This is a genomic window from Streptomyces sp. NPDC127098, from assembly GCF_042722465.1.
Taxonomy (GTDB): domain Bacteria; phylum Actinomycetota; class Actinomycetes; order Streptomycetales; family Streptomycetaceae; genus Streptomyces; species Streptomyces millisiae.
On the sequence record NZ_JBHXFJ010000038.1, the window covers coordinates 1 to 57,671 of the forward strand.

The following is a 57,671-nucleotide window of genomic DNA, read 5'->3' on the forward strand; positions in this document are numbered from 1 at the left end:
GTGCGCTCCTGGCTGGTGCTGCGCTGCGAGAGCCTCGGCTCGCCCGACGCCGCCCAGCGGCGGGGCGGCGGCACCGCCGGCGCGCGGGCGGCGACGGCCGCCGCCACCGCCCGCGTCCGGGCCCGCCTCGCCGCGGCCGGCGCCCCCACCACCCCGCTGAGCGCCTCCGAGGTCCGTGACCTGCTGCGGGAGACCGGGGACGCGGCCGGCGAGGGACGGGCGCTGCGGACCAGCTGGGCCGGCGCCGACCTCACCCACTGCTCGGTCGCCGTGCCGGTCGCCTCCCAGGACGAGTGGTCGCGACTGCTGAGCGGCCTGGCCGGCTGCGCCGCGGAACGCGTGGTCGCCGCCGCCACCTTCACCAGGGAAGGATCGGCGCTGCGGGTCCTGACCGCGGTGCGCGTGGTCAGCGTGATGGCCCAGCACGCGGCGGCCGAACGCGAGCGCCTGCTGCGGGCCGGTGTCCTGCCCGACACCCCGACCGACCAGCGGGCCGGGCTGCTGGCCACCCTGCCCGTCGCCCACCCCTTCCGTTCGCTGGTCGACACGATCGGCATCGGCTCCCCGGGAGCACCACGATGAACCTCCGCGACCACCAGGAACCGCCCACCGCGCACTGGCGGGACGACCCCGGGGCCCCCTTCCGGCTCACCCGGGCCGACGCCGGCGTCCAGCTGGGCACCAGCCGCGACGGCCGGGTCGTCACGCTGCCCGCCGGCCCGGCGCCGACCCGCGTCGCGGTCCTCGGGGAGTCGCTGTTCGGCCGCCTCTTCGGCCTCCGGATGCTGGCCGTCGGCGCCCGGGTCACCGCGGCCACCCGGGTGCCCGACCAGTGGCGCCCCCTCGCGCGGGTCGCCGGCGACCGGCTGACGATCGCCGACCGCGTGACCGCCTGGCCCACCCTCCCGCCCGCGCCGCCCGCCCAGGAGGGCGGCCCGCAGGCCCTCGTCTGCGACCTGCGCCGCCCGCCACCCGCCACCCTGGCGAACGGCCCCTGGCGAACGGTCCTGCACGTCACCCGGGACGCGCCCCGCCGCTCGTACTTCTGGTCGGCGCCCGACGCGCTGCTCGCCCTCGACGCCCGCTTCGCCGACACCACAGGACGCCTCCTCGGTGCGGAGGCGGCCCGGCTGACCGCCACCCTGGCCCCCGGCGAGGTCATCCTCTTCCGCCCCACCGGCACCGAGATCCTCCGCCCCGACATCTCCCCGGCGGAGACCACGCTGCTGACCCCGGGCCGCGCCTGACGACGGGCCGGTGCCGCCGGTGCGCGGCCGGGCGGGTCAGGGCCTGACGGAGCCCGAACTCGTGTCCGGCGCGGTGAAGTCGTGGCTGCCCGAGGCGACCCGGTAGCGCGCGCGGTCGCCCTCGATGCCCTGGAAGGTCGCGCCACGGGAGGTGGTCACCGCCGGCTCGCCGCCGGTGGGCAGCCGTACCTCGGCGGTGCTGTTGGGCGGCACCCGCACCGTGAGCCGGAACGTGCCGCCCCGGCGCGTCCACTCGGAGGCGACCTCGCCGTGCGGCGTCCGGTAGCTGCCGGCGACGTGGGTGAGGTCGCCGACGACGCGCGGGTCGATGACCAGGTCGCGGAAGCCGACGGAGCCGCGGGCCTGCCGGATACCGGCCAGGCCGCGGTGGAACCACTCCTCGATCTGCAGGAGGATCATGTGGTTCCTGGAGTTGCCGAGGTCCCACTGTTCGGGGACGGTGGTGAGTCCTTCGGGGTTGGCGGTGGTCGGGGTCAGGAAGAAGCCGTAGCCGGGCCTGGTGTCCTCCCGGAGCACGTCCCACAGCACGTCGTCGCGGCCACCGGCCGTCAACGCCCGGACGGTGGGGGCGAGTCCGATCGTCCCGGCGCTGAGGTGCGGACCGCCGCCGAACGGCCGGTAGGCGTGGACCAGTTCGACGAGGGCGTCGAGGACCCGGCCCCGTTCGCCCTCGGGCACGAGGTCCTCGTCGAGCGCCAGCGCCTGGGCGGCCTGGGTGGCGCCGGCGGTGCCCCGCTCGCCCTCGGCGGTGTAGCGGCCCGCCGCCCGGTTGTAGAAGGCCGCGTTGAAGGCGTCCCTGATGGCCGTGGCCAGCTCGCGGTACTCCTCGGCGTCGGCGGTGCGGCCGAGCAGCGCGGCCATCCTCGCCATCCGGTCCACGGTCTGGAAGTAGCCCCAGGTGCCGGTGATCCGGCCGGACGTGCCGCCGTCCGCCGCCACCCAGTCCGCGAGCGCGCCGTCGACGAGGTGGGCGTCCGCGCCCGTCCCGGCCTTCCGGTTCCTGATGTAGTCCAGGAACGCCCGCATCTCCGGGTAGTGACGCTCCATCAGCTGGGTGTCGCCGTACGTCTCGTGGTGCAGCCACGGCACGAGGACGATGCCGTTGCCCCAGTTGACCTCGTCCCCGAACCGGCCCAGGTAACCCCAGTCGTAGACCGGGGCCTTGAGGGCGACGTTGCCGATGTTCTCCCCCGCCCTCGACTGGCCCTCGACCAGGTGGCGTTGCATGGTGCGCAGATAGGCGTCGAAGCCGAAGTTGCGCGCCAGCGAGCCGAACGGCTGCGTGTAGTCGGCCGGGTACGCCAGCTTCTCCCGCCCCGGGCAGTCGGTGAACGTCGACATCATGTTGGACGCGATCGAGTAACGGGCCATGCGGTGGACGCGGTTGATCCGCTCGTCGGAGGTCTCCAACTCGCCCGCCACCGGGGTGTCCGCGTGCAGCTGGAGGCCGCGGACCGTTCGGACGGTGGGGGTGTGGCCGTCCGGCAGGCCGGTCACCTGGAGCCACTGCATGCCGAAGTAGTCGAACGTCGGGTGCCACGTCTCGCCGTCCGGGTCGCCGTGGGTGGTGTACGCGGCGAAGACGTCGGTGCCCCGGCCGCTCCCGCCGCCCATCAGGGACCGCTGGTCGACGGTGCCGTCCGGCGCCAGCGACTCCGCCGGCCGCATCGCCACGGTCGTGCCGGCCGGCACCGTCCCGTCGAGCGTGATCTCCGGCCAGCCGGCGAAGTTCTGCCCGAAGTCGAACACCCACACCCCGGGCCTGGGTTGCGTGACGCGCACCGGCCGGACGCGGTCGACGACCTTCACCGGCTCGGCCACCCGCCAGACGAGTTCGGTGGTGAGGTTGGGCGGCGGGGCGATGCCGGCCGCGACCCAGCCGACCGGGGTGCCGTCGCGGCGCCTGGCCGTGTCGTCCAGGTCGGCACCGGGCTCGGTCCAGCCGGGCTGCTCGCGGCGCGAGTCGTGGTCCGTCCCCGAGTACCAGTTGCTGGTCACGGTGGGGCCGAGCGCGGTGACCCACGAGCGGTCGGTGACCACGACGTCGACCGAGCCGTCGGCCCGGGTCAGTTCGAGACGGGCGATCATCCGGGGCGACACGGCGGCGCCCGCGCTCGGATCGGTGCTGGCCAGCGGGTTCCCCGAGCCGGTCACCGACGCGCCGGCCGCGTGCTCGGCGTCCAGGGCCGGTCGGAAGGTGATGCCGCTGCCTCCCGCGCCCGCGGTGCCGATCGCGGTGATCTCGCGCGACTCGAGCCGGTCACCGCCGTCGCCCGTGTCGATGTTGATCGTGCCGCCCAGGTGGTAGCCGGTCACGTCGCTCACCCGCACGGTGCTCGCCCCGGCGGGCGCCGGGGCCGCCAGCGTCCCGCTCCCCTTGGGCTGGCTCTGCCACCAGCTGTACGGGGCCGTACGGCCCGTCTCCTCGTTCCCGACGGACCGGGTGACCAGGGCCGTCCCGTGCCCCAGCGCGACCCCGAGGGTGTTGGCGCCGGTCCGGACCAGCCGGGTCACGTCGTAGGCGCGGTACTCGGTGGACAGCTGGTAGTTGGAGTTGCCTGGCGCCAGCACCTCGTCGGTCACGGCCGCGCCGTTCACCCGCACGTCGTGGAGCCCGACCCCGGCCAGGTAAAGACGGGCCCTGGTCACCCGCGCCCCGCCCCGCCCGTCGACCGTGAACGCCCGCGCGAAGAGCGGCAGCGGCTCGTCGACGCCCCGGCCCGGGTGCTCGATCCACCGGGCCTCGCCCCAGTCGCCGCGCTCCAGCAACCCCATCTCCCAGCGGGCCGGACGGCTCCAGGGCGTCGCCTCACCACCAGCGCTCCAGACCCTCACCTGCCACACCACCGCCTGCCGTGACCGGAGTTCGGCCCCTCCCCACGCGATGTCGAACTGCGCGGCCGAACGCACCACCCCGGAGTCCCAGAGCAACGAACCGCCGGTGAGCTCCCGTTCGCTGCCCGCGGCCCGGATCCGGTAGGCCGCCTGCGCCCAGCCGGCGGGGGCGTTCGTCACCTGCCAGCTCAACCTCGGCGCGGTGTCGTCGACACCCAGCGGGTCGTCCGCACGGCCGTCGACCCGGAGGTTCCCGACCGTCGCGCGACCGGAGTCGGGCGAAGCCGGACCGGCGGCGCCGGCCGGGGCGGCCGCCGGGACGGGCACCATCGCACCCGCCCCGGTGCCGACGAGGATCCCGACGACCTGCCTGCGGTTCAGGGCCCCACCGTGCGATGCTGCGCTCATCGGAAACCGCCTCCCGATTGATACGTTTCAGTCCCCTCTCGCCGCAAGCTAGCCGCGCCCCCGGCAACGGCCAACCCCCCGCGTAACGATGGAAAGGACCGGACTCGACCTCAGCCACGACGGGAGGACCCCGGCGACCGCTGCGGCCCCCCTCACACCGGGACAGGCCGCCGCCGTCCGCGCCCAGCTCGGGCAGGCCGGTCCCCTCGCGGCCTCACGGGATCTCCCGAATTCCGGCTCGGCCAGCGGCCAGTCTCTCCGCCGCCCGCACCAGTTTCCTCATGGTGGGCGCGAAACCCAGGGTGTCCATCTCTTCGGCGCGGGCGCGGTTCCAGGAGATGAGCCGGTTCAGCCGGTCCACGTCTTCGAGAGCCTGGAAGACGTCCTCGGGGCGCAGCGGATCCAGGACCTGCCAACCGTGGTGTTCCACCAACTCCCGGAGGACGGGATACGGCCCGGCCGCGACGGGCTTTCCCGCGACCATCGCCTCCGGAACCGGCTGGCCGAAGCCTTCCCACGTGGATGTGAGCACGACCAGATCGGCGGCGGCGTACATGTCGCTCCGCCGGGCCACGGATCCCATCACGAGACCGGGTGCGGTCGCGAAGACCTCCTGGGTCTCCGGCGGAACGGACTCCCACTGCGCCGAGGTGTGCGTGACCCAGTACCTGACCCTCCGGGTTTCGCCGTAGAGCCGCTGCAGGGAGCGGGCGAGCTCGACCGCCGCCGGGACGTTCTTCCGCTTACCCAGCGCGATCGGGTGCAGCACGAGCAGGTCCTCGTCGGCGACCCGCAACGCCCGCCTGGTACCCGACCTGTCGCCGCCCACCAACTCTCGACGGTCCACCGTGTTGTACGCCGTCACCAGGGCGTGCCGTTCCGGCAACTCCGGGTAACGGTCGGCGAATTCCCGTTCGGTGATCCTGTTGATGGTGACGTGCAGCATTCTCGGGTGGTGGATCGGGAGTCCGGACGAGGGATCATGTGGCCCCCAGAGCCCGGACACTATCTGCCAACCGGGGTCATGGTGCCTGACAATCGTCGGCACTTTCTCCCGCAGCAGGACGTCCTGCCACCCCAGAGCGGCTTCGGGCGCGGACGGCAGCGTTCCGAGATTGTCGAGTACGACCAGGTCGGCCTGGCGCACGAGTTCCCGCACGGCACGTTCGTCCAGCGGCGGACAGGGGCGCCCCGGCAGGTCCGCCCACATGCCCGTGATGAGCACGTCCCCTGGCTCCCGGTGAACATAGTGGCTCGCCACCCGGACGACGTCGAACCCGAGGTGGGCGAGAACGGTGTGCCATTTCTCGGCCGCGACGCTGACACCGTCGAACCCACCCAGGCGGTGGGACACCAAGAGAGCCTTCGGCATGCGCCGTCCCCCATATCCATCCGATGTGGTCGTGCTGGTCCTGGTCGACTGGGGGCGTGCGCCCCCGGGAGCCCCACGGCTTCGGCAGCCGGGAGGGCAGGCCACGGGGACGGGTACCGGTCTTCGTCGAGCCCACGACCAGGAGTTCACCAGCCCCTGAGGCGTCGGCGACAGCCGGCCCCCGTCCCGCGAGCCGGCGCGTGCTCGTCCGCGAAGAGATCAGCCGCGTCCAGCGCCAGGACCGGAGTCCGGGCGCGAACGGGCCGTCCTTGATCGGAGCTTCCTCGCGTGTCCAGCGAAGCCGCCCGTTCGTGCCGTCCTCCGGGACCACCCACTGCGACGGCCACCCGGACGGGAGCCGCCGCGACTCGATCGACTCCCGCGCGGCCGAGAGGTGGTCGTGGCCGCCGTCGGACAGCAGCGCGAGGACGCTGGTCTCAGGCACCGGGCTGCTCCTCACGGATCGGCGGCCACGACGGACGTGGGTCTCGTACTCAACTGGGCCCGATCGCCCGGGAAGGGAGGTATACCAGCTCCACACGGCGTCCGTCCGTGCCCTACGTCACCTCGGACCTCCTGCTCCGACGCCTCGTGGGGCGGCGGCATCAGGCTCGATCCCGACACCCCACGACCGATATGGGTGCCGGGTCACCGAGTTCGCGCGAGGTCGACCAGCTGATGCATCACGGTGGGCGGCAAAGCCGGATTGGCCGCGGCGGCGCACGCGCAGTGCGGCAGCGTGAGCCGTCGCAGCAGCTCACCGAGGGGGAGCCTCGGATCCCGCACCGCCCAGTCCCCCACGTCGGGGTCGTCGGCCAACCGCAGCGGCAGCTCCGGGCCTGCTTCCGGGTCGTCCAGCGCGGCGCGACGCAGCCGGGGGTTGGGGTCGTCGGCGAACCTGGCCAGACCGGACCGGGCGAAGTGGGGGTGCGACCTCAGGACTGACCAGCCTCGGTCGTCTGCTGTGGCGTACATCTCCACCAGCAGTTCGTGCGGCGCGTTCGCACAGTTGCACAGGTAGCGGCGCACTGTCTGATCCTCGTCAGCGGCCAACCGAGTCACCACGTCGTCCGGCAGATGCCGCTGCCGGGCAAGCGCACGCCGCAGCCCCACGTGCGCGGAGGCGGCGACGCGCCGCGCCGTCTCGGGGTCCGCTGCCGCCTCCTTCAGCCAGTGCGGCTGTGGAAACCCCTCCGATTCCGTCACCTCGTACCGGATGGACGCGCGCTGTTCCTCGGTGAGGTCCGCCCGCATCGAAAGGGCGAGCCGGACCGCGTTGTCGGGGTCGTCGGAGAGTCGCAGGGCACGAGGCAGCGGCACCTCGGGATCACCGGCGGCGGCCCAGCGGACGGCCGAGTTCTCGTGTGCCACTCGCTCCTCGACCGTCAGCACCCGCGGCTGCTCCCGGACGCGGCACAACTCGGCGACCTTCTCGCGGACCGCCGGAGAAGGATCGTCGAGCAGCCGCTGCCGAACCGGCACCGCGAGCCGCTCCCACACCTCCCTGCTCAGCACCCCGGCGCGTACGTCGGGGTCCTCGTCCGCGACAAGCCCGTCCTGTACCTCGGGAGCCAGCATCCGGTAGCCACTGACCGTCCGCCTGACCTTCGGTTCGGTGTCCCGGGCCAGCGCCTCCAGCACCCCCGCCGGGATCCGGCGCCCGAATTCGACGAGCAGGACGGCGTACGCGAACCGCACCCGGGGCTCCACGTCGTACGCGAGCCGCCCCAGCTCATCGACATCCGCGGTCTCGTTCTCCGCGACCGTCAGCCGGTGCTGCGTCCACGGGGACGCCACCGCGATGGCGGTCGCCTCGGCATCCAGCCTTCGCCAGGCCAGCCACGACCGATGCGTGGGGAGTTCCTCGAACTCCAGCAGCCGCCGCAGCACCGCTCCCGGCAGGGCGGGGTTGGCCGCCAGCCCACGTAGCCACTCCCGCGTCACGGCCTCATCCCTACCGGCCCGCTCCAAGGCCCCGTCCACCCCAGGCATCTGCCCACTCTCCTGCCCCGGCACGCCGACGGCGGTCCGCGCGCGACAGGGTCTCAAGCGCTGCCGTTCCCGGTGACGTCGACATCTCACCGCCCCGGGCGCCTTCCGAGACGGTGAGCAGTCCGGACTCCAGCCGCGCCCTGCCCCGGCCGACCGTCGGATGCGGGCCCGTCCACCGGGAGTCAGCTGTTCAGCCAGGGAGCGAGGAGATCACGGTGGATGATGACGACGTCGTTGACCACACACCGCGGGCCGTGTGACGTCCGACCGCGAGTCGTCCTCATCGCCCCTGCGAGGAGGGCTTTCCCCATGAGTCGTGACGGCAGATGTTCACGGGTTATGGCGGCAGTAGGGGGCTTGTTGGGACAGGACCGGTGTGTTCCCGGTGAAAGAGCCTGGCCTCGCCGCAGGTGGTGTGGGTCGGGCTGCACGCCGCGGTCTGGCGAGGCCACCGACGTGGCATGTCGGCGCGGTGGCTGGAGGCGAGCACCGCTCCTGGATCCGGTGGGGCCCCGGCCGGGTCAGGAGATGCCGGGGGGACAGTGGTCACTCAGGTGGTCATGGGGCCGTGGCGACCAGGCCGCCGTCGATGACCAGGTCCTGGCCGTTGATGTAGGCGGCTTCGTTGGACGCGAGGAACGCGACCGTGCCGGCGACCTCGTCGGCGGTGCCGGCCCGACCCGCGAGGATCCGGGCGGCGACCGCGGCCTCCTCCGCCGGCGGGACCGCCGCCCGGTACATCGCGGTGTCGATGTAGCCGGGGCTCACCGAGTTGACCCGTATGCCCCGAGGGCCGAGCTCGGCGGCGAGCGTGCGGGCCAGGCTGTGGACCGCGGCCTTGGTCGCCGAGTACAGGGCGGCACCGGGAAGGCCCCGGTGCGCGGTCCACGAGGCGTTGATCACGATGGCGGCGTCGTCGGCGAGCAGCGGGATGGTCTGCTGGATCGTGAAGAGTACGCCTTTGAGGTTGCTGCCGACTACGCGGTCGAACTCAGCCTCGGTGAGTTCGACGGTGGGCTGGAACGTCGCGACGCCGGCGTTGGCGAAGACGACGTCGAGCCGGCCATGGCGCGCCCGGACCTCGTCCGCGAGGGCCCGCGTGTCAGCGACCCGCGAGGCGTCGGCCCGCACCGTCAGGACCCGGTCGCCACCGTCGAGTTGCTTGACCGCGGCGTCCAGTCTGGCCGCGTCGCGGCCGGTGATGATCAACCGGGCGCCCTCGGACAGCAGGCGGCGGGCGGTGGCCAGGCCCATGCCGCTGGTGCCGCCGGTGATGAGCGCGATCTTGTTCTCGAATCGGGAGGTGCTGGTGGTCGTCATGGATGTCAGCATGCGGCCGGCCAGGAGGGCTTAACAGTGTCCACTCAACCGGGGACTGGCACCACCACCCTGCCGTCAGCCCGAAAGACGGGCCAGCCTGGAACCGGTGCCGGTGCCGGGCCGCGGGTTGTGCAACTCCACGCGAAGGCCGGGCCGGTGAGGCAGGGAAAGGACCGAGGTGTCGAAGGCCAGTGCTCCCGCGTCCGGGTGCCGCACGACCTTCACCGCCTGGTTCACCGCGGCCACATCGTGCCGCGCCCACAGCCCCTCGAAATCACGGCTTGCCTCCCTGAGCTCGACGACGACGCGGCGGAAACCGGCGTCGCCGGGGTGCCGGGCCGCCTCGGCGCGGAAGGTGGCGACCACCCCCGGGGCGACCGACGACCACTGCTCGTTCATGGACCGGTAGCGGGGGCTGGTGAAGAACGACACCAGGCAGTTGTGATCGGCATCGTCGTAGCCGAACACCGCCGACGCGGCCTCGTTACGCGCCACGATGTTCCAGTACCGGTCCAGCAGCAGGGCCGGCCGCGGCGTCCAGGCGTCGATCAGCCGCCGCAACTCGGCGGTGGCCGCGGCGTCGGCCGTACCCGCCGACGGTGGGTTGAGCCCAGCCAACCGGTACAGGTACTCACGCTCGAGCCCGTCCAGGCGCAGCGCCCGGCCGATGGCGTCCAGCACATCGGGGGAGACATTGATGTCGCGGCCCTGTTCCAGCCACGTGTACCAGGACACGCCGACACCGGCCAGCATCGCGACCTCTTCCCGCCGCAACCCCGGGGTACGGCGCCGTCCGGCCGAGGGAAGGCCCACATCCACGGGGGCGAGCCGAGCCCGACGGGTGCGGAGGAAATCGCGGAGTTCAGCGCGGCGGACGGATCGCCTGTCACTCACCATGCGAAAACGGTACGCGCCCCGCGCGGGCAACGACACGGCAGACCGCCCCACCGCCCTTCACCCCACAGCGCCGTCGTCTCTCATCGACACACCGGCACGCAACAGTCATCAGACGCTCCTGGACATGCACGAAGCCACGAGAGGTACCGACTTGGTGCAGGTCAGCCCGGCGACAACAACGACGCGGCACCGGCTCGCGTCCTCACCGCTCCTGCGAGAGGTGCCAACCGGACGAGGTTCAGCCCGGTTGAGGCTCCTTGGAATCGGCCGTACTGCTCGATGTCCCCCCTTGGTTGTGGGATCAGCCAATGCCCTGATCTCGCATGCCTCGGGGGGTGACCGAGACCTCGCATGCCGCCGCGTCCCGCCTCATCCGAGGCGGTGGCAGGGCCGAACGTTCGTTACGCACCCGTCCACAACGGCGGCGTTGGAAGGCCGAAGTGGCGCGCGAGGATCCCCACCGCTACCGCGCCGTCCTCGTTGAAGCCCGGCTCCGTCGCATAGCGCGATGTATCCCTGCCCACCAGGCCCGCCGCCAGGAACTCCGGGAGCAAATGGTCTGCCATCGCACCGCCCCGCCGCGACTCCCTGCGGGCGCCCAGGTTGAGGTAGAGCTGCTCGAAGCCGCTGCGGTGGTAGGCAAACTGGAAGGGATGCTGCGGGCAGTGCGGGACCACGTAGCTCTGGCCATGTGAACACTCACACGCCGGTGTGGACGCCAGGAACACGGTCTCCGCCCTGACTCCGGCCAGTTCCACGAAGCGGTAGCCCGTGATGTCCCTGGCCAACTCCTCCGCGCCCTGCCCGTACGGCGCCGCATAGGCGTCCTGCAGCACCCACCCCCAGCCGCCATCCTCACCCACGGCCTGTGCCGGTCGCCCCGAATCCGTCAGAAGCCGCTGCAGCAGGCTGGCATCCATGCCCCGGCAGAACGTGGCGAACGTGTCCGGAGGCAGCCAGCTCACCCCACCACCTCCGCAGCCAGCGGCGGCGACGGCAGGCCGAAGGCGGCCGCTATCGCGCTCACCAAGCGGTCGTCGTCGTCATAGCGATGGTCGAAGCAGTCATGCCCGTCTTCGTCTTCCTGCTCGCAGTACGCGTCCGGGCCTATCAGCCCCGCGTCCAGCAGCTCGGCCGACAGGTAGTCCGGGTTGTCCCCCACTCGCTGGCCCAGGTCCTCGAAACTGAAGTGCAGCACGCACCGGCCGTCCGAGTAATAGGTGAAGTCGGGCGAGTGCGCCTTGGCGCTGCATGGCTCCAGCACGAACACCACCGCCTCGGCCTTCCCCTCGCACAGCGGCCGATAATCCACCGGGTCGTAGTCGTTGATCTCCGGGGCGAAAGTGTCGTGCACTGCCCAGACCCACCCGCTGGCCGACCCCGTCTCCAGCACGTGACGCCGACGCCGCAACCCGTCGAGCCCTTTGGCGAGGGCATCGGCGGGCAGCCCGCGGACGAAGACAAGATTCACCTCGTGGCCCCGATACGACTCCCCGAGCCGACTGTCGATCCAACTCTTCATACCCGCACCCTAGGCACCCCCACCGACAGCCGAACGACGGACCATCACCGCGACGCTTCGCGATGGGACAGCGGATCCTCAAAGGCCGGGCGAACCCGCCTCGTCGACCTCCGCCATGTCGTGGCTGGGGAACGGGCCAATCACGGGTGGGGAATTTCAGAGATCTCATCAGCCCGGTCCGGGTCCCGCGCGCTCGTCCACGTGCCTCGCGCGCCGGGGGCCCCGGAAGATCCCGCGGCCGGAGTCCCCGACGTCGCGGCGCTCGTTGACCGGATGCGGTCGGCGGAGCTGGACATCCGACTGGAGACGTCCGGCGACCTCACCGCCCTCCCCGCACCGGTCTCCCTCGCCGTCCACCGGATCGTTCAGGAGGCCCTCACCAACACGGTCCGCCACGCGGGGGCGGCACGGGCCGACGTGACCGTCCGATGCGGCCGCGGGCGGGTGGAGGTAGGCGTCACCGACGACGGCCGGCCCCCGCCGGAGACACCGGGGGCCGGAGAGCGGTCACGAGAGACTGACGCCGGGGCGAGGACGTTAGTCACCCCGTTAGTCACGCAGAGGCCCCCTCCCTTGCGGGAGGGGGCCTCTGACCTGTGGAGCTAAGGAGAATTGAACTCCTGACCTCTTGCATGCCATGCAATCCACCCCCCGGCAGGGCGGGCCACATCAGCCCGCTGACCTGCACGAACCGTCCTCCGACGTCCACGGCCGACCACGGCGATCCGCACCCGTTGTCACTCAGATAGTCACTCACTACTGGCCTTTGGCACATCACCAATGTCAGCCGTTAGGCGCGCTTCGGGTGAGGCGTCCGCTCATGTGTGCTCATGCCGTGAGAAAGGCGATGCAGTCCGCGTCATTCGCGGTAACCAGGGCGTGGGACTCGTATCGGTGCTCCCCGCCCGCTCGCGTGTAGTACGACGTGTCCGCACTGATCGGGACCCCTCTGCGCTCGGCACGGAACACGGTGTCGTAGTCGAATTCCTCATCGGAGTCGAGCTCCACATACCGGTTCTCCGAGACGAACTCCGGGATCCAGCTGCAAGGGATGACGAACCTCGCAGACATCGGGTAGCCGTCGAGTCCCTGTGAGGCGGTGTACCGAACGCCCTCGGCGCTGTCCGGCAGAACGAGCCCGTGATCGGACAACGCCTCCTCCAACGACACATCCACCGGCGCGTCGTCGTACTGGTTCGGAAAATGGTGGCCCTCGTCCGCAGACCAATACCACACAAGGACGCCGCCGACGAGGATGACACCCAACAGGACCCACCACCGCCATGGACTTCTGTCACGCATCCGCTATCCGCCTAAGCTGACGTGTACCGATACGCACGCTTCGGGTGAGGCGTCCACCCATTGCGCTCATGCCGTAAGAAAGACGGTGCAATCCGCATCGTCCGCGGTGGCCAAGGCGTAAGACTCAAGTCCGTAGCCCCCGCCCTCTCGCATGTAATACGACGTGTCCGCACCGATCGGGACCCCTCTATCCTCGGCATCAAGCACGGTACCCGGGTCGAATCCCTCATCGGAGTCGAGCTCCGCATAGCCGTTGTCCGAAACGAACTCCGGCACCCGGTCGCAGGGCATGGTGAACCTCGCAGACATCGGGTAGCCGTCGAGTCCCTGTGAGGCGGTGTACCGAACGCCCTCGGCGCTGTCCGGCAGAACGAGCCCGTGATCGGACAACGCCTCCTCCAACGACACATCCACCGGCGCGTCGTCGTACTGGTTCGGAAAATGGTGGTCCTCGTCCGCAGACCAATACCACACAAGGACGCCGCCGACGAGGATGACACCCAACAGGACCCACCACCGCCATGGACTTCTGTCACGCATCCGCTATCCGCCCCACTCGATGACCTGCCGCCCCATGACATCGAAGTCCTGGGCGAGACCCAGCGTGTTGTAGCTGGCCAATTCATTCTGGCTCACCCTCGCCGGCCCCACTCCGACATCGTTTCGGGGCTGACCACCGGCCGGATTGCCCCAGTTGTATCTCTTGTAGACATCGACGACGATCACCCCCACGGGCTCGCCGTCCCGTATTTCAACCGCGCCCTGGACGCGGTACTGGAAGCCGTTCAATGCGTAGTACCAGTCCCGGACTTGATGGCCCCCGTCTCCGCCACGGTCGATCTGCTCACCGACGGACGTCGACTGCCAGCCCGTGTCGAATCGACCGTCACCGGCGTGTGCGCGTACTTCTTCGTCGACGAGCCCGCGGAACCTCTCAAGGTCTTCGAGCATCTGCTCCACCTGCACCTCCATCGGCTGGCCGCTGTTGTTGAACCAGTGGTCGAGGAGTGCGGTGGCGTTGCCGTACCCCTCGAATGCCATGTAGCCGAGCATGAGGGACTGGACGGCCATGAAGCGCCCCCTCTCCGCCAGCGTGGAGTCTTCGGAGCCCCAGGGCGCGCGATTGGCATCCTCGCTCCCCGCCGGCGGAGGGGCGTAGGGTCCGGCCACTTCCACACCACCGCCTCCACCGCCGCCTCGGCCACCGCCTCCACCGTTGCCCCAGCCGGACTTGTCCTGCTTCTCGACGTTGGTGATTCCTCCCCGGCCGTCGTAGTCGCAGTTGTAGCCGCCGTTCCAGCAGGTGTCGATCATCGTGCCGCTGGGGTCCGTGTAGGACACAGGGTTGTTGTTGGCGTAGGCGTATCCGTGCAGTTGGTCGGAGTCGGTGAGGTCCATCATCGGGTCGACACTGAGGAAGCGACCGACGGCGGGATCGTACTGGCGGGCGCCGACCTGGGTCAGGCCGGTGGTCGTGTCGGTCGGTTTGCCGAGGAAGGACTTGTCATCGACCCAGTCGGTGGTGGTGCCGGTGTTGCGTTCGGTGCCGAAGGGTGACAGGAAGCGCCGGACGACCGCCTGGTCGGTGGCGCCGACGGCGAGGCCCTGGGTGCCGTGGTGGTCGCCTGACAGGTAGAAGAGCTGTTCGCGGCCGGATTCGTTGTTGCGGACCGCCAGTGTGGTCTCCCCGGCGAAGTAGGTGCGCTGTGCCCAGGTGTCACCATCGGCGGACACGTGCAGTTCCGTGCCGCCGGCATACAGGACGCTGTCTCCGTTCGGGCTGCGGCGGATCAACAGGGTGCCCTCGGCGTCGTAGACGTAGTCCGTGGTGGTGGAGCCGTCCCGGACCTGCGTGAGGTGGCTCTCCAGGCTCCAGGTCAGGGTCTGTTCGCCGGCCGGGCCGGGGCGGCTGATCGTGTTGCCCGTGGCGTCGTAGGCGTACTCGGCGGTGGGGGATGCGCAGTCGGCGGTGGGGCTGGTGCCGGTGGCGGCGTGCGGGCGGTCGGCGTCGGTGTAGCAGTAGGTCGTGGTCCGAGTGCCGCTGGTGGTGTGTTCGGTCTCGGCGGTGCGAGAACCGGCGTCGTCGTAGGTCCAACTGGTCCAGTACGGGGCGGCGCCGCCCAGCGCGGCGGTGGTGCGGTTGGCGGTGGCGCAGTCACCGTTGCGCGGCGTCCATGCGTGGGTGAGCCGGCGCTGGCCGTCGTAGGTGAAGCACTGGTTGTCGGCCGCGGACGTGCCGCCGAGGGTGGTGGGGTCGGTGATGGAGCGGACGTTCCCGGCGTCGTCGTAGGCGTAGTTGAGGTCCTGGAGCATGTAGGGGTGGGTCTGGTCGGTGACGTGCCGACGGGTCAGGCGGCCCGTGCCCTCTTCGTAGGTGTTGGTCACGTACACCTTCCGGTACTCGGAGGTGTTGGCCGTGCCGAGGGTGAGTTGCTGAATCTGACCGAGAGCGGAGTAGTCGGCGTCCAGGAGGTATCCGGTGGCACCCGTCGCCCTGGTCACGACACCGTTGGTGTAGCCGTAGGCGACGATCTCGGAGGGAAGACCGCCCAGGGCGGGTTCTCGCACCTGGCCGAGGGTGCCGTCGATCCGGTAGGCCGACGAGAGTGGGATGACCTGCGGCGCGGCTTCCGAGGCGACCAGCGGATCGTCGGCGGGAAGCCGCAGTTCGCTGCCGGTGGTGCGATAGAGGCTGTCGTACTCGGTGATGGCCCGGGTGTAGGCGCGGCCGGCTGTGTAGCGGGTCGAGGAGTCGAGGTGGCCACGGGCGAGTTGGTCGTAGGTGTAGCCGGTGAGTCGGGTTGCGGTGCTGATCTCGTCCTGCCAGGTACCGGTGGGGCGGCCCAGCGCGTCGTAGGCGGTCAGCAGCATGTCGCCGTCGGCGTCGGTGAGCGAGACCAACTGGTCCAGGGCGTTGTAGCGCTTGGTCGTGTCGCCCTTGTCGGGATCGCTTGACGTGATCTCACGGCCGTGGAGGTCGTATCCGTAGGCCCACCGAGCTCCTTCCGGAGCGGCCACGGTGCTCAGTTTGCCGTCCAGCGTGTGGGTGAACTCAGTGGCGACATATCCGGTGCCGGGGCCGGTGCCGTAGGCGGGGTCGGCTGGGCTCGGCCCGTTGTAGCGACGGGTCTCCACCGTGTCCCCGCGGGCGTTGGTGATGGTGCGGGTGGCGGTGCCACCGGCGACGGCCGTGGTGGCGACGGAGTCGCCGGTGTACTGGGTGGCCGTGGTCCAGCGTGTGGCACCGAAGATCCGGAGGGTGCGGCTGGTCTCCCGGCCGGCGCCGTCGAAGACGACGTTCTCCTGTCGCGGTGCCTCGCCGTACTCGGCACGGGCGTAGGTGCTCTGGGGTTCGGTACTGGGGTCGAAGATGTCGGCGAAGGTCTCGTAGGCCTGGCCGAGGGAGTTGTAGCGGGTGTCGGTGAGCAGCCGGCCGCCGGTGGGGGTGGGGGCCTGGGTCTGCAGCGGACGCAGCAGGGCGTCGAAGATCTCGTAGGTGACGTCGTAGGTGGTTCCGTCGGCGCGGAGGGTGCGGGTGGCGACGGCGGAGGGACGGGTGGTGCTCAGGTCGTAGCCGAAGGTTTGGCTGGCACTCGCGCCGCCCCCGCGGAGGCGGTTGGGCAGCCAGACGGCGGTGAGTCGCCCCAGGGCGTCGTAGGTCGTCTCGGTGAGCCTGGAGTTGGCGTCGAAGGCGCGGGTCGGCTGGCCTCGGCGGGGGTCGAAGAACTGGTGGGTGGTGTGGCCGAGGGCGTTGCGGGTGCTGATGCGGGTGACGGGGCCTCCGCCCGCGGGCACGTAGGTGGTGGTGCTGGTGTTGCCGGCCGTGTCGGTGGTCGAGGTTTCGCGGCCCAGGGCGTCGAAGGCGACCCGGGTGGTGGTCTGCCAGCCGGTGGGGTGCCGCTCGCCGCCGGAAGCTGTGGAGCGGTAGCCGGTGGGGCGGCCGGTCCAGGTGGCCAGGCCGCGGGTTGGGGTCTGGCTCGCGGTCCAGGCGGTGGCGTCGGGGGCGTCGTAGACGGTGGCGGTGTCGGCCAACACGTCGCCGCGGGTGGTGGTGCCGGTGGGCAGGACGAGGGATGTCTCGGCGGTGCCGCAGGTACGGCCGACGGTGCGCGTGCGGGAGGTGAGTGCCGTGATCCCGCGGTCGGGATTGCGCGCGTACCAGGTGCGGGTGCAGGTCTCGTCCCCGGTGACCGCCAGGTCGCCGGTGTCCTCTTCGGTGGCCGCCATGCCGTAGTCGTCGTACGTGGTGGTCGTGGCACGGGAACGCCAGCGGTTCGCGGCGGTCAGGTAGGTGTGGGTGGTGGTTCGTTCGGCGCGGACGTATCGGGCGACGATGTCGCGCGCGTCGGGGACGTCCTGGGTCGCGGTGGTGCGGGACCAGGGGTCGGTGATGTCGGCGGAGATCGGGGTGTCGCCGCTGTAGGTGATGCTCTGCCGTGGCATCCCGGCGTATTCGGCGCGATCGGTGACGTCGGGGATGGTCAGGCCGGGCAGGGCGATGGCGGTGACCCTTGCGGTGCGGGTGGATCCGTCGGCGCGCCGGTCGCCGTTGAGGCCCTGGAAGTAGGCGGTGGTCGCCCGGCTGCGGGTGGCGTCGTCGTTGCCCGTCTGGGTGGTGACTCTGCCGTAGCCGCGCCACTGGGACCAGGTGCGGTCGTCGCGGGGCACGAGCGGGCTGTCGTTGTAGGCCCAGGCGGGGGCGGTGTAGCTGTAGCGGTGTTCGACGGGCTCGCTGTGGCCGCTGGGGTCGGCCTCGACGACGGCCGTCACCCGGTACTTGTGGAACCAGTCGACCGTGGTCTCGGGGGCGCCGTTGACGTGCCAGTACTGGGGGAAGCAGTTGCGGGTGTTGGTGTCCTCTGCGGCGTCGGCGAGATCGGCCCGGACGCATTCGAGTTCGGAGTAGGTGACGGTGGTGATCCCGCCGGTCTCGGAGGTGATCGTGTTCAGCCGGGGACGGGTGATCGGAAGGATGTCGTCCACGGCGTCCACCCGGTTGGGCCGCATGTGGTAAGTGAACCTGACCGGGCTCAGGGCGATGGCGTCGCCGGCACGGCCGGTGTGGGTGACGGAGGTGAGGACGAGGACGTTGTCGGTGGTGTCGCCGATGTCGCCCGGATCGAGGAAGTCCTGGACGAGTGACCAGGAGTCCACCGGATCGTAGGCGCCGTTCGCGGCGTTCCAGCTGTGCGTGCTGATGCCGGTCAGCCGTTTGCGGGAGAAGAACGTCGGACCGCGGGCTGTGCAGTCCTCGTCTCCGTCGCCGCACAGGGCGTCGTAGGGCACGTCGGGCCAGTGGTCGGAGGTGTCCTCGGTGAGTTCCTCGCAGTCCCCCTCGGTGCAGCGCTCGGTGTAGGTGAACCGCACCTCGGCTTCGGCGTCGCGGGAGAAGAGAGCGCCAACGCGTTGGCCGTACTCGATCCGGGACAGGTAACCGCCGCGTGTGTAAGCGGCGTTGGCGGTCTCCGCGTCGTTCTTGTTGTAGTGGTTGGTTTCCTTGACATACCAGTACGTCATGACGTTGCCGTGGGTGTCCTCGACGTAGTCGAGGTTCCACCGCCATGCCTGGGTGACGGCGCGATCGGCGAACCTGTTCCCCCGGTCGTAGCCGGGTTCGCCGGAGTCGTCGCCGAAGACAGGCGCAGTCCAGACCGAGTTGGTGCGCTGGTCGGCCCCGGCGCCGGGGAGTTCGTTCTGACCGAAGACGTACTTGGTGCCGTCACCGGTGACGACCGTCCAGTACTCACCGTTGTCGTCGCCGTTGGCGGCGCCTGTGGTGCGGGTCACGCTCGAGGCGTCGTCGTTCTCCAGGCGCCAGCGCCCGGTCTCGTCGTCCTTGACCAGGCGGGTCGCCGAACCGTTGAGAACCAGTTGTGCGTTGTCGTAGTTCCAGCAACGATCGTAGACATCGTCGTGACCGTCCTCGTCGCAACCGGAGTAGCTGCGCTCGATGTAGGACTCGGTGAGGCTGAATCCTTCTCCGACCAGGCCGCCCTGGTTGTTCGTGGTCGCCGTGCGGCCGTCGACGGAGCCCGAGTCGTAGTCGAGAGAGAGGGCAGGCACCGGGCCGGCAGCGACCGGGGGCGGTGTCAGCTCGTAGGACCAGGTGAAGGCACCGGAACTACCGCCTGCCTCCCAGGAGGAGGACTCCGCCAGCGGGGTGGCCGAGTAGTCGCCCTCACCCGTGTCCGACACGCCGGGCGCACTGGCGGTCACCGCGAGCAGTAACGGCTCGGTGGCGCCGGTCGCTTCGATATCGGCGGTGAGCAGCCCCTCCTGGCGGTCGTTGTCGGCCGCGAGCGGCGTCCGCTCCCGGCACTCCGGCTGGTCGGGGGTGGTCAGGGCGCAGGCCGGCAGAGCGACGAGGCCGAGCCGGGCCGCCCAACCGCCCCCCACCGTGCCGGCGAAGTCACGGTAGTCGAGCCTGAGTCGGGCCGGCGCTGACGCTCCGGGGTCGACCGACAGCAGGACGCCGGTGATTCCGGTGGCACGCGCGGCGTCCTGGCCGTGCACGGTGATCCGTGGCTCGGCGTCCTGGGCCTCGGCGACGTCCAGCGACACAGGCAGGCCACCGACGTCGGCAAGGTCCTCATCGACGCCTGCCGTGCCGCCGGCGGGCCAACCCGCCGCCTGCTGGGCCTCCTCGGCGGCTTCGGCCTGGGCGATGTTCTCGGCGCGGGAGTCCGCGACCAACTCCCGCTGGTCGGGTGTGCCGAGACCGGTGACATCGTGGACCTCGCTGGCCCGGGTCTCGGGCACGTCAGGCCGTCCGAGGCCGTCGCCTTCGGCCGCCCGGGCGGCCGGAACCAGGCCCAGCGGACCCACCGGCACCAGCAGAGCCAACGAGAGCAGAGTGATCAACGGCCGGTGACCGTACCGCCGGCGCGTGCTGCCTTTACCTGTCCGCATGGGATCCGTCCCCAGGAAGGAGTGGTGTGCGTGGCGTGAGCGGGCGAGGGGCCTCAGGTGGCGGCCGTGTCGGCGATCTGCTGTGGGCTGGCCATGGCGCCCGACCAGACGCGGACGTCGGTGACGCGGCCGGGCAGGTAGTGCTCCCAGGAGCCGCTGGTGACGCCACGGCCCACGGCGAAGTCGCCGGATCCGGCCACCGCGGTGAAGGCCAGCGGATCACCGGCGGTGATCTCGCCGAGAGTGAGGCTGATGGTTCCGTCCTGCGCGTTGTGGACGCCGGTCAGCCGTACATCGCCCTCCACGGGGGCGGGCTGGTCGGAGTGGACGGAGGTGAATTCGCCGTTGGCGGCGAGCCGCCCGAAGTGCCACAGACCGACGGGGACGGTGCGCAGGTCGCCGTTGTCGTCGATCACCTGGGTCGTCCCTGTCAGTTCGAACCACAGGCCCCAGGCGGAGCCGTCGGCTGTGCGCTGGCCGGCGACCTGGGCGACGTAGCCAGCGGGGCGGTCGGCCAGTGCGGCACCGTCTGGTTCGGCGACGGCGGTCACGGTGAACGAACCGGTGTCGTCCACGATCGGCCCGGGGGTGCCGCCCGCTCCGGTGGTGCCGTCGAGAACGAGCGCGTCGTCCTCGAGCATCGCTCCGCCCTGCAGACTCAGGTCACGGTCGTAGCCGGTTCCCCCGTCCGACAGAACGGTGCCGTCGGCCGCCATGGACGGGTCCCAGGCGGCGACGAGTTCAGCACCGGCGTAGCCCTCGGAGGTGAGCAGTCGGGCCTCCTGGGCGATTTCCTCGGCTGTGAGGACCCGTTGCCACACGGCGACCTCGTCGATGACTCCCCTGAAGTAGTGCTGGTAGATGCCGGCCCACTGGTAGCGGCCGATCTGGAGCGGGCCGGTGGCACTCCAGGAGCCGGTGGTCAGCGTGACGGCACCGGCGAGGCGGCCGTTGACGTAGAAGTACAGCTCCTGGGTGGCTGGGTCATAGGTGCCCGCGAGATGAGTCCAGACACCGGCCTGAGCTGGTGCGACGCGGCCGAAATACGCCTGGCCGGTGGCCGCGTCCTGTTCCTTGATCCCGAAGAGCCATCGTCCCCGGTCGTGCGCGACGATGAAGGGGCTGTAGTTCTGGCCGTCCTGGGACAGGACGATGCCGGTCTCGTCGGCCGTCTCGTCGAGCCAGACCCAGGCGGAGAGGGTGTAGGCGGCACGGGTCTCCAGCACCGGCCCTGAGGTACGGGCGTAGTCGCCGGCGCCGTCGAGGGCCAGACCACGATCGAGCTGAGGCTCGGCCAGCGGGGCGCCGGTGGCATCGCGGGTGATCACGCCGCGTCGGCCGCGGTCGTCGCGGATCGCGTCGCCGTACAGGGTGGCGGAGTGGCCGGAGCCCGCGGAATCCGCGGCCGTGCCCGAGGCTTCGGCGAGGTGCCAACGTCCGACGGGCCCTTCGCCCCGAGCGACCAGGAAGTCGAAGACACCCTGCGCGCCCCAACGCCCCACCTCGTCCCGAGCACGGGCGTACACACGGCGGGTGCCCGAGGACTGCGGGGTGATGGAGGCGGTCCAGTTGCCGCCGCTGGCGGTGGCGTTGCGCCACGTCGTCTCACCGTTCAGGCGGTACTGGACAGCGTTGATGGGATCGTCTCCCGCCGCCCGGGAGAACGTCAGGGCGGCTCGGGTGCCGGGCCCGCCGCCCGCCGGGCAGTCGTTGGGCAGGCACTCGTCATAGGGGCCGGCGACATCGATTCCGGGGGCCAGTGGCGCCGATCTGTCGACCTTGAAGTAGCACCAGCCGGGCGAGTCCTGGGTGTTGGGGCCGGAGCGGAAGTGGGTGGTGCCGTCCCACACCCAGTAGGACCGGTTGTACGCGCGATACCGATAGAGGGTGTCCTCGGCGAGGGTGACCGGCCAGTCGATCGTCATACGCGTGTTGTGTCCCACGTAGCCGGACGACGGCCGTTCCGGATGGGTGGCGATGGTGTTGCTCCAGGACCCGTCGGCGTTGCGCCTGTCCACATCGAAGACGGCCCGGCCGGTGAGCGCGAGCCGGCCGCCGGTCACCTCCCGCACGGTAGCCGTCAGGGCGGGGGTGGGGTCGGAGACGATCAGAGGGTCGGAGGAACTGTGGTCACAGACGATGCCGTTGCCGGAGACGACACCGACGTTGGTCGGCTTCGCGGGGAGAGCGACGTACGTGACAGAGAGGACCGCGTTGTTGCGGAACCGCTTCCAGTAGCTGGTGTCGGACTCGCTACGGGCCTGGAGCATCAGACTGAGCGAGGAGAAGCCGCCCTCGGCAAAGGATCTGACGGTCGAGGTCAGCGTGTTCGAGGTGAACTCCACCGGTGCGGCGGGCGACGAGGGAGAACATGCGGAGCCGCGGCCATGGTTCACATTGCGGCTCGCCATCGTGCCCAGACGTGAAGGGCCCGGCCAACTGGTGCTGGCGGAGAAGCCATTGGTGCGAACCAGGTCAACCGTACGGGGGTCACACACGAACGACCACGACTGAGTGGCGCGGAAGGTGGCCTGAAGTATGTTCTTGCCCGCCAGGTCGTTCGGGGCGAACTGGAAGTACAGACGCTGCCGGTAGCCCGAGCCGCAGTAGTAGCCGGACCAGGTGCCACACTCACCGGTGCCCTTGCCCTCGTTGTCATCACCGTTGTCCCAGCCGTAGCTCTCGTAGCCGTCCGAGCGCAGCAGGGTGCGACGGGAGGAATCGATGCCCCAGGAGGGATCGATGTAGAGCGGGAACGCCTCGTCGGGGGTGCCGGTCAACATCCCGGAGTCGGGGATCAGACGCAGCGTGCCGTCGTCGACGGTCACATCGAGGTCGGCGATGGTGTCCCCGGGCGCGGGCTGTTGCGTCCGGTCGGCGGCGGCGTCGCCGGACTCGTTCGCCGCAGTCGGCTCGTTCGGCGCGGCGACGGTCGGCACAGTGGCCTGGTCTCCGCCGGCGGAGTCCCACATATGGGCGGGAGGCGCTTGCAGGACCGCATTGCCGTCCGGGTCAACAGCGGTGAGGGCGCCAGCGGCCGACTCGCGAACAGCGAGCCCCTGCGCACCGACATCGAACTCCAGTTCACGTAAAAGGGGGTTGGCGGCTGCTTCCGGGGTCCTGACGACGAGCACCTGGTCGAAACCCTCAAGGTCGGCGGTCAGCAGCAGGTCGACATCGGGAAGGACATCCGCGTACCGAGCTGTGGCGCCGGACAGGTCGGGCTCAGGCAACGGCGGCAGGCCGGCCGGCCAACCGATTGCCAGGGAACGCCCGCCCTCGCCAATGCTCACCATCGGTCCGTCAGCGCCTCCGCCAGAGAAGGCCAGGTCCGCGACCGCGGCACGCGGCCCGACCGTACCGTCCGGGTGGGCGACGAGCGTGGCATCAGGCTCCGTCCAGGAGCCGTCCGAGCCGGCGACGCGGACCGGCGCCGTCGCGAGGTCCAGGGTGAAGGTGGAACCGTCCGGATTCGCGTACGTGGTGGAGTACTCCGTACGTTCCGTGGTCAGTTCGACCATCTCCCCGCTCTCCTCCGCCTCCGCCAAGGCGCGGTTCGCAGCGGTGAGCGGAACGTCGGCCACCTCCGCCGACCGAGGAGCGGCCAGGGCGGTGGCCGGAGCACTCATCAGCAGTGCGACGACGACCGCCGAGATGAGCGCTCCACGCCCTAATCGAGACGACACCATGACCACATTCCCCCCACAGAAATGCCGACCGGACACGATCAGTCACACACTATTCACAAGAGTTCAGAGGCGGTCAAGACCGCACAGGAGTGGCCGGAGATGCCTCACGACCGATGGCGGGCCAGAAGGCGACGCCGCGGGGCGTCACGCGAAGAAGCACGTCGCCCCCTCGTCACACAGCCGGAGATGTGCCGAAATGGTGGCCATCACAAGAGGGGCGTTGAAAGGCGAAGGCCCGCGGTGGCGCACGCAGCTGCCGCCCTGAACCGCGTTGGAGCCTGCCCTTCTTCACTTCCGTGTCACATCAGTTGGACGGGAGGCGGCGACGAGCAGGGTGCCGGCAGTCCGCGCCCTTTCACTGAGGGCGGGGAGCAGGTCGACGGCGATGTCGATCAGACCGGCCTCGACGAGGAGCCCCGTCCACACCTGCTCCTGCAACACCCAGCGGCGCATGGTGGTGGGCTGCCCGTCGGGGCGCTTGGCGAGGATGTCGGCATTGGTGACGTCTGCCTCGGCGGGCTCGCCACCCAGGTAGTGGGCAAGGGTCGCGAAGACCAGCCGGCCCCCCGGTCGCAGGGCGACGGCCGCCGCTGGCAACAGGTCACGTGGGTCGGTGAAGTCGAGGGCGCCGAAGGCGCTGTACAGCACGTCGTAGCCGTTCGGGGCCGAGCGCAGGTGGGGCACGACGTCCGCGTGAACGAGTCGGAGCCGTGGGGCGAGGTGGCCGTAGAGGTCCGTGGCGATGGCGTGTTGCGCGGCCGAGGCGTCGATCGCGTCCACGCGCTCAGGACGGTGACGGGCCGCCAGGTGGGCGGCATGCCGTCCGGCTCCGGCGCCCAGGTCGGCGACCCGTAGGCCGGTCAGGTCGCCCAGGACCTCGGCACCAGGTTCGCCCTCTTGGCCCCAGTCCCAGTAGAACGCCTCGGGGACGGCGCGGTCGGTGGCGGCACGGGCGCGGCCGTACTGGTGCCAGAGGTCCGGGGTGGTGGTCACCGCCTCATCCTGACCGACATCACGCCGCCGCGGACGGGCTCTACGAGAATCTCACTCAGCGGGCACCGAAGGCCGATCCACCGGAGCCCCGCGTCGCGCCGGCCCGCACCAGATCAGCGAGAGCCGTTGCCCGAGCGGGCAGGCACCACACTTGCCCGAGCCGCCCCAACAACGAGACGCCACCCCCTCCAACCGTCTACGGCAACCCGCTAAGCCGTTGCCATCGAGCCCCTTCCTCGCACGGTCAGCGACGCCTCACCTCCCCCTACCAGCCCAATGCCTCTCGCTGAGAAAACTCGGTAGGTTACGCAGGAGCCCGGAGAAGGCAACGACACAGGAACCAACTCACCCGCCAATGACCACCCGGCAAACGAATGCCCGCAACAAACCTTATGCCCGAATCTCAAGAAGTAAGTAAAACCACGTCTCCCCCCAGATAAAGCCGCAGGTCACGAACTCTGCTCCCCGCGCCGGCGGGGCTGTTCCCGGGTCGGGCATGCGGCTGACGCCGGCCTGGGTCTGCTCCCCGCGCCTGCGGGGCTGTTCCCGACGGGATGTGGCCGGACGACGAACTCGACGGCTGCTCCCCGCGCCTGCGGCGCTGTTCTCCGGGGTTCGTGCTGCGGGCCCGCACACGTTGCCAATGGCGATCGAAGCAGCCACGGCATGCCGCTATCAAACGGTGGTTCAAACAAATCGTTGATCAGTGACGGCCTGGTTCCTTACGGTGTTGTCGGGCAACTGTACGTCGCTTGTTCACTACGGGGGGATGTCGCTCATGGCACGGCCGTCTGACTGGAGTCCGGTCGATATGGACTCGGATCCGACGCCTGGCTACCCGGACGAGGTGCGGGAGCTCGCGGACGAGTTGCAGACGTTCGCGGACGATGTCGGTGAGGCCCTGGGCCGGATCCGGGGGATGGCCGAGGACCGGGCGATGCTGGAGTGGGCCGGACGATCGGCCGAGGCGTTCCAGTCGGAGTTCGACGGCGTGCCGTGGAACCTGGAGAAGCTCCAGACCTCCTACGACATGGCGGCCCAGGCGTTACACGTCTACTGGCCGAAGCTGGAAGCCGCTCAGGGGATGGCCGATCGAGCGCTGGACCGGGCGATCGCCGCGCAGGCTGATCTCTCCAGTGCGCAGGGGGCGTTATCGGAGGCGCAGGACTGGGTGTCCCGGGCCGGCGACGAAGCGCGGCGGCTCGAGGAGGCGGGCGAGCGGGAGGGCGTTGAGCCGCCCTCGGAGGCAGAGGTTCGGGCTGCGACGCGGGACCGCACCGCGGCCGACGAGGCCGCGGCTTCGGCCCAGTCCCGTGTCGACGATGCCGAGGAGCGCCTGTCCGCCGCGCGAGGGCTGGCCCAGCAGGCGAAGGAGATGCGGGAGGACGCGGCCCGCGCGTGCGCCCGCGACATCGACGCCGCCTCGGATGCCGGCATCCAGAACCGGCGGTGGTGGGAAGACGCCATCAACTGGGTGTCGGAGAACTGGGACACCATCGTCGAGGTATGCAAGGTCGTCGTCGCCGTCCTCGGCATCGTTGTCATGGTCATCGGCGGCCCGTTGGCCTGGGTCGTCCTCGCCGCCGCGCTCGTCGTCCTCGCCGACACCCTCTATCGATACGCCAACGGCCAGGCGACGTTGTGGGACGTGGCCTTCGCGGCGCTGGACTGCATACCGGGTGGCAAGGGCATCACGACGCTCGGCGGTCTGGCCGCTGGGGTGGCCTCCCTGGGCCGCACCGGGCTGCGCGGGATGGCCCGCGGCGTTGCAGGGCTCGGGCAGAGCTTCCGGGCGTTCAGCCGCAGCATCCGTCGGCTGTTCTGCCGCACCGACCCGATCGACATGGCCACGGGCGAGATGGTGATGTCGGCCACGGACGTCCAGTTTCCCGGTGTTCTTCCGTTGGTGTTGGAACGCCATCACCGGACCTCGGTGCGCAGCGGAAGCCTCTTCGGTCCGTCCTGGGCGTCCACCCTCGACCAGCGCCTGGTTCTCGAGGAGCACGGCGTCGTGTTCCACGGCGACGACGGCTCGCTGCTGGACTTTCCTCGTCCGATCCCTCATGAGCCAGTGTTCCCGGTCGAGGGCCCCCGCTGGCAGCTGCTGTGGAGCGGCGAGCCCGGCACGCCCATGACCCTGCGGCGGGGAGAGAGCGGGCTCACGCTGCACTTCGCGCCCGTGGCCGGTCGGTCCGCGGCGGAGTTGCCGCTCACCGCTGTCACCGACCGCAACGGCAACCGCGTTCGGGTGGAGTACGACGAGGACGGCCTGCCCTCCGCTGTCGTCCATGATGGCGGCTACCACGTGGGAGTGAGCACCGCCGACGGCCGAATACGCGAGCTCCGGCTGCTCAGCGCACCTGACCAGCCCACCCTGCTGCGGTATGCCTACGACGAACGCGGCAACCTCTCCGAGATCCACAACTCCTCGGAGGCGCCGCTTCGGCTCTCCTATGACGCGCGGCGTCGCATCACCGGGTGGCAGGACCGCAACGGGGTCTGGTACCGCTACACGTACGACGACGCCGGACGCTGTGTCGCCACCGAGGGCATGGACGGCTACCTCTCCAGCACCATTCGCTACGACGGGGAGAACTACCGCACGACCTTCACGGACTCGCTGGGTCACACCTCCGTCTTCCAGTTCAACGACTGCTACCAGCTGGTCGCCGAGACGGACCCACTGGGACACACCGCACGCCGGGAGTGGGACCGTTACGACCGGGTGCTGTCGACCACCGATCCGCTGGGACGCACCACGCGGTACGACTACGACGCCGCCGGTCGTCTCGTCGCCGTGACCCGGCCGGACGGGGTCCGCGTCGCCTACTCGCACGACCAGCGTGGCCTGCCCATCACGATCACCGATCCGGCGGGCCAGACGTGGCGACAGAGTTACGACGCGGTGGGCAACCGGTCGGCGTTGATCGATCCGCTCGGGGCCGAGACGCGGTACGAGTACGACGAGCGTGGTCATCTCACCGCGATCACCGACCCGTTGGGCAATGTCACGCGGTTCGTCTGCGACCCGGCAGGGCGCCCGGTGTCCATCACGAGGCCGACCGGCGAGGAGTACCGCTTCGAGCACGACGCCTTCGGGCGCGTCGCCAGGGCCATCGATCCGCTCGGCGCCGTCACACGTTTCTCATGGACGCTCGAAGGCAAGCCGATGCACCGGATCGATCCACAAGGAGGCGTCCAGGCCTGGACGTGGGACGGCGAGGGCAACTGCCTCACGCACGTCAACGAGAACAGCGACGTCACGAGGTTCGAGTACGTCTTCGACCAACTCAGCGCGCGAACCGACCCGGACGGCGCCCGTCACGCGTTCATCCACGACACCGAGCTGCGGCTGACCAAGGTCGTCGGCCCGAGCGAGCTCACCTGGACCTACGAACTGGACGCTGCGGGCCGGGTCCTCGCCGAGGAGGACTTCGACGGCCGACGCGTCAGCTACGTGTACGACGCCGCCGGCGGGCTGGTTCAGCGCACCAACGCCGCGGGTCAGACGGTGACCTACACGCGCGACGCCCTCGGCCTGACCACGGAGAAGACCGCCGACGGTGCGACAGCTCGCTTCGAGCACGACGCGACCGGCCGTCTCCTGCGCGCCGTGGAGGAGGGCGCGGAGGTCTCCTTCACCTACGACGCCGTCGGACGGCTGCTGTCCGAGGCCTGCGACGGGCGCGCGGTCTCCTACGCGTACGACGCCGCGGGCCGCCAGGTCTCCCGCGTCACACCGTCCGGGCTCACCAGCGCCCAGAGCTACGACGCCGCCGGCCGTCGCACCGCGCTCCAGGTCGCCGGACGCACCCTGGCCTTCGCCTACGACCCGGCCGGCCGCGAACTCAGCCAACACCTAGACACCGGCGTGGTCATAGCCCAGCAGTGGGACCTCGCGGGCCACCTCACCGAGAAGTCGGTGACCAGCCACGGACAGCCCCTGGCCGGCCTGCGATACAGCTACCGCCCCGACCACTTCGTCTCCGCCCAGACCGACCTGTTCGACGGCACCACGCACTTCGACCTCGACCAGGTCGGACGCGTCACCACGGCCCGGCGCGACAACTCGTCCGAGACCTACCGGTACGACCCGCTCGGCAACCAGACCGACGCCCGGTGGGGACCCCCGAGCCAGGACCTTCCCGACGCATCCGGCGAACGGCACTACACCGGAACACGCGTCACCAGGGCCGGCAACATCCGATACACCTACGACGCCGCCGGCCGCGTCGTACTGCGCCAGAAGATCCGCCTCTCCCGCAAGCCCGATACCTGGCGCTACCACTGGGACGCCGAGGACCGCCTGCGCTCCGTGATCACCCCGGACGGCACGCGCTGGACCTACACCTACGACGTGCTCGGGCGCCGGACCGCCAAGCGACGCTGGGACGAGGCGGGAAACGTCGTCGAGCAGACAATGTTCACCTGGTCCGGGGCAACCCTCGTCGAGCAGACCAGCACCACCCCGAACTGCACCACGCCAACGGTCACCAGCTGGAACTACAACGGCACGCACCCCGTCGCCCAGACCGAGACCACGCCCGCGGCCGACGCCCCACAGCAGGAGATCGACCGACGCTTCTACAGCATCGTCACCGACCTCGTCGGCACGCCGACCGAACTCGTCGACGAGCACGGCGAGATCGCCTGGCGGCGACGCACCACGCTCTGGGGCATCGCGCGCGACGAACCCGGAGGGCACGCCGGGACCCCGTTACGCTTCCCCGGCCAGTACGAGGACCCCGAAACCGGCTGGCACTACAACGTCCACCGCTACTACGACCCGCTCACCGCGCGATACGCCAGCCCCGACCCGCTCGGCCTCGACCCGGCACCGAATCACTACGCGTACGTCCGCAATCCCCTCACCTGGACCGACCTCCTCGGCCTCACCCCCTGCTCGCCGGGCACCATCGACGACGCCATGCTCGCCCTGAACCGCGCCGAGGAACTCCAGGCCGTCCGCAACGACTACTTCCTCGCCGACATCAGGGGCACCACCGCTGTCATCGGCGTCTTCAACACCCGCACCCAGCAGTACACCGTCCGCCTCGGCATCAACGGCCCCGGGGCCATGCCGGCTTCCTGGACCCTGCGGCCCGGCGAGGAATTCGTCCAAGCCGCCGGACACGCCGAGGAAGGTATCATCAGGAGCCTCGGGCGCGACGAAATACCGGTCTTCGGAGCCGCCTCACGAAATTTCTGCAACGACATCTGCCTGGAGCTCATCAACACCCGCGGTGTCCAAGTAGGCGGTGCGGGAATTCGCGGCCACGCGGAACAGAACTCCCCCTACACACTGTTCTGGTCCATCGACGACTGACGAGGAATGCATGACCACGCGCATCTCGATCACCCATGAGCTGCCGGACGCCGCACCAGAGACCTACGTCGCGTTCTGCGCCGCATGCGCGGAGCGCCTCGGCGCCGTCTACCGCCTCCTCAGCGACCCGGACGAGCGAGAGTGGTTCGACGACCTGCTCGACCTCGGATGGCGCGCCGCCGCGGGCGAGGACGTCGACGAAGAATGTGTCGACATCCTGGAATCCACCGACCTCGAAGCCGCCATGGGCGAAGACCAGGCAGAGCAGAGCTTCTACACCGGCCAGGCCCTGGCCCTCGCCCTCAACACCCTGGCCGTTCACCTGCGCCTGGACATGAACAAGGTGGAACTGTCCGGACAGACCACCCAGAGCCTGCTCTCCGACTTCGACTTCGAACTCGCGGGCGCCACCCCACGCACCACCGCATTCGGCGAACAACCGCCACCCCCAGGCCCCTTGCAGGCCTTGGAAATCGAGGAACAACAAGAATTCCTGCGACGCGCCACAGCAGGCATTCCCCTGGACCTGAACGAGCTGCGGGACGCCGCACGGCGAACGTCCGAGCGGATCGCAGAAGCGCTGCCGGCCCTCGCGGACCGGAAGGGCTGGGAACTCTCCTGACCGGCGCCGCGCACCGCCTCTCCTACCTGAGCAGTGTCCATGTGGAAACCTGCACCGCTGTGCCCCCTACGCCTGAATGTGAAGAAGTAAAGGCACGCCTCCCACCAGATAAAGCTGCAGGCCACGAACTCTGCTCCCCGCGCCTGCGAGTTGTCCCCTCCGCCGCCGGATCCACCAGCAGCCCCTGCAACTGCTCCCCGCGTCTGCGGGGATCGTCCTCTCGGCGTCCGGGTCTTCAGCTGTCGTCATGAGTCGTCCCCGTACGGGCGGGGATGGTCCCCTTGACCTTGAGGCTGGGTGGCTGACGCCAATGAATTCGTCGCCCCATGCTTCGGGCTGCCCCGACTCCACGTTGTGTCCTGGCCTGGGTGCAGCGTCGACGGCAGCAGCGGCAGGCGCGAGGCGGCCGGCGTCGACTGGCTGGAGAACGGCCTCGTCTTCAACTCCGAGGTCGGGACCCCGATGGACGCGGCCAACGTGAGACACGCCTTCCGGCACGCGCTCGGCAAGGCGGAGGGCATCGAGGCGGCAGAGTGGACGCCACGCGAGCTGCGGCACAGCTTCGTGTCCCTGCTCTCCGACCACGACGTCCCCGTCGAGGAGATCGCGAAGCTCGTCGGGCACTCGGCCATGGCCACGACGGAGAAGGTCTACCGGAAGCAGATCCGCCCCGTCATCCAGACGGGAGCGAAGGCGATGGACCGGATCTTCGGGGCCTGACCCCGGGTCGGGATCCATAGACACTCAGATAGTCACTCATCCCACTCCCGGGTAGACCTCGGACGTGGTAGCGCCGAGGCGACGTAGCATCTCTCCGGAGCTAGGCTCGAAGCCACCATCGTTCGACTGGGCTGGCTCGGCGCCACAGCTATACCTTGGGGCGCCTGCGCCAACATCCGACTGAATGAAATGAGCCTCTCTGTCTCGCATCACCGCAGGTCAACAAGTGTCGTCCCCGCACTGGCGGGGGCGTCCTGCCAGGCCGCGTCACCACCCGGAGAAATTCGCAAGCGAGAGGTTCTATTCAATCGAGCAGTCACTTCCGGGCTCCTGTCGTCCGCTTTAACGGATAGACCGCAACCGCCTCGAGCCCTTTGGCGCCAGCTTCGCCCATCCTCTCGTCCGAAGCGCCGCCAGCTACGTCTCCGACAGAATCGGCCCGAGCCCCGACGAGAAGGTGTTCGGCGTCCCACACTTCTACCGCGAGACCATCCCCGCCTGGCTCGCCGCCCGCCCAGGACGCGGAGCCGGCGGCGGCCGCCCGGTCGGAGCGACCGACACCCGCCCACGCGACCACTCCAACGACCCCCGCCACCACCGCGCCCAGCAACGCATCGCACACATCCGTCGCCTCCTGGCCACCGACGCCGAGACGCCCGCCGAGCAGGTCGCCGGCGAACTGGCGATCTCCAGACGCCACGCCGAACGGCTGATCGCCCAAGTCCGCGCCGACGGCTGACCGCTACCCGGTCGGCACAGTCGCTGGCTCGGCCTCGCCAGAAGCCTGGGCACCTGCTCGCCCGCGACCGCCGGCGCTGCGCGCCCTGCTGTTCACGTCGGTACCGGCGCTCGTAAGCGCGGATCCCCTTCGCGTCGAACGCCGTCACCCGTGCATGCACGGTGGGCCCCAGCCTCATGCCACCAGTGGCATGGCCGTAAAGGCGGGCGGCGAGGAGAGGTGGAAGGGCAGTTCGATACGGGAGAACGGCAGCCGGAGATTAACCCCCAGATGCCGCGTGACCCGCACTGACGCTGGACCGAGGGGGGAGTCGCGCAAGAGGCCCCCTCCCTTGCGGGAGGGGGCCTCTGACCTGTGGAGCTAAGGAGAATTGAACTCCTGACCTCTTGCATGCCATGCAAGCGCTCTACCAACTGAGCTATAGCCCCTTGCCTGGTCCGCCTTGGTTTCTTCCCTTTCGGGCTTCCCCCTCGGCGGCGATGCCTACTTTACACACCCACCCCGGTGGATTGCCAAATCGGTTCCGGCGGGGGCGAGGAGGGGGCCGGCGGGAGGGGTCAGACGCTGGCGAAGGAGTAGAAGCGCTTGAGGGCGCAGTGCTCGTCGAGGAGGCGGCCGTAGATCGGTTCGCCCTCCAGCTCGCGGTAGACCTCGATGGGGTCGCCCTTGATGATCAGCGCGCGGGCGCACTCGACGCACCAGTACTGGTAGGCCGCGTTGACCGGCTGGAGGTCCCGGACGATCGGGGTGCCGGCTCCACACCAGTCGCATTTTCTGCTGTGTGCACCCATGAGCGATCAGCTCCACCCTCGGTCGCGGGCCGTGCCCACGTGGGTAAACCCCTCCGTCAGAGCCCCGGCTTGGTCCGATTCTGCCACGCCGTCCGCGGACGGTTAAGCCGGTGATCCGACCTGATGGCCACGGAGACGGTATCGATACACGACGATCAACGCCTCTTTACCCGCGTCGCGGGTCGGGCAACCGCTCCGGCGGCGGCCGCCGCGGTGGCGACGAGGGCGAGCGCGACCATGGCGGGCCAGGGGTCGCCGCGGTCCAGGTAGAGGGTGCCGATGGCGGCTATGCCGGTCAGCATGCCGAGCTGGGTGGTCATCATGGTGACGCCGCTGGCGTCGGCCGCGTCCTCGGGGCGGACCAGGGCGAGCGCGCCGGTCAGGGTGGGGCCGTAGGCGAGTGCCAGGGCGACGCCGGTGAGGGCGAAGACCGTCATCGTGGGGACGCCGATGTCGGCGCCGTCGCGAAGCAGGAGGCCGCAGGCCAGCAGGCAGGCGGCGGAGAGCAGCAGGCCGGTGGTGGGCAGGGCGGGCTGCCGGTGGGCGGGGACGCGGCGCCACAGGAGCGAGACGGCGCCGAAGGCCAGCGAGGCCGGGAGGAAGACCAGGCCGGCGCGGAGCGCGCCGTAGCCGAGGCCGCCGGCGGCCTCGGGGGCCTGGACGTGCAGGGAGAGGACGAAGAGGTTGCCGCCGTTGATGGCCATGGTGAGGAAGATCCGCAGGACGGCGAGCGGCATGCCGGGGCTGGTCAGCATCCGGGGGGCGATCAGGGGCTCGCCGCCGCGCGCCGCGAGGCGGGTCGAGTGGTGGGCCAGCAGGGCGGCGAGCGCGGCGCCGGCGGCGAGCGACAGCCAGCACCACAGGGGCCAGTCCCGTTCCTGGCCGAGGACGAGCGGCACGGTGATCAAGGTCACGGCCGTGGTCAGGACGAGCAGGCCGGTGGGGTCCAGGCCGCGGGGGCGACCGGTGTGCGCGGGGCGGGAGAGCGGCAGGCCGCGTGGGACGAGGAAGAGCAGGGTGACGCCGATGGGCACGTTCACCAGGAAGACCGCGCGCCAGCCCCAGCCGAACAGGTCGGCGCTGACGAGCAGCCCGCCGGCGAGTTGCCCGGCCGCGGCGCCGGTGGCCACCACGGCGGCGTAGCCGGTGAGCGCCCTGATCCTGGCCTGGCCGGCGAAGGTCAGCTGGATGAGGCTGAGCACCTGCGGCAGCATCAGCGCGGCGCCGGTGCCCTGGGCGAGGCGTGCCGCGACGAGGGTGGCGGTGGAGCCGGCCAGGCCGCAGGCGAGCGAGGAGGCGGTGAAGAGCGCGAGGCCGGTGAGGAACAGCCGGCCCGGGCCGTGGCGGCCGCCGAGCCGGGCGCCGGTGACCAGCAACACGGCGTAGGCGATGGTGTATCCGGCGATGATCAGTTGCAACTCGCCGCCGGAGGCGTTGAGTTCGGCCTGGAGGGTGGGCCCGGCGACGTTGACGATGAACACGTCGAGCAGGGACATGAACTGGGCGAGCAGGACGATGGTGAGGAGGAGCGCCGGGCGCCCCCGGGCCGGGGCCGCAGGGGTCGGGGAAGGGCTCGTGGAGAGTGTCATGGCAGGACCCTGCGCCCCGTCGGGTACGGGTGGAGAGAGCCCGCCGATACTGGTACCGGCAGGCACCTGGCAGCGCGCCGGGCGCCGTGCCAGCGTGGAGAGGTGACGACCATGACGACGGTGCGCCGGCGGCCGGAGCTCGCCACCTTCCTGCGCAGCCGGCGGGCGCGGATCACGCCGGCCGAGGTGGGCATGGCGCCGGGGGCCAGGCGGCGGACGCCCGGGCTGCGGCGCGAGGAGGTCGCGCAGCTGGCCGGGGTGGGGGTCACCTGGTACACGTGGCTCGAGCAGGGGCGACCGATCAACGCGAGCGCGCAGGTGCTCAACGCCGTCTCCAGGACGCTGCGGCTCGACGTGGCGGAGCGCGAGCACCTGTTCCGGCTCGCCGAGGTGCCCTGGACGCCGGATCCGGTGCCGCAGACGGACAGCGTGGGCCCTGACGTGCGGCTGGTGCTCGACACCCTGGAGCCGCTGCCCGCGGTGGTCTACAACGCCCGCTACGACGTGCTGGGGACCAACGGCGTCTACCGCGCGATCTTCTACCCCGAGGAGTCCCCCGCGGCGGCCGGTGGCAACGCGCTGTGGCAGCTGTTCACGGGGCGGCTCGAGGAGTGTCCGCTGGTGTTCCGCGAGGCCGAGCTGCGGGTCATGGTGGCCACCCTGCGCTCGGCCTACGGCAACCACGTCGGCGAGCCGGCCTGGGAGCGGTTCGTGCGGGAACTGTCCGTGGCCAGCCCGGAGTTCGGGGCGATGTGGGCGAGCGGCGACGTGGTGCCGCCCGGGCCGGGGGTCAAGACCTTCAGGCACCGGGCGGTGGGCGAGCTGCGGCTGCGCTCGCAGTCGCTCTCGGTGCACGGCGTGCCCGAGGCCCGGATGGTCGTCTACGTCCCGGGGGACGAGGAGAGCCGGGCCGCGGTGGAGCTGCTGCGACGCTGTTAGGTCCTGTCCGGGCGATCTTCGAGGATCAGCCCGCGGCGTCAGACGCGGTACATCGCAAGGCACCGGATCGCAGCTCATACTTGGCCGTATTCGCGCGATTCGGTAACGCAGCGAGGTGCCGTGTATGGCGTCGCGGGCCCGAAGAAGATCGCCCGGACAGGGCCTAGACGTCGTCGCCGAGGACGGGCTCGGGGAGGGATCCCGCGTTGTGTTCGAGGAGGCGCCAGCCGCGGACGCTCTCGCCGAGCACCGACCAGCAGCAGTTGGAGAGGCCGCCGAGCGCCTCCCAGCTGGGCGGGGCGAGGCCGATCAGGCGGCCGATGGTGGTGCGGATGGTGCCGCCGTGGCTGACGACGACGAGGACCCCGCCGGGCGGCAGCTTCTCGGCCGCGCGCTCGACCAGCGGCGCGGCCCGGTCCGCCACCTCGGTCTCCAGCTCGCCGCCGCCGCGCCGCACCGGCTCGCCGCGCTTCCAGGCCGCGTACTGCTCGCCGAAGCGGGCGCGGATCTCCTCGTGGGTGAGGCCCTGCCAGTCGCCGGCGTAGGACTCGCGCAGGGCCTCGTCGTGGGTGACCGGCAGCCCGGTGACGGCGGCGAGCTCGGCGGCCGTCTCCCGGGTGCGGCTGAGGTCGGAGGAGATGATGGTGTGCGGCCTGAGGCTGGCGAGGAGACCGGCGGCGTGCCTGGCCTGGGCCCGGCCCGTCTCGGTGAGCTCGATGTCCATCGTGCCCTGGAAGCGGTGCTCCAGGTTCCAGGCGGTCTGGCCGTGCCGCCAGAGCACGATCCGGCGGGAGCCGTTGCCGGCGTTGCTGATGCTCAGCGGAGCTCACCGCCCGGCGCGCCGCTCTGGGCGGCCTGGTGCTCGTCGGCGTGGGCGGCGGCGCGGCCCTTCGTGGCCTCGGCGTCCTCCGGCAGCTCGAGCACCGGGCAGTCCTTCCACAGCCGCTCCAGGGCGTAGAAGACCCGCTCCTCCGCGTGCTGCACGTGCACCACGATGTCCACGTAGTCCAGGAGGACCCAGCGGCCCTCGCGCTCGCCCTCGCGGCGGACGGGCTTGACGCCGAGATCCTTCAGCAGCCGCTCCTCGATCCCGTCCACGATGGACTTGACCTGGCGGTCGCTGGGCGCGGAGGCCAGGAGGAAGGCGTCGGTGATGGCGAGGACGTCGCTGACGTCGTAGGCGATGATGTCGTGCGCGAGCTTGTCGGCCGCCGCCTGGGCGGCGACCTCGACCAGCTCGGTGGCGCGGTCCGTGGCGGTCACTGGTGCTGGGGTCTCCTCGGCTCGGTGGCAGGCGTTGTCACCCGTCCAGGGTCTCACGCCGCGCTGACACGGCCCCGGAGCGGTCAGCCTCCATAGTCCTCTCCCAGGATGATCGTCACATCGGCATTTCCGGCGCCCTCACCCTGCGTGACCGCCTCCTCGGGCAGGCCGAGGGTCCTGGCCGCCTCCAGGGCCGTCTCGCGGTGCGCCTCGTCGCCGTACAGTACCTGCGAGGACGGTTCGGTCCCGCCGGCCGCGCGGCTGTCCACGACCGTGAAGCCGCCGTTGACCAGCGCGATCCTCGCCGTCTCGGCGTTGCCCTGGACGCCGCTCGCGTCCCGGACACCGATCCGTGGCGCGCCGTTCGGGTCGGCGTTGCTGACGGTGCCGCCGAGGACCTCGGAGACCAGGCCCTCGGCCGTCTCGTCGCTGATGGTGCCGTCCACCTCGACCGGCAGCTGGGTGGTCTCGTAGGCATCGCCCTGGGCGTAGCCGGCGAGGCGGGCGAGGAGGTTGCCGAGCTGGTCCTCGGTGAGCGAGGGATCGACGATCTGGTTGAGGCCCTCGACCAGCCGGGTGGCGCCGGCCTCGTCGGCGGGCAGCTTCTCCAGCACGGCCTGCAGCACCTGGCCGAAGCGGGCCAGCTGGGCGGTGCCCGGCTCGTCCTCGCCGCGCAGGGTGGCGTAGGCGACGGCGGCCCGGCCGGCCAGCTGGACGTCCTCGCCGCGCGGCACCAGCGGGTCCTCGCCGTCCTCGCCCGGCACCTCGGCGTCGGTGGTGAGGGTGATGCCGCCGACCAGCTCGACCAGGGTCTCCAGGTAGGGGGTGTCGAGGCGCCAGGTGCCCTGGATGTCGGCGCCGAGCAGCCCGCCGACGGCCTCACGGACGGAGGCGGCGCCCTCGTTGGCGACGGCCTGGCCGAGGGTGGTGGTGCCGCCGTCCGGGGTGACGGACAGCTCGTTGGGCAGCAGCAGGGTGGTGCCGGTCTCGGTGGTCTCGTTGCCGACCAGCAGCACGGTGGAGGTCTCGTCGGAGTCCAGCGGCCGCAGGTGGACCACCACGACGTCCCGCACCTGGGCGCCGGTCGCGGTCTCGCCGCCGGTGCCGGAGTCGGCGAGGAACGGCAGCCGGTCGGTGGCGTACAGGTAGCCGACGCCGCCGAGGACGGCCAGAACCAGGAGGACGACCAGCAGCCGCTTGCGGGTGCGGCCGCGGCGCTTGGCCTCCTCGCGGCGCTCGGTGCGGCTCTCGCTGAACTTCAGCCAGTCGATGACGTCCTCGGCCTTGCCGTCCTCCTCCTCGACGAAGGCGAACTGCTCGGTCTGGTACTCGCCGTCGGCGGGCTCGGCGCCGCGCGCGGGCGGCACGGACGGCGTGGCCTGGGTGGACGGCGTGGCCTGGGTGGGCGGGGTGGCCGGCGCGGGATCGGCGGCGGGCGCCGCCGGCTCCGGCCCGTGGTCCTGGACGGGCGCCTGCTGGCCGGTGTCGTGACCGGCGGGCGCGGTGCCGTAGCCGGTGTCCCCGCCGTAGCCGTAGCCGTAGCCATAGCCGTACCCGTAGCCGCCCTGGGACTGGTCCTGTTGCGGATACTGCCCCTGGTGCTGGCCCTGCTGGTGGCCCTGGTGCTGTCCCTGGTCCTGGACGGGCGCCTGCTGGCCGGTGTCCTGACCGTAGCCGTAGCCGTAGTCCTGCTGTCCCCCGGTGCCGTACCCGTAGTCGTACTCGCCCTGCGCGGGCGGCTGTTGCGGCTCCGTGCCGTAGATCGGACGGCCGTACTCGTCGTAGCCGTAGATCTGTCCGGGCTGCCCGAACTGCCCGTACGGGTCCTGTCGGTCGTTCACCAGTGCCGCCCTTCAGCCGTTCAGCGCGCCGCCTGTGTCGGTCCCTCCGCGTCCTCCGCGCAGTCCCGGTAGAGGGCACGCTTGTTGATGTAGCGCACCACCCCGTCCGGCACCAGATACCAGACCGGGTCGCCCCTCGCGACCCGTTCGCGGCAGTCGGTGGAGGAGATCGCCAGCGCCGGCACCTCGACCAGCGACACCCCGCCGCTGGGCAGACCCGGGTCGGCCAGCGGGTGTCCCGGCCTGGTGACCCCGATGAAGTGGGCGAGCGAGAACAGCTCCGCCGCGTCCCGCCAGCCCAGGATCTGGGCCAACGCGTCGGCGCCGGTGATGAAGAACAGGTCGGCCTCGGCGTGCTCGGCCCGCAGCTCGCGCAGCGTGTCGATGGTGTACGTCTTGCCGCCGCGGTCGATGTCGATGCGGCTGACCGAGAACTGCGGATTGGACGCGGTGGCGATGACCGTCATCAGGTAACGGTCCTCGGCCGGCGAGACCGACCTGTGGTCCTTCTGCCAGGGTTGCCCCGTCGGCACGAAGATGACCTCGTCCAGGTGGAACAGCGCGGCGACCTCGCTGGCCGCCACGAGGTGCCCGTGGTGGATGGGGTCGAACGTGCCGCCCATCACGCCGATCCGGCGCTTGGGACGGGGTATCCGCTCTCGCATGCGCCGACCTTAGCGGTCGCGGTTGAGGCGGGTCGTGATCCAGAGCAGGAGCAGCAGCGCGGCCAGGGCGCCGCCGCCGATGGCGTAGGGGTTCAGGCTGTCGTGACCGCCGCCCTCGTTGGCGAGCGTGACCAGGGCTTCGGCGGCGGGCGAGGCGGAGAGCGTCATGAGGCTGGCCTATCCGGGAACGTGACTGACGGCTGAAACGTAGGGTCATCGTAAGCGGACGAGCCGGCAGCGGCCTCCCGCCCCCATCGCTTCGGAGCGCGGTGCGCCGGGCGCGGGCCGGGTCCGGCGCACCAGACCGAGGGGGCCGGATGACGGACAACGCAGACGGAACGGACAGCACGGACGGCATAGCCGAGGAGTCGGTGGAGCGGGACGGCGGGCGGCGGAGCTTCCCCGGCATCTCCTCCCGGGCGTACGAGCACCCGGCCGACCGCTCGGCGCTGGTGGCGCTGCGCAAGCTCACCGGCTTCGACACGGTGTTCAGGACGCTGAGCGGCATGCTGCCCGAGCGCAGCCTGCGGCTGCTCTTCCTCTCCGACTCGGTGCGGGTCGGGGAGCAGCAGTTCGCGCACCTGCACGAGATGCTGCTCGACGCCTGCCGGGTCCTGGACGTGGAGCGGGTGCCGCCGCTCTACGTCACGCAGGACCCCAACCCCAACGCGATGTGCATCGGCCTCGACCAGCCGATCATCGTGCTCACCACGGGCCTGGTCGAGCTGCTCGACGAGGACGAGACGCGGGTGGTCATCGGCCACGAGGTCGGGCACGCGCTCTCCGGGCACGCGGTGTACCGCACCATCCTGCTGTTCCTGACCTCGCTCGCGGTCCGGGTGGCCTGGATCCCGCTGGGCAACATCGCGATCATGGCGATCGTCACGGCGCTGCGCGAGTGGTTCCGCAAGTCGGAGCTCTCGGCCGACCGGGCCGGTCTGCTGGTGGGTCAGGACGAGGAGGTGTCGCTGCGCGCCCTGATGAAGCTGGCCGGCGGCAACCACCTGCACGAGATGAACGTGGAGGCGTTCCTGGCGCAGGCCGAGGAGTACGAGGCCGGCGGCGACCTGCGGGACTCCGTGCTGAAGATCCTCAACGTGCTGCCGCGCAGCCACCCGTTCGCCGCGGTGCGCGCCGCCGAGCTGCGCCGGTGGGCCCGTGGCCGCGACTTCCAGCGGATCATGGACGGCCACTACCCGCGCCGTGACGGGGACGGGGACGCGTCCGTGAGCGGCGCGTTCCGGGAGTCGGCGGGGCACTTCGGCGAGCGGGTGCGCACCAGCAGGGACCCGCTGATGAAGCTGGTCAGCGACGTGGCCGGCGGGGCCGGCGAACTCGGCGGCCGGCTGCGGGACTTCGCCACCGGGCAGGGCAGGTCCCGGGGCGCGGGCACGAAGGGCGCGGGCAACACCGGTACGGGTGACGCCGGTACGGGCGACGGAGGGGCCGGCGGCGGGCGTGCGGGGGATGACGGGCCCGGCGGGCCTAGTGGGTCCGCGCCGACTCCCGGGGATCGCTGAGCGGGGCGTACGCGCCGCACAGCACCGCCCGGCCGCCGTCCAGCGCGAACGGGTCGACGGGCGCCGCGGCCGGCGCCTCGGCCCGCTCGCCGGGCAGCAGCGGCCGCAGCGCGTCCGACGGGTCGCGCGCGCAGTCGCTCGGCCCGACGATCAGCTCGACCTCGCGCACCAGCACGTTGCGGTCGCGCAGCTCCTCCCGGCCGAACTGCAGCCGCAGCTGCCGCTGCACGGTGAACGCGGCGACCGTGGCCGGCGCGCCGTCCCCGGTGCCGGCGGCGCGCAGCGCGTAGGCGAGGACGTGGCGGGCGGTGACCTGGAGGGTGTCGTCGTTGGTCTCCACGAACGTGAACCCGCCGTCCACCCGGACCTGCCCGTCGGCCAGCGCGACCTCGGCCGGGTCGAAGCGGACCAGCCAGTCGGTCGGCACCGACTGGAGGCCGTGGCCGCGCATCGCGCTGTCGAACTGCCGCTGCTGCTCCGCGCCGAGCAGCTCGCGCACCGGCGTCACCGTGTCGCCGCCGAGCACCTCGGGGGTGAGGGCGCTGGCCACCACGTACTCCTTGGCCAGGGTCAGCGCGGTGAGGACCTGCTCGCGCGAGAAGTGGTCGGTGGCCCTGGGATCGGGCAGGTGGACGCCGCCGGCGCCGATGCCGTAGCCGGCGGCCGGGGTGCCGGCGAACGCCGCCTCGGCGTCGGCGCCGCCCGGCACGTCGCCCTCGGGGACCAGCACGACGGTGTCGGCGGCCGGCGGGTCGGAGTTGAGCCGGACCGGGGCGTCGTAGGGGTTGTTGTTGCCCAGGTAGATGGCGGCCGCGAAGGCCAGCAGGATGATCAGCGCCAGCGCTATGCCCTGCCTGGGCACCGCCCGACCCTCGGCCGGCTCGGGGTCGCGCCGGCGCACGGCCGTCGTGTGGTCCTCCAGGCGCTCCTGCGCCGAGAACTCCTGAAGCCGGGCAGCCCTGACGAACGACTCGTCGAAGACGGTCGACTGGTACTCCTCGTCCCCGGCTCCCGGGGTGCCCCCGGGAATCCCCTCGGGAGGATCTGTGCGCCCGGCCACCTGTCCAGCGTAAATCTCCGAGAGGGTGGTCAACAGCCCCAGTCGGCGGCGATTTTGTCCGACTCGCCGTGCGCCGGCGCACGCCGCCGGGTGCCACGCCCGGACACGAGCGCGTGGTGGTCATGGGGCGGACCGGCCGCTCAACGCCCCCCGCGGGGCTACAGGGAGCCGTCCTCGTCGGTGAACTCGGCCTCCACGGCCGAGCCCTCGCCGACCTCTCCCTCGGCCTCCTCCGCCGTGTCGGGGGCCGAGGGCTCGGTGGGGGCCGGCGGCGTCGGCCCTGGCAGCCGCGAAGGCCCTGAGCCGGCGCGCTGGATGGCTATCAGCGCGAAGGCGATGACGCTGATGCCCATCACCATGGCCAGCACGCAGGCGACCGGCCGCTGCCAGCGCACCGGCCGCCAGCCGGCGGGCGCCTCGGCGGGCGTGGGCCCAGGACCCGCGGTGCCGGAACCGGGTATCGCGCCGTAGCCGCCGCCGTAGGGCGGATAGGGCCCGCCGAAGGCCAACTCGTCCTGCTCGGCCTGCTCGTCGTACTCGCCGTCCGGCAGTTCCGGCAGGTAGCGGGTGTAGTCGGAGCGGTCGAAACGGCCCTCGTCGTCCGGGTCCTCGCCGTCCGCGTCCTCGTCGTCGTCGAGGAAGCCGGCCGGGTCGCCGCCCGGCTCGAACCCGCCGAGCCCGTCCGAGGATCCGGGGTCGAGGTCGGGGTCCCGGTAGAACCCGATCTCGCCGCCCGCCTCGGCCTCCAACTCGGCCTCGGACTCGGCGCGCTCCAGAGCCGCGTAGAGGATCCGCTCGGCCGCGGTCGGCTCGTGGACCTCGGCCGCCTCGATGAATGCCTCGTCCAGCACCACCGAGGCGAACGCCTCCTCGGCGGCCCCGATGTCCTCGCTGTTGGGCCCCTCGCCATTCGGCGACGGAAGGCCCCCCACGTCGTCCGGCACGCATCCAGCGTAGGCCGAATAAGCGGCCAGGGGGAGGGCCATCCGGATTTCACTCCACGGTGTGACCCTCGCCGGTGACCACGTAGCGCGTGGTGGTCAGCTCGGGCAGCCCCATGGGGCCGCGCGCGTGCAACTTCTGCGTCGAGATGCCGATCTCGGCGCCGAAGCCGAACCGGCCGCCGTCCGTGAACCGGGTGGAGGCGTTGACCATCACGGCCGCCGAGTCCATCAGCGAGACGAACCGCTTCGCCACCGTGCCGTCCCGGGTGACGATCGCCTCGGTGTGGCCCGAGGTCCAGCGGCGGATGTGGGCGACGGCCGCGTCCAGGTCGGGCACCACGGCGGCCGCGATGTCGTAACTCAGGTACTCGGTCTCCCAGTCGGCGTCGGTGGCCGGCACCACCTCGACGCCGGCGCCGTCCCCCGCCTTCCGCCACGCCTCGTCCCCGTGCACGGTCACGCCGGCCGCGGTCAGGGCGGCCAGCGCCAACGGCAGGAAGCGGTCGGCGATCCCGGCGTGCACCAGCACCGTCTCCGCCGCGTTGCACACACTGGGCCGCTGCGCCTTGGAGTTGACCAGCAGCTCGACGGCCATGTCCAGGTCGGCGTACTCGTCGACGTAGACGTGGCAGTTGCCGGTGCCGGTCTCGATCACCGGCACGGTGGACTCGGTCACCACGGTCTCGATCAGCGAGGCGCCGCCGCGCGGGATCAGCACGTCCACCAGGCCGCGGGCCCGCATCAGCTCGCGCACCGAGTCCCGGCTGGTGCCCGGCACCAGCTGCACGGCGTCGGCCGGCAGGCCGGCGCCGGCCACCGCGTCCCGCAGGACGCCGACCAGGGCCTCGTTGGAGGCGTAGGCGGAGGACGAGCCGCGCAGCAGCGCCGCGTTGCCCGACTTCAGGCACAGGACCGCGGCGTCCACCGTGACGTTGGGCCGGCCCTCGTAGATGATGCCGACCACGCCGAGCGGGACCCTGATCTGCCGCAGCTCCAGGCCGTTCGGCAGGGTCGAGCCGCGCACCACCTCGCCCACCGGGTCGGGCAGCGCGACGACGTCCCGCACGTCGAAGGCGATGGCCGCGATCCGCTCGGCGGTGAGGGTGAGCCGGTCGATCACGGTCTCACCGGTGCCGGCCTCGCGCGCCCTCGCCACGTCCGCGGCGTTGGCCTCGACGACCTCGGCGGCCCGCGCCTCGAGCGCGTCCGCGACCGCCAGCAGCGCCCGGTCCCGCGCGGTGCGCGGCAGCGGCGCCAGGGCGGCGGCCGCGGTCCTGGCGCGGCGGGCGGTGGCGATCACGGGGGAGTCGGCGGAGGCGGGCGCGCTGCTGGTCATGGTGTGCAGGGTAGTCGCCCGCGCGCCGGCGGCCGAACCCGTTCCACGAGGCGGTCCCCGCGGCCCGGCCGGGTCAGAACGGGTGGACGCCGACGGGCGCGGCCGGCGGTGGCCCGTAGCCCTCGGCGACGCGCTGGTGGTAGGTCTCCCGGCCGATCACCTCCAGGCCGACGATCTCCCACGGCGGCAGCTGCGCGGTGCGCCGGTGCTCCCCCCACAGGCGCAGCGCGACGGCCGCCGCGTCGTGCAGGTCGCGGGCCTCCTCCCAGTACCTGATCTCGGCGTGGTCCCGGGCGTAGCGGCTGGTGAGCAGGAAGGGGTGGTCGTTCGCCAGCCGTTCGAGGCCGCGACGGACGTCCTGCGACGGCGCGGCGGGTCCCGCCACGCTGAGCGTGATGTGCCACAGCCGGGCGGCGGGCTGCTCGGCGCCGGCCCGCGGCTGCTCCTCCCCCACCGCCCCGGTGCCTCCCTGGACGCTGGCCAGTCGCCTCACCGGCGGCCTCCTGACGTGGTGCTCGTGCTGCTGCCTGCTGGCTCCCTGGCGGGTGACGCGCGGAGAGCCACCCGTCGAGTGCATCAGCTCACGGGGCGCGGCGGGGGCCGTTTCCCGGAACCTTCGGTGGAAAGACTGGATCTTTCACAGATCCGGCACCGGCCGGATGTCCGTCCCGTATACGGCGGACGAGGGGATCATGCCCGCAACAGCACCAGGTCATCGCGGTGGACGACCTCCCGCTCGTAGGCCGGGCCGAGCTCGCGGGCCAGGTCGTGCGTGGAGCGGCCGATCAACCGGGGGATTTCCCGGGCGTCGAAGTTGACGAGCCCGCGGGCCACGGCGTGGCCCGACTCGTCGAGCAGTTCGATCGGCTCGCCGGCGGTGAAGTCGCCCGCCACGCCGGTGATCCCGGCCGGCAGCAGCGAGCTGCCGCGCTCGGTGATGGCCCGCACCGCGCCCGAGTCCAGCGTGACGGAGCCGCGCGGGGTCGAGGCGTGGGCCAGCCACAGCAGCCGTCCCGCGGAGCGGCGCCCGGTCGGCCGGAAGTAGGTGCCGGCGGGGGCGCCGGAGAGGGCGTCGGCGGCCTGGCTGGCGGAGGCGAGGACGACGGGGATGCCGGCGCCGGTGGCGATGGCGGCGGCCTCCACCTTGGTGACCATGCCGCCGGTGCCGACGCCGGCCCGGCCGGCCCGGCCGATCTCGATGCCGGCCAGGTCCTCGGGGCCTGCGACCTCCGCTATCCGGCTGGTGCCGGGCTTGGCCGGGTCCCCGTCGTAGAGGCCGTCGACGTCGGAGAGCAGCACCAGCAGGTCGGCGCGGACCAGGTGGGCGACGAGGGCGGCGAGCCGGTCGTTGTCACCGAACCGGATCTCGTCGGTGGCGACCGTGTCGTTCTCGTTGACGACGGGCACCACGCCCATGGTGAACAGCTGGTCGAGGGTGCGGTACGCGTTGCGGTAGTGGGCGCGGCGGCTGGTGTCGTCCGAGGTGAGCAGCACCTGGCCGACACGCCGTCCGTAGCGGGCGAAGGAGGCGGTGTAACGGGCGAGCAGCAGGCCCTGTCCGACGCTGGCGGCGGCCTGCTGGCGGGGCAGGTCCGAGGGGCGGCGCGACAGGCCGAGCGGGGCGAGGCCCGCGGCGATCGCACCGGACGAAACCAGTACGATCTGCCTCCCGTCCTGTTTCACCAGCACATCGACGAGTGCGTCCACCCGGTCGGCGTCGAGCCCTCCGGCCGCGGTGGTCAGCGAGGATGAGCCGATCTTGACGACGATCCTGCGGGCGTCGGAGACGTCCTGCCGTGGTGCCGCTGCCACCGTGGTACCCCTGCGTTCGTTCGTGCCCGGTCGAGCCGAGCTGTCGGGCGTAATCTACGCGACCCCCGCGTGCCCGAAGATCGCCGCTGCGCTCATACAACCGTAACCTCGCGGTTCGCCGCCGCGCCTTTTCCGGCCCCCGGCCCTCGGCCGCGGGGTCCGCCTTCGGTCGCGTTTCTCGCCGCCGCCGGTTTTCATGGCCTTGCGGCCGGTCACCTGCCCTGTCATTCGCCCACCCCCACGACGACATCACGGGAGCCCCACCTTGCCCGTCGCATCGCCGTCTCGTCGCGGCACGCAAGCTCTTGCCCCCGGCGCCCTGCTCGCCCTGTTCACCGCGCAGTTCCTCGGCGCGCTGCTGCCGAACGCGCCGCTGCTGTGCGCGGCGGGCGCCGGCGGCCTCGCGTTCGAACTCGCGGTGCGGCGCTGGCGCCCCGGAGCGCTGTCGCTGCTCAACCGGGTCCGCTGCGACGAGACGGTCAGACAGCTGCTGCGGGACCTGCTGTTCGTGCTCGGTCTTGCCCACCTCACGGACGTGGCCGGGGCGACGCGCCTGGTGCTGGTCGGCGGCCTGCTCGCCGGCTACGCGGCGCACTTCCTGTGCCGGGCGATCGGGATGGTGGTGCGGCGGCAGCGCACGCTGCCGGTGCTCACCAGGAACATCGACACCAGCGAGCTGCGGCTCCCGCCCGCCCCGCCGCGGCTGCTGACCGCCCCGGCCCGCCGGATCCCACTGATGTCCGTGCCGGCGACGGCCGGGCTGCTGGCCACCGTGGCCACCGGGCGCGCGCTGTGGGGGCTGCTCGGCATCGGCATCACGTTCGGGCTGCTCGCGGGGGCCGCCGCCCGGCTGGCGACCTGGCTGCTGCCCGGCAGGCGGCCGCCGGGCGAGGAGGCGGTGCTGGAGTGGTTCAGGCGCTGGCTGGCCGAGTACCGGCCCGAGGTCGGCCTGTACTTCTCCGGCGGCTCGGGCACCGCCTACCAGGCCAACATGTGGCTCTCCACGATGGCCGCGCTCGACCGCAGGGCGATGGTGGTGCTGCGGGAGCGGCCGATGGTCCAGCAGATCGCGGCCACCGAGCTGCCGGTGGTGTGCCTGCCCAGGGTCGCCCACCTGATGCTGCTCGAACACTCGTCGCTGCGGGTGCTGATCCACCCGGCCAACGCGCCCAAGACCTCGCAGGTGCTGCGGATCCCCACGATCAAGCACGCGTTCGTCAACCACGGCGAGAGCGACAAGCTGTCCAGTTGCAACCCGTACGCCAAGGTGTACGACGAGGTGTGGGTGGCGGGCCCGGCGGCGCGGCGGCGCTACGCGCTGGCGGACGTCGGGGTCGACGACCGGGACGTGGTGGAGGTGGGCCGGCCGCAGCTGGCCCCGATCCGCAGGGCCGCGGGCCCGCCGCCGCCCGAGGGTCCGATCACGGTGTTGTACGCGCCGACGTGGGAGGGCTGGACCGACGACCCGGGCAACACGTCGGTGATCCTGGCCGGCGAGAACATCGTCCGGGCGCTGCTCGACGACCCGCGGGTCCGGCTGCTCTACAAGCCGCACCCCATGACGGGCACCGTCAACCGCGCCGCGGCGGCGGCCGACGCCGCCATCCGCGCCCACATCGCGAGCGTCGGCGGTGCCCCGGCCCCCGTCCCGCCGCCCCTCGACGACGCACCCGTCCCCGCGCGGCGGGAGGCCGTGGGCCGGCAGGCCGACGACATGGAGCGGATGGCCGCGCAGGGGCCGCCCGAGCCGGAGCACGCCGCGGAGGTGACGGCCCATGCCACCGCGCGGACCGCCGCTTTCTGGGCGGCGCAGCCGGACCGCGCACACCTGGTGCTGACCGGCCCGCGGCCGGACATCTACAGCTGCTTCAACCAGGCCGACGTGCTGATCGCCGACGTGTCGAGCGTCGTCGCCGACTTCCTGGCCAGTGGCAAGCCGTACGCCGTCGTCAACACCAGCGGGCTGTCGGAGGAGGAGTTCCGCGCCGCCAATCCCACGGTGCGGGCCGCGACGATCGTGCCGCCCGACGCGGCGGGGCTGCCGGCGCTGCTCGACGCCGTCGCAGAACCGGCGCTCGACACGCTGGCGGCGGCCCGCGCCGAGCTCACCGAGTACCTGCTCGGCCCGGCCGAGCCGCCGTCGCTGGTCCGCTTCCGGGCGGCCGTGGACGACCTGTACGCGGCGGCCGAGGCCCGGCGGGCGCGGCAGCGGGACGACGAGGCCGAGGCCGACGGCGGGGACGGGGTCGAGGGCGCGCCGCGGTCGGCTAGCGAGCCAGCCGAGCGGTCAGCCAGTCGCCGATCCGCCGGATGACGGGGGGCTCGGGCGCGGACAGGCCGTGCCCGACCCCCGGCACCTCGATCAGCTCCGCGTCGGCCGGCAGCTCCCGGAACTCCTCGGGCCTGCCGAAGGGGTCGGAGCCGCCCTGCACCACCAGCACCGGCACCCCGGCCCCGGTCAGTTCCCCGGCCCGTGACTTCTCGGGGCGGCCCGGCGGGTGGAGCGGGAAGGACAGCGCCAGCACGGCGCGCGCCCCGAGCTCCCCCGCCGTGCGGCAGGCCACCCGCGCCCCCGCGCTGCGCCCGCCCGCGAACACCGGCAGTCCCGGCTTCGCCAGCGCCGGCCACAGCGCCCGCCACGCCGTGTCGAGGGTCCGCGGCGCGGGCGCCACGCGCTTGCCGGCGACCCGCCACGGCTGCTCGACCAGCGCCACGGTGATCCCCCGGGCCGGCAGGGCGGCGGCCAGGGCCTGGAGGTCGTCGGTCTCGACGCCCCCGCCGGCGCCGTGCCCGAGGGCCAGCACGGCACGGGCGCCGGCGGCGGCGTGCCAGGTGATCCGCGCGTCTCCCATGGGCGTGTGCACAGTTCGCGTCATAGGCCCTGATTGTGGCAGCCGGCGGCCGCCGCCCCAGGCCGCGCCTTAACGCCGGCTGACGCTATGGTTCCGAATTGATGAACGAGACTCGACAACTCACGGGAACCCAGGAGACCCCCGCCGTACCCCGGCAGGCCGCCGGCGGGGCCAAACAGCGGGACGCGTTCTTCGACAACGCCAAGTACCTGGCCATCGTCCTGGTCGCGATCGGACACGCCTGGGAGCCGCTGCGCGGCGACTCGCGCGTGGTCTCGGCGCTGTACATGGCGGTCTACGCCTTCCACATGCCCGCGTTCATCGTGATCTCCGGCTACCTGTCCCGCAGCTTCGACGGCCGCGCCGACCGGGTCCAGCGGCTGGTCACCGGCGTGCTCGTGCCGTACGTGGTCTTCCAGGTCGCCTACACGCTGGTGCTGCGCCGGCTCGCGGACGGCGAGAACGACGACACCTACGTCGGCCTGTTCGAGCCGCGCTGGCTGATGTGGTTCCTGCTGGCCCTGTTCATCTGGCGGCTGACCGTGCCGGTGTGGAAGGCGGTCCGCTGGCCGCTGCCGATCTCCCTGCTGGTGGCGGCCGTGGCCACCGCCTCGCCCTCCCTCGGCAGCGACCTGCAGATCCAGCGGGTGCTGCAGTTCATGCCGTTCTTCGTGCTCGGCCTCGTCCTGCGGCAGGAGCACTTCACGATGGTGCGCCGCACGGCCGTGCGGCTGCTCGCGCTGCCGGTGTTCGCCGGCGCCCTGCTGGTGGCGTACTGGGCCGAGCCCCGGCTGCCGTACCAGTGGTTCTACCACAAGCAGTCCGCACAGGAGTTCGGCGAACCGTGGTGGACGGGCCCGGTGATGACGCTCCTGATGTTCGGCTGCGCCGTGGTGCTGATCGCCTGCTTCTTCGCGCTGGTGCCCGGCCGGCGGATGTGGTTCACGGCGCTCGGCGCCGGCACCATCTCCGGCTACCTGCTGCACGGCTTCCTCGCCAGGGCCAGCATCGAGTGGGGCTGGTACGACGGCGAGCGGATGAGCGGGATCTACTTCGCGCTGCCGGTCACCACCGCGGTGGCGGCCGTGGTCATCACCGTGCTCTGCACCCCGCCGGTGCGGCGCCTCTTCAAGCCGGTGATGGAGCCGAGGCTCGACTGGCTCTTCCGCCGCGGCGACCGGGCCTGAGACGCGGGACGCCGGGAGCGCCGAGACGCCGAAGGCCGCCGGGGCTCTGCCCCGGCGGCCTTCGTCACGTGGTGGCCCGGCTCAGCCCTTGGCCTGCCCGATCTCCAGCATCCGGTCCACCACCCGGGCGGTGGCAAGGCCGTCCGACGGCTCGCAGAAGTCCCGCACGAACGCCGCGTACTTCTCGTCGTAGGTACGCCGCACCGTGTCGGCGGTGCGGATGGCGTGGATCAGCTCGGCCGAGGTCTTGATCAGCGGCCCGGGCGCCCGCTCGGTGAAGTCGAAGTAGAAGCCGCGCAGGGTGTCCCGGTAGTGCTCCAGGTCGTAGGTGAAGAAGAGCATCGGCTTGCCGGAGTGCGCGAAGTCGAACAGCACCGAGGAGTAGTCCGTGATCAGCACGTCGGTGATCAGGTAGAGCTCGGCGATGTCCGGGTAGGACGACACGTCGTACACGAAGCCCTGCCCGGCGCCCGGGATCGCGTCCAGGATCTTCGGGTGCTTGCGGAACAGGAAGACGTGGTCGTCGCTGAGCGCCTCGCGCGCCGCCGTCAGGTCGACCCGCAGGTCGAGCTTGAACTTCGAGGCCGTGTGCCGCTGGTCGTCCCGCCAGGTCGGCGCGTACAGCACCACCTTGCGGCCCTCGGGGATGCCCAGGGTGGCCCGCACCCGCTGCGCGATCTTCTCCCGGTCGGGGCGGTGGAAGATGTCGTTGCGCGGGTAGCCGGCCTCCAGGATCTCGCCCTCGCAGCGGAAGGCGTTGCGCATGATCGGCGTCGTGAACGCGTTGGGCGAGACCACGAAGTCGAACTGGCGGAACCGGTGCGGCAGGCTGGCGATGTACTGGAGGTTGGCCTTCGGGGTGCCGAGCAGGTCGGCGCCGATCTTCTTCAGCGGCGTGCCGTGCCAGGTCTGCACGACGCACTGCCCGTCGCGCCGCTCGTACCAGTCGCCGAGGCCGACGTTGGTGACGACGTACCGGCTGCGGGCCAGCGCCTCGTACCACTCGCGGCTGTGCCACTCCACGGGGCGGACCCCGGGCGGCAGGTCCACCTGCGCGTCGGCGACCGACCACAGGTGCTCGACCTCGATGCCGCGCCGCACGAACTCCTCGTAGATGGCGCGCGGCGAGTCCGAGAACTGCTTGCCGCCGAAGCTGTTGTAGAAGACGCTCTCGGTCAGCGGCTCCCGCTTGAACGCCGGGGTGTGCACCTGGCGCAGCTCGCGCTGCCGGTAGGCGCCGCGCTCCTCGCCGCGCAGCACCGGGCCCGAGCCGAGGAAGAGCCGGTCGAAGTAGCGGCGGTTGACGGCGTAGGTGCGGCCGGCGACCCGCTTCTTCAGCGGCAGCGTGTCGATCAGGTCGGCGCGCAGCTTCACGGGCACGTCGCCCTTGTTGCCCCAGGCGTCCTGGTCGCGCAGCGAGAAGTACCAGCGGCCGGCGCGCAGCGGCAGCACCGCGTCGTACGACGTCATCTTGTCGGGGGCGATCCGCACGCTGAACCGGCTCTCGGAGTCCGTCCAGTTGAGCGGCAGCACGTGCTCCTCGAACCGCTCGCCGTGCCGCAGCACGAAGCGCTTGCGGTCGCCGGGCCCGGTGTAGGAGCCCTCGACGAGCAGCACGCCCTCGCGGGTCCACTCCATCCGGTCGACCACGGCCTGCCTGGCCCGGTCGTGCAGCTTGAGCAGCCCGGGGCCGTCCGTGGTCACCGCGATCTCCCGGCCGTTGGGGCGCAGGTAGCGGCCCGGCAGGAAGCCCTCGAGCACGGTGGCGCGGCGCGAGGAGCCGTCGGCGAACTCGATGTGGGTGATGAAGTCGTGGGTCTTCTCGGTCGGCTCGGTGGCCACGGTCAGGTCGTCGAACGGGATCTCGGCGCCCCAGCGGGCCCACCGCTGGTCGCCGTCCCCGGCCTCCTGCGGGGCCAGCGGGTACTCGACGCCGCCCTGCTGCCCCTTGCGTACCACCCGCAGCTTGGTGGGCCGCTTGCCGCCGGCCGGCGAGCGAAGACCGAGGCGCAGCGCGTCGGCGGTGGCGGTCTGGTCGGTGACCTCGGCCTCGGGGACGTCGATGCTGAGCTGGAAGACGTCCTCGTGGAACCCGGCGATCAGCCGCGCCCCGTCGCCGAGGTAGCGGGCCTGCGAGTGTCCCGCGGAGCCGACGTCGACGCGCTGGGCCTTGCCCGGCACGTAGCCGCCGGGGCGTGGCAGGGCGAGCGTCAGGCCCCAGGTGCCGGACTTCCACTTGCCGCGCGACTTGAGCTTGGCCGGGTCGATGGTGATCTCGAAGCCGGCGTTGTCGTAGTTGTGCAGGGCCTGCTTGGAGTCGCGGGTGGCGCGCAGCGACTCCTGGGCGCGGAAGCGGACCGGGATCCGGCGCCCGCCGGGGGCGCGCAGCCAGGCGAGCCTGGGAAGCGTGCCGGGGCCGTTCGGCAGGTTGGCGACGAAGGCGTAGCCGTGCACGACGATCTTGCCGTCCTGCCACAGCACCTCGGTCGCCTTGGCCCGCACCGGCATCTCGCGCAGCCGCAGCCGGGTGACGGAGGCGGGCAGGCTGCGGCTGTCCACGCCGGGGATCGCCACGTAGGGGCGCAGCCGGCCGCGGACGGGGAAGGCCGAGGGGTTGACCCGCTCGAAGTCGATGACGGTGAGCAGGTCCGCGAGCCTGCGCTCGCGGACCAGCTCCCACTTGATGCGGGCGATGGGCGGGAGCTTGCGGAGCTTGGCCGAGTCGGCAGCGGCCAGGAACTCGGCGGCCGCGTCGAGGAACGCACGCTGGTCCTCGTCCGTGGCCTCCGGGAGGAACCGCAAACGGCGCGCGAGTTCCTCGGGGATGATGTCTTCTGGCTTGGCTACCACGTCAGTGCCTTCTCTTCCCGCTCTTCCACGTCTCTTCCTGTTGGCTCGGGCGTGGCCTGGCGTTACGGCGCCGGCACCGCGGCCGGCGCGTCGTCGGCGCCCGCCTCGCCCTGGGCCCGGTTACGGGCCGACGCCCTGGCGGCCAGGGCGCGCACCGCGGCCCCGAACCGCTCCTGGGAGGGCGGCTGGTCGGGCCCGAGCAGGTACTGCTTGAGCTCGGCGCGCTGGGTGGCCAGCACGTCGGCCGCCGGCTCGTGCACCGCGTCCAGCAGCTCGCCCAGCTGGGCGGCGTCGTTGGACAGGATGACGGCGGCCCGCACGGCCGTGTTCTGCCGCTTGAACTCGTCCTCGCCGAGGCCGGCCGAGTCGGTGACGGCGTAGGGCTTGCCGCTGGCGATCCAGTCGGACACGACGCTGGAGATGTCGGAGACCAGGGCGTCCGACTCGTTGAAGCAGTCGAACAGGCGCGGCTCGGGCCCGGTGATCACCCGGTGCTCCCACCAGCCCTGGGAGCGCCAGTAGAGCTCGTTCCACTCGCGGAACCGCCGCTCCTCCTCGGGCGCCTGGTCGAGCGGGGTCTGCGCGTCGCGTGAGGCTGAGGCGTCGTCCCAGCTGGCGGCCAGCGTGAGGGCCGGCCGGGCGGCGGTGAGCTCGCGCAGCGCGACCTGGGCGCGCGCCCGCTCCTGCGCGGTGCGCCCGGCCTCCGCGGCCCAGCGCGGGTCGGCGGCGCGCCTGGCGGCGGCCTCCTCGATCATGGCGACGATCCGCTGGTGGACGACGCCTGCCGCGCGGTCGCGGGTGCCGGTGAACGGGTGCGGCTTGTAGAGCACGCGGACCGGGCGCTCCGAGTCGAGCAGTCGCCGGATGATGTTCTCGCCGGCGAGCAGCAGCGACGTGTTGCCCGGGTCGTCGGTCCAGCCCTCCCAGGTGGGGGCGTAGAGGATGGTCGGGATGCGGCCGGCGGGCGGCTGCCCGGTGCCGGTGGCGATGGGGGCCAGCTGCGGCCGGCCGACCTCCACGATGTCCTCGTCGCGGACCCCGACGTCGGCGAGCGCGTAGCGGTCGCGGCCGGCCCGGCCCGCGGTCCACACCTCGTCGTACGCCTTGGCGTAGGGGTTGATGCTGGCGATCTTGTCGCTGTCGCCGTGACCGATGAAGACGTGCTTCATGGTGGGCACGCGCAGCAGGTGGAGGTTCTTGCCGACGTTGGCCGGGTAGAGGCCCACCCGCAGCATCGACAGGTCCATCTGCATCAGGTGCACGGCGCTCGGCACGCAGACCACGGGGAGCGTGGTGGTGCCCAGCCGGGCCATGATGGCCCGCTCGCGCAGGATGACGATGGCCTTCTCGTCCAGCTTCTCCAGGGTCTCCAGCCACATGTTGGCCTGGTAGGCGGAGTCCTTGGAGCCGGAGAAGTAGAGCGCGACGGTGGGCCGCTCGGCGCGCAGCCACTCGTCGAACCACTCCAGGGTGCGGTCCGGGTCGGGCGGCAGCTTGCTCGACCTGAAGAACGGCAGCAGCACCAGCATGTAGACCAGCACCAGGGCGATGGTGGCGGCGATACCGGCCTGTGCGTAGACCATCTCGTCGGTGGCCGCGGCGGCGAGCAGGCCGAGGAACATCGGCACCTCGGTGTGCAGCACCTTCTCCACGGCACGGTGGGTGAGCCAGCGGGGCGGGCCGTCGGGCACCGGCAGGGTCGACAGGTCGATGTTGCGGGTGGTGATGGGGAGCCGGCGCTTGCGGCGCAGCACCATCACCAGGGCGGTGTGCGGGGCCTGGAGGCCGTAGAAGACGAGCAGGCCGACGACGTAGTACACCGCCTCGTCGCCCCAGTCGGAGCGGACGAGCAACAGGATCAGCAGCAGCTGCCTGATCAGGAAGCGGATGGTGAGGCCGAGCCTGGCCTTGCCGAACCGCACCAGCACGTAGGAGCCGCGGCGGTGCAGGAAGTGGTCGCCGAGGTAGGAGCAGACCGCGGCGACGGCGAAGCCGCCGGCGGACGGCAGCAGCGCGGTGGCGAGCATCAGCGGGTAGCCGGCCGCCATCACCAGCGCCGCGACGAGCTCGACGCCGGAGGCCACCCCGACGAGGCGGCGCAGGAGACTTGCGATCATGCCACCTCCCCCGCGGCGTCGGCCTGCTCGGCGTTGAGGGCGGCGGCCAGGGCGCGCTCGAAGGAGCCCGCGTTGCTGGCCTCGGCGGTCGGGTCCTGCTGGCGGACGTCGATGACGTGGCCCGTCATGGCGGACAGCAGCACGTCGAGGGAGGTCCTGGCGACGGCCTCGGAGGAGAGCAGGCTGCCGGCGGGCTCCTGGCCGAAGGCCTTGGTGCGCATCGGGGTCGCGGTCCGCTCCGGGTTGACGCAGTTGACGCGGACGCCGTCGCCGGCCCACTCGTCGGCCAGGGCCTGGGTGAGGTTGACCATGGCGGCCTTGGTGGACGAGTAGAGGCTGTACTCGGCGCGGCCGCGGGTGTAGCTGCTCGAGGTGTAGAGCAGCAGCTGTCCCGAGGTCTCGGCGAGGTACTTGTGGGCGGCGCGGGCGATGCGGACCGGCGCCAGGTAGTTGACGGTCAGCGCCTCCTCGATGGTGGCGTCGTCCGTCTCGGCGAGCTTGCCGATGCGCAGCACGCCCGCGGTGTTCACCACGTAGTCGATGCGCCCGGTCTCGGCGTACGCCTTCTCCAGGGCCTCGGAGATGTCGCCCTGGTTCTCGACGTGCGTGCCGGTGGTGGAGCGGCCCAGCGGGTAGACGGTGGCGCCGTAGCGGGCGGCGAGGTCGGCGATGTCCTTGCCGATGCCGTAGGAGCCGCCGAAGACCACCATCGTCCTGCCGGACAGCTGCTCGCGGTAGGCGGCCTCGTCGGACTGCTGGGGGGCCGCGGTGGAGGCCAGCTGGAACATCTTGTCGGCGATGAAGACGTCGACGGGCTGGGTGACCTTCATGTTGAACTCGTCACCCGGGACGACGTGGATCGGCACGTCCGGCAGGTACTTCAGGACCACGGAGCAGTCGTCGGTGGCCTGGAAGTTCGGGTCGCCGGCGGCTATCTCGTAGGCGCGGCGGATGGTGGAGAGCCGGAAGGCCTGCGGGGTCTGGCCGCGCCGCAGCCGCGAGCGGTCGGGGACGTCGGTGATGAACTCGCCGTCCTCGCCGTGGGTGCGGGTCACGATGATGGTGTCGGCGGACGGTATCGCCACGTCCACGGCCTGGTAGCGCTCCAGGGCCCGCACGCAGTCGGTTATGACGCGCTGGGAGAGCAGCGGGCGCACGGCGTCGTGGAAGAGGACGTTGCGGTCCTCACCCTCGGCCAGGCCCTCGCCGAGCACCTCGATGGCCCGGCGGGTCGTCTCGTTGCGCGTGGCGCCGCCCTCGACGACGCGGCTGACCTTGGTCAGGCCGCTCTTGGCGATGAGCCGCTCCACGTCCCCCGCGTAGCCCGGGGCCATCAGCACGATGACGTCGTCGATGTCGGCTGACTCCTCGAAGACCGCCAGCGTGTGTTCGATGACCGCCTTTCCCGCGATCTTGATCAGCTGCTTCGGTATGGAGAGACCCACTCGCTGTCCGGTGCCGCCAGCGAGAACGACCGCGGTGGTGTGTGGGGACGGTCCTTCGGGTTGGATGGACAAGGCAGCTCCTGCCGGTATCAAAAGGTGTCGGCTACGCGAGGAGAAGGTTAACCCCCGTAGAAGCTTGACCCCTAAACCGGATGAACCGTTGTCGACTGTTATCGCTTTGTGATGTTGGCGCGTTACTCAGGGATGCCACCGGGGAACGGGGGACACGCTCAGTCAAATGGGTCGAATTCCTCGAATTCCCGCTGGGCGGTGTCCTGTCGGGCCTCCCGGCGGCGGGCGTCACGCTCCTTGCGCCGCTCCACCGCGGGCCGCACCTCGTTCATCCGGTGATCCTCGCCACGCCGGCCCAACATCTCGGCGCCGCCCACCATGGCGGGCTCGAAGTCGAACACGACCGCGTCGTCGTCCCCGCCGATGGCCACCCCGTCGCCCTCCCTGGCGCCGGCCTTGGCCAGTGCCTCCTCGACGCCGAGCCGGTTCAGCCGGTCCGCGAGATAGCCCACGGCCTCGGCATTCGAGAAATCGGTCTGCCGCACCCAACGCTCCGGCTTCTCCCCCCGGACCCTGAAGAAACCTTCACCTTCGGCGGTTACCGTGAAGCCGGCGTCATTCACGGCCTTCGGGCGGATCACAATGCGTGTCGACTCCTCCTTCGGCCGCGCCTCCCGAGCCCGGGTGACCAGCTCGGCAAGACCGTACGAGAGTTCCTTCAGGCCCTTGCGCGAGACCGCCGACACCTCGAATACCCGCAGGCCACGAGCGGTGAGATCCGGCCGAACGATCTCGGCCAGATCCTGCCCCTCCGGAATATCGGTCTTGTTGAGGACCACGATCCGCGGCCGGTCGTCGAGGCCGCCGTACTTGGCCAGCTCCTCCTCGATCACGTCCAGGTCGGTCAGCGGGTCACGGCCCGGCTCCAGCGTCGCGCAGTCCAGCACGTGCACCAGCACCGAGCAGCGCTCCACGTGCCGCAGGAACTCGAGCCCGAGCCCCTTGCCCTCGCTGGCGCCCGGGATCAGCCCCGGCACGTCGGCGACGGTGAAGACGGTGGACCCCGCCGTCACCACGCCCAGGTTCGGCACCAGCGTGGTGAACGGGTAGTCGGCGATCTTCGGCTTGGCCGCCGAGAGCACCGAGATCAACGAGGACTTGCCGGCGCTCGGGAAGCCCACCAGCGCCACGTCGGCGACGGTCTTGAGCTCGAGGACGATGCTGCGCTCCTCGCCCGGCTCGCCGAGCAGCGCGAAGCCGGGGGCCTTGCGGCGCGGCGAGGCCAGCGCCGCGTTGCCGAGCCCGCCACGGCCACCCTGCCCGGCCACGTAGGTGGTGCCCTCGCCCACCAGGTCGGCGAGCGGCGTCCCGTCGGCGGCGAGCACCACGGTGCCGTCCGGCACCGGCAGCACCAGGTCCTCGCCGGCCGCCCCGGTGCGGTTGCCGCCGGCGCCCGGCTTGCCGTTGGTCGCCTTGCGGTGCGGCCGGTGGTGGTACTCGAGGAGCGTGGTCACGTCCCGGTCGACCACCAGCA

The 57,671-nt window shown here is 71.4% G+C and carries 39 protein-coding genes and 1 tRNA gene (1 of these 40 running past the window's edge); 10 read left to right on the plus strand and 30 right to left on the minus strand.

From position 1 onward, the window contains the following. Window positions 1-582: type VII secretion protein EccE (locus ACFWI8_RS22660; RefSeq protein ID WP_387094555.1), on the plus strand; the 582-nt coding region annotated here is incomplete at its 5' end. Continuing rightward, window positions 579-1,247 (plus strand): hypothetical protein, encoded by a 669-nt coding sequence (locus ACFWI8_RS22665; RefSeq protein ID WP_387094557.1) that lies wholly within the window; start codon window positions 579-581, stop codon window positions 1,245-1,247. The genes ACFWI8_RS22660 and ACFWI8_RS22665, both read left to right, overlap by 4 nt. 36 nt (window positions 1,248-1,283) lie before the next feature. Here ACFWI8_RS22665 and ACFWI8_RS22670 read toward each other — a convergent pair whose 3' ends face one another. The 12 genes from ACFWI8_RS22670 to ACFWI8_RS22725 all read right to left on the minus strand — a co-directional run bounded on the left by ACFWI8_RS22670 (window position 1,284) and on the right by ACFWI8_RS22725 (window position 24,507). After that, complete coding sequence (locus ACFWI8_RS22670; RefSeq protein WP_387094559.1) at window positions 1,284-4,511, minus strand: family 78 glycoside hydrolase catalytic domain; 3,228 nt, start codon at window positions 4,509-4,511, stop codon at window positions 1,284-1,286. A 214-nt stretch (window positions 4,512-4,725) separates the two neighbouring features. Continuing rightward, window positions 4,726-5,865: a glycosyltransferase family 4 protein gene (locus tag ACFWI8_RS22675; RefSeq protein WP_387094561.1), complete on the minus strand. Its 1,140-nt coding sequence runs from the start codon at window positions 5,863-5,865 to the stop codon at window positions 4,726-4,728. Window positions 5,866-6,531: 666 nt separating this feature from the next. Next, a complete protein-coding gene (locus tag ACFWI8_RS22680; protein WP_387094563.1) occupies window positions 6,532-7,827 on the minus strand; it encodes a HEAT repeat domain-containing protein in 1,296 nt (431 codons plus the stop codon). 606 nt (window positions 7,828-8,433) lie between these two features. Then, the gene (locus tag ACFWI8_RS22685; protein ID WP_387094565.1) at window positions 8,434-9,195 is read right to left on the minus strand and encodes a glucose 1-dehydrogenase; all 762 of its coding nucleotides are present in this window, start codon (window positions 9,193-9,195) and stop codon (window positions 8,434-8,436) included. 75 nt (window positions 9,196-9,270) lie between these two features. Beyond that, the gene (locus ACFWI8_RS22690; RefSeq protein WP_387094654.1) at window positions 9,271-10,092 is read right to left on the minus strand and encodes a helix-turn-helix transcriptional regulator; all 822 of its coding nucleotides are present in this window, start codon (window positions 10,090-10,092) and stop codon (window positions 9,271-9,273) included. A 401-nt stretch (window positions 10,093-10,493) separates the two neighbouring features. After that, on the minus strand, window positions 10,494-11,057 hold the full coding sequence (locus tag ACFWI8_RS22695; protein WP_387094567.1) for a hypothetical protein: 564 nt from the start codon (window positions 11,055-11,057) through the stop codon (window positions 10,494-10,496). Next, a complete protein-coding gene (locus ACFWI8_RS22700; protein ID WP_387094569.1) occupies window positions 11,054-11,614 on the minus strand; it encodes a hypothetical protein in 561 nt (186 codons plus the stop codon). Before ACFWI8_RS22700 ends, ACFWI8_RS22695 begins: the two co-directional genes overlap by 4 nt. An 828-nt stretch (window positions 11,615-12,442) precedes the next feature. Next, a complete protein-coding gene (locus tag ACFWI8_RS22705; RefSeq protein WP_387094571.1) occupies window positions 12,443-12,880 on the minus strand; it encodes a hypothetical protein in 438 nt (145 codons plus the stop codon). A 102-nt stretch (window positions 12,881-12,982) separates the two neighbouring features. Continuing rightward, window positions 12,983-13,456 carry a hypothetical protein gene (locus ACFWI8_RS22710; protein ID WP_387094573.1) on the minus strand — a complete coding sequence of 158 codons (474 nt, stop codon included), beginning with the start codon at window positions 13,454-13,456 and terminating at the stop codon, window positions 12,983-12,985. 3 nt (window positions 13,457-13,459) lie between these two features. Continuing rightward, window positions 13,460-19,777: an RHS repeat-associated core domain-containing protein gene (locus ACFWI8_RS22715; RefSeq protein WP_387094574.1), complete on the minus strand. Its 6,318-nt coding sequence runs from the start codon at window positions 19,775-19,777 to the stop codon at window positions 13,460-13,462. A 101-nt stretch (window positions 19,778-19,878) separates the two neighbouring features. Then, window positions 19,879-23,346: a LamG domain-containing protein gene (locus tag ACFWI8_RS22720; protein WP_387094576.1), complete on the minus strand. Its 3,468-nt coding sequence runs from the start codon at window positions 23,344-23,346 to the stop codon at window positions 19,879-19,881. Window positions 23,347-23,802: 456 nt separating this feature from the next. Beyond that, window positions 23,803-24,507 carry a class I SAM-dependent methyltransferase gene (locus ACFWI8_RS22725; protein WP_387094578.1) on the minus strand — a complete coding sequence of 235 codons (705 nt, stop codon included), beginning with the start codon at window positions 24,505-24,507 and terminating at the stop codon, window positions 23,803-23,805. Between the two features lie 811 nt (window positions 24,508-25,318). Here ACFWI8_RS22725 and ACFWI8_RS22730 point away from each other — a divergent pair. The 4 genes from ACFWI8_RS22730 to ACFWI8_RS22745 all read left to right on the plus strand — a co-directional run bounded on the left by ACFWI8_RS22730 (window position 25,319) and on the right by ACFWI8_RS22745 (window position 31,914). Then, window positions 25,319-29,833 carry a DUF6531 domain-containing protein gene (locus ACFWI8_RS22730; RefSeq protein WP_387094580.1) on the plus strand — a complete coding sequence of 1,505 codons (4,515 nt, stop codon included), beginning with the start codon at window positions 25,319-25,321 and terminating at the stop codon, window positions 29,831-29,833. 10 nt (window positions 29,834-29,843) lie between these two features. After that, the gene (locus tag ACFWI8_RS22735) at window positions 29,844-30,455 is read left to right on the plus strand and encodes a hypothetical protein (protein WP_387094582.1); all 612 of its coding nucleotides are present in this window, start codon (window positions 29,844-29,846) and stop codon (window positions 30,453-30,455) included. A 354-nt stretch (window positions 30,456-30,809) separates the two neighbouring features. Continuing rightward, window positions 30,810-31,175: a tyrosine-type recombinase/integrase gene (locus tag ACFWI8_RS22740; protein ID WP_387094584.1), complete on the plus strand. Its 366-nt coding sequence runs from the start codon at window positions 30,810-30,812 to the stop codon at window positions 31,173-31,175. A 457-nt stretch (window positions 31,176-31,632) separates the two neighbouring features. Next, the gene (locus ACFWI8_RS22745; protein ID WP_387094586.1) at window positions 31,633-31,914 is read left to right on the plus strand and encodes a hypothetical protein; all 282 of its coding nucleotides are present in this window, start codon (window positions 31,633-31,635) and stop codon (window positions 31,912-31,914) included. Between the two features lie 355 nt (window positions 31,915-32,269). Here the strand turns inward: ACFWI8_RS22745 and ACFWI8_RS22750 are convergent. The 3 genes from ACFWI8_RS22750 to ACFWI8_RS22760 form a co-directional block, all read right to left on the minus strand. Next, window positions 32,270-32,342: transfer RNA gene (locus ACFWI8_RS22750), tRNA-Ala, on the minus strand. 129 nt (window positions 32,343-32,471) lie between these two features. Continuing rightward, a complete protein-coding gene (locus ACFWI8_RS22755) occupies window positions 32,472-32,705 on the minus strand; it encodes a hypothetical protein (RefSeq protein ID WP_120760294.1) in 234 nt (77 codons plus the stop codon). Between the two features lie 155 nt (window positions 32,706-32,860). Beyond that, a complete protein-coding gene (locus ACFWI8_RS22760) occupies window positions 32,861-34,294 on the minus strand; it encodes an MFS transporter (RefSeq protein ID WP_387094588.1) in 1,434 nt (477 codons plus the stop codon). 111 nt (window positions 34,295-34,405) lie between these two features. On the opposite strand from ACFWI8_RS22760, the gene ACFWI8_RS22765 reads away from it, so the two are divergent. Then, window positions 34,406-35,233, plus strand: a complete 828-nt coding sequence (locus tag ACFWI8_RS22765) for a helix-turn-helix transcriptional regulator (protein ID WP_387094656.1) — start codon at window positions 34,406-34,408, stop codon at window positions 35,231-35,233. Window positions 35,234-35,396: 163 nt separating this feature from the next. Here ACFWI8_RS22765 and ACFWI8_RS22770 read toward each other — a convergent pair whose 3' ends face one another. The 5 genes from ACFWI8_RS22770 to ACFWI8_RS22790 form a co-directional block, all read right to left on the minus strand. Next, window positions 35,397-36,014, minus strand: coding sequence for a histidine phosphatase family protein (locus tag ACFWI8_RS22770; protein ID WP_387094590.1), 618 nt, complete (start codon window positions 36,012-36,014; stop codon window positions 35,397-35,399). 35 nt (window positions 36,015-36,049) lie between these two features. Next, window positions 36,050-36,496, minus strand: coding sequence for a ribosome silencing factor (gene rsfS, locus ACFWI8_RS22775; protein ID WP_387094592.1), 447 nt, complete (start codon window positions 36,494-36,496; stop codon window positions 36,050-36,052). Window positions 36,497-36,579: 83 nt separating this feature from the next. Further along, window positions 36,580-38,337, minus strand: a complete 1,758-nt coding sequence (locus tag ACFWI8_RS22780) for an LCP family protein (RefSeq protein ID WP_387094594.1) — start codon at window positions 38,335-38,337, stop codon at window positions 36,580-36,582. 20 nt (window positions 38,338-38,357) lie between these two features. Then, complete coding sequence (gene nadD / locus ACFWI8_RS22785) at window positions 38,358-39,002, minus strand: nicotinate-nucleotide adenylyltransferase (protein ID WP_311598467.1); 645 nt, start codon at window positions 39,000-39,002, stop codon at window positions 38,358-38,360. Between the two features lie 9 nt (window positions 39,003-39,011). Continuing rightward, the gene (locus ACFWI8_RS22790) at window positions 39,012-39,170 is read right to left on the minus strand and encodes a hypothetical protein (RefSeq protein ID WP_387094596.1); all 159 of its coding nucleotides are present in this window, start codon (window positions 39,168-39,170) and stop codon (window positions 39,012-39,014) included. A gap of 149 nt (window positions 39,171-39,319) precedes the next feature. On the opposite strand from ACFWI8_RS22790, the gene ACFWI8_RS22795 reads away from it, so the two are divergent. Beyond that, the gene (locus tag ACFWI8_RS22795) at window positions 39,320-40,522 is read left to right on the plus strand and encodes a M48 family metallopeptidase (protein WP_387094598.1); all 1,203 of its coding nucleotides are present in this window, start codon (window positions 39,320-39,322) and stop codon (window positions 40,520-40,522) included. On the opposite strand, the gene ACFWI8_RS22800 is transcribed toward ACFWI8_RS22795, so the two are convergent. From ACFWI8_RS22800 to proB, 5 genes are all read right to left on the minus strand, one after another. Further along, a complete protein-coding gene (locus tag ACFWI8_RS22800; RefSeq protein WP_387094600.1) occupies window positions 40,488-41,582 on the minus strand; it encodes a hypothetical protein in 1,095 nt (364 codons plus the stop codon). The two genes, ACFWI8_RS22795 and ACFWI8_RS22800, sit on opposite strands and share 35 nt — an antisense overlap. A 158-nt stretch (window positions 41,583-41,740) precedes the next feature. Continuing rightward, window positions 41,741-42,526 carry a hypothetical protein gene (locus tag ACFWI8_RS22805; protein WP_387094602.1) on the minus strand — a complete coding sequence of 262 codons (786 nt, stop codon included), beginning with the start codon at window positions 42,524-42,526 and terminating at the stop codon, window positions 41,741-41,743. A 49-nt stretch (window positions 42,527-42,575) separates the two neighbouring features. Beyond that, window positions 42,576-43,862, minus strand: a complete 1,287-nt coding sequence (locus tag ACFWI8_RS22810; protein WP_387094604.1) for a glutamate-5-semialdehyde dehydrogenase — start codon at window positions 43,860-43,862, stop codon at window positions 42,576-42,578. A gap of 73 nt (window positions 43,863-43,935) precedes the next feature. Continuing rightward, window positions 43,936-44,439: a hypothetical protein gene (locus ACFWI8_RS22815; RefSeq protein WP_387094606.1), complete on the minus strand. Its 504-nt coding sequence runs from the start codon at window positions 44,437-44,439 to the stop codon at window positions 43,936-43,938. Between the two features lie 113 nt (window positions 44,440-44,552). Next, a complete protein-coding gene (gene proB / locus ACFWI8_RS22820; protein ID WP_387094608.1) occupies window positions 44,553-45,674 on the minus strand; it encodes a glutamate 5-kinase in 1,122 nt (373 codons plus the stop codon). A gap of 265 nt (window positions 45,675-45,939) precedes the next feature. On the opposite strand from proB, the gene ACFWI8_RS22825 reads away from it, so the two are divergent. Beyond that, window positions 45,940-47,988 (plus strand): hypothetical protein, encoded by a 2,049-nt coding sequence (locus ACFWI8_RS22825; RefSeq protein ID WP_387094610.1) that lies wholly within the window; start codon window positions 45,940-45,942, stop codon window positions 47,986-47,988. Here ACFWI8_RS22825 and ACFWI8_RS22830 read toward each other — a convergent pair. Next, window positions 47,942-48,550: an alpha/beta family hydrolase gene (locus ACFWI8_RS22830; protein WP_387094612.1), complete on the minus strand. Its 609-nt coding sequence runs from the start codon at window positions 48,548-48,550 to the stop codon at window positions 47,942-47,944. The two genes, ACFWI8_RS22825 and ACFWI8_RS22830, sit on opposite strands and share 47 nt — an antisense overlap. 77 nt (window positions 48,551-48,627) lie before the next feature. Between ACFWI8_RS22830 and ACFWI8_RS22835 the strand changes: the two genes are divergently transcribed. Then, complete coding sequence (locus ACFWI8_RS22835; RefSeq protein ID WP_387094614.1) at window positions 48,628-49,713, plus strand: acyltransferase family protein; 1,086 nt, start codon at window positions 48,628-48,630, stop codon at window positions 49,711-49,713. Between the two features lie 81 nt (window positions 49,714-49,794). Here the strand turns inward: ACFWI8_RS22835 and ACFWI8_RS22840 are convergent, their stop codons facing one another. From ACFWI8_RS22840 to obgE, 4 genes are all read right to left on the minus strand, one after another. Continuing rightward, window positions 49,795-52,563, minus strand: coding sequence for a CDP-glycerol glycerophosphotransferase family protein (locus tag ACFWI8_RS22840; protein ID WP_387094615.1), 2,769 nt, complete (start codon window positions 52,561-52,563; stop codon window positions 49,795-49,797). Window positions 52,564-52,625: 62 nt separating this feature from the next. Further along, window positions 52,626-54,680 (minus strand): hypothetical protein, encoded by a 2,055-nt coding sequence (locus ACFWI8_RS22845; protein ID WP_387094617.1) that lies wholly within the window; start codon window positions 54,678-54,680, stop codon window positions 52,626-52,628. Further along, window positions 54,677-56,191, minus strand: coding sequence for an SDR family NAD(P)-dependent oxidoreductase (locus ACFWI8_RS22850; RefSeq protein WP_387094658.1), 1,515 nt, complete (start codon window positions 56,189-56,191; stop codon window positions 54,677-54,679). The genes ACFWI8_RS22845 and ACFWI8_RS22850 overlap by 4 nt, the downstream gene beginning before the upstream one ends. 164 nt (window positions 56,192-56,355) lie before the next feature. After that, window positions 56,356-57,671: the 3' portion of a GTPase ObgE gene (obgE, locus tag ACFWI8_RS22855; RefSeq protein WP_387094619.1), read on the minus strand. Its footprint extends 139 nt past the window's final position; only the last 1,316 of its 1,455 coding nucleotides appear in the window; the start codon falls outside the window, past its right edge; it ends in the stop codon at window positions 56,356-56,358.

What these genes read in the sequence shown, in the direction of transcription:
- ACFWI8_RS22760 (WP_387094588.1), bottom strand. Translation starts at nt 34,294, where the DNA reads ATGACACTCTCCACGAGCCCTTCCCCGACCCCTGCGGCCCCGGCCCGG.
- ACFWI8_RS22665 (WP_387094557.1), top strand. Translation starts at nt 579, where the DNA reads ATGAACCTCCGCGACCACCAGGAACCGCCCACCGCGCACTGGCGGGAC.
- ACFWI8_RS22700 (WP_387094569.1), bottom strand. Translation starts at nt 11,614, where the DNA reads ATGAAGAGTTGGATCGACAGTCGGCTCGGGGAGTCGTATCGGGGCCAC.
- ACFWI8_RS22810 (WP_387094604.1), bottom strand. Translation starts at nt 43,862, where the DNA reads ATGACCAGCAGCGCGCCCGCCTCCGCCGACTCCCCCGTGATCGCCACC.
- ACFWI8_RS22795 (WP_387094598.1), top strand. Translation starts at nt 39,320, where the DNA reads ATGACGGACAACGCAGACGGAACGGACAGCACGGACGGCATAGCCGAG.
- ACFWI8_RS22730 (WP_387094580.1), top strand. Translation starts at nt 25,319, where the DNA reads ATGGACTCGGATCCGACGCCTGGCTACCCGGACGAGGTGCGGGAGCTC.
- ACFWI8_RS22755 (WP_120760294.1), bottom strand. Translation starts at nt 32,705, where the DNA reads ATGGGTGCACACAGCAGAAAATGCGACTGGTGTGGAGCCGGCACCCCG.
- nadD (WP_311598467.1), bottom strand. Translation starts at nt 39,002, where the DNA reads ATGCGAGAGCGGATACCCCGTCCCAAGCGCCGGATCGGCGTGATGGGC.
- ACFWI8_RS22690 (WP_387094654.1), bottom strand. Translation starts at nt 10,092, where the DNA reads ATGGTGAGTGACAGGCGATCCGTCCGCCGCGCTGAACTCCGCGATTTC.
- ACFWI8_RS22835 (WP_387094614.1), top strand. Translation starts at nt 48,628, where the DNA reads ATGAACGAGACTCGACAACTCACGGGAACCCAGGAGACCCCCGCCGTA.
- ACFWI8_RS22845 (WP_387094617.1), bottom strand. Translation starts at nt 54,680, where the DNA reads ATGATCGCAAGTCTCCTGCGCCGCCTCGTCGGGGTGGCCTCCGGCGTC.
- ACFWI8_RS22735 (WP_387094582.1), top strand. Translation starts at nt 29,844, where the DNA reads ATGACCACGCGCATCTCGATCACCCATGAGCTGCCGGACGCCGCACCA.
- ACFWI8_RS22790 (WP_387094596.1), bottom strand. Translation starts at nt 39,170, where the DNA reads ATGACGCTCTCCGCCTCGCCCGCCGCCGAAGCCCTGGTCACGCTCGCC.
- ACFWI8_RS22815 (WP_387094606.1), bottom strand. Translation starts at nt 44,439, where the DNA reads ATGCACTCGACGGGTGGCTCTCCGCGCGTCACCCGCCAGGGAGCCAGC.
- ACFWI8_RS22765 (WP_387094656.1), top strand. Translation starts at nt 34,406, where the DNA reads ATGACGACGGTGCGCCGGCGGCCGGAGCTCGCCACCTTCCTGCGCAGC.
- ACFWI8_RS22720 (WP_387094576.1), bottom strand. Translation starts at nt 23,346, where the DNA reads ATGGTCGAACTGACCACGGAACGTACGGAGTACTCCACCACGTACGCG.
- ACFWI8_RS22710 (WP_387094573.1), bottom strand. Translation starts at nt 13,456, where the DNA reads ATGCGTGACAGAAGTCCATGGCGGTGGTGGGTCCTGTTGGGTGTCATC.
- ACFWI8_RS22685 (WP_387094565.1), bottom strand. Translation starts at nt 9,195, where the DNA reads ATGACGACCACCAGCACCTCCCGATTCGAGAACAAGATCGCGCTCATC.
- ACFWI8_RS22830 (WP_387094612.1), bottom strand. Translation starts at nt 48,550, where the DNA reads ATGACGCGAACTGTGCACACGCCCATGGGAGACGCGCGGATCACCTGG.
- ACFWI8_RS22670 (WP_387094559.1), bottom strand. Translation starts at nt 4,511, where the DNA reads ATGAGCGCAGCATCGCACGGTGGGGCCCTGAACCGCAGGCAGGTCGTC.